Raw genomic sequence first — 56,731 nt, 5'->3', positions numbered from 1 at the left:
TGAGGAGATCGAGCGGCGGGTGGAGCCGTACGGACTCGTACTCAAGGCCGGCCGCTGGTACCTGGTCGCCGGCGGGCCGTCCGGGATCCGCACCTACCGGGTCGACCAGATCCTCGAAGTCCACACGCTGGATGAGGAGTTCGTCATCCCGGACGGGTTCGACCTGGCCGCGCACTGGAACGGCCATCTGGCCGACTTCCGGTCCCGGCTGCACACAGGGGAGGCCCTGGTACGGCTCACCCCGGAGGGCGCCCGCCGCCTCGGTGTGACACCCGCGGGTGACGGATGGACCCAGACCCGGGTGCCCATCGAATCGATCGACCACGCCCACCAGGAGTTTCTGCGGCTTGGCACCGACGTCGAGGTCATGGCACCGGCCGAACTCCGCGACCGCATCGCCGAGACGGTACGAACTCTCTCCACCCGCTACGAGGAGCGACCCCGGACAGAAGGCCCTCCGGACCGGTGCCGCCTGGCCTGCAAACCGTGTCTGTTCGACTGCGAGGAACCGGGGCCTCGGGGTTGAGGTTGCCGTTGCGGCAGCTTCTACGGTCGTGACCAGGGCCGGAGAGACCGCCCTGGCGGCACACACATGCGGGAGTCGGGATGGACTGGCCGATCTCAGAGGTGGCCCGGATGTCGGGCGTGACCGCCCGGACACTGCGTCACTACGACGAAACCGGCCTGCTGCCCCCGGCCCGGATCGGCGCCAACGGACACCGCTACTACGAGGAGCACCAGCTTCTGCTGTTGCAGCAGATCCTCGTACTCCGGGCGCTGGGCGTCGGACTGCCGGAGATCGGCCGGATCCTGTCCGAGCAGGTCGACGAAGTGGATGCCCTGCGGGGCCACCACCGACGGCTGCTCGCGGAGCGGGACCGGCTCGACGCCCTGGCCGGCACCGTGTCCCGCACGATCGCCGAACTGGAGCAGTCCAGGAAGGACGGCACCCCCATGACCATCAACCGACCGGAGAACCTCTTCGAGGGCGTCCAGCCCGCCGACTATGAGGAGAACATGTCCGACTTCCCCGAACTCGCGGAGGAGGTCGGACGGCGCGCGGCCACGATGAGCCAGGCCGACGCCGACGCCGGGCACCGTGAACGCACTGCGCAGATGATCCGACTGGCCGAGCTCATGGCCGCGGGCGAACCGGCCGACGCCGAGCCGGTCCAGGCCGAGATCGACACCCAGTACCGGGCACTGACCCAGCTGCGTGCCGTGTCCGCCGAGGAGTACAGGGCCATCGGACGCTCCTGCGTGGACAACGACGCCTGGCGCACCGCCTACGAGGCGATCGCCCCCGGCCTGGCCACGTATCAGCGCGACGCCATCGAGGCGTACGCCACCACCAGGCTGCACTGAGGTACGGCGCACCGCCGTCCCGGCAATGTTCGATCCCGAGGACCGACCGTGGCCACCTCGACAGACAGCCGCCCGTTCTCGTGGACAACGACTCCACTCACGAAAAGCCGCCTCCCGACGAGCTGAACAGCCACTGTCGGAAGTCGTGCACAAGGCCACCAGACAAACCGCATTGACTGGGTTCGCGTCGACCGGCTGCTCGCCACCCTCGTGCATCTCCTCCCCTGCGCCACTCACGACGTGCCGGCTCGCCGGCTCTGCGTGGACCGCTCCGGACGGACGGCTGTTCACCAAGGAGCGCGGGGGAGTGGTCGGCTCGTCGCCGTCCTACCGCGTCTGGCAGGAAGCTCGGGCCTTGGCGCTTCCACCGACCGCCGTTGCCTCGCCGCTCGCCGCGCGGCCCTATGAGTTGCGGCACTCGGCGCTGTCCACCTGACTCAACGCAGGAGTGGATGCGACCGAGGCTGCTGAACGGGCGGGTGACAGTGCGGATGTCCTGCTGCCTCGCCATGCCAAGTGCATCGATGGTCGGCAGGAGGTGGCCGACCGAACGATGGCGGAGCTGTTGGGCGCATACGAGGGGTCGTGCACGCAAGCCGTTGGCCCCCGGCCCGCACGGCGGATTCTCGGGGGCTTCGCATGGTCTCGGCCGTGCGCCGTCGGCCGTCAGGTGCTGGTTGCACCTGCCGCGTCGCGTCGCGTCTCGTCGGTGCGCGGCTACCCCAGGCGTTCCGTCCGGTTCGCGCTCTACGCCTTGACCGACTGCCTGGCGACCCTCACGTTATGGGGGTTTTGGATGAGAAGCCGCGCCGCCTGGCCAGTGGGCAGCACCGTTGCCCCTACTGCGGGCTCTTACAAGATCGGGTAGCGACGCTTGAGCAGGACTGGGTGCTCCTGGAGCCGGACATGCACCCGCTGGCCCACACGGTGCCGGCGGAGCATCGCTGGATCGAACTGTCCGACGGGCGGGTGACGGTCTACGGGGTGTGTCCGCCGGATCAGTTCCAGCGGTGCCGCATCGAGCACCGCCTCGCGTGCCCGCAGCAGGCTCTGCCGGATCTATGGCCATGGTTGACCAGCCTCCGACAAGAGAACACGCGTCAAGCGAACCGAGAGAGCGCCCCGAAGCCACCACCACCGCCCCCTGAGGAGTGGCCGGACGCGGGCTGAGGAACACGATGGAAGTTCCCTGGGCTGACCAGGGGAACCACGTGTCCACGGGCCGCTCTGCTCCGCGTACGCCTGCGCATACGCGAAGACCCCGTCCTCAGCGTTTGCGCTGGTGGCGGGGTCTTTAGGCACCTTCTTCGAGGTGCCCCCGGCAGGATTCGAACCTGCGCACACGGCTCCGGAGGCCCCGACCGTTGCAGCCATCCGTGCAAGTGAGGGCGGTATCGGCCTGCTAGCAGGTGCTTTCGCGTCCACTATTCGTCCACGACAGCCAACGCCGCGTGAGTGACGCGGGAAGATGCCTGAGTGGCTGAAGCAGCCTAGCTCTGAGGACCTGCCCGTGCGGATCGCGGACCTATGACTACGACAGACTCGGCTGTGTGGGCAGGGAGAAGTTGATCGCTGACTCAAGAGCACCTGGGGGCAACACCGTTCCAGGGAAGCCCAGTTGAGCCTATGCTTGCACCATGGTGGCCGAAACCTCGCATAAGGAAGGGGAGAGGGGCGTACTGCTAGCCAAACAATGGCTCGAAAGCACGACCCACATCGAACTTCCATTCAGCGTGTACGAAGTACCTGAACAGACTTCGCTTGTGAGGCTCGACGGGGCGATCAAACGATATGACCTATCGGGGCACTTTCTGGCTACTAAGCGTCCTCTTTTCGTAGAGGTGAAAAAATACTCAGTTGTCGGACGGCAGCCTGAGGAATACACCGAGTATCTAGCTAATGCATACAGCATTACAGCTCGAGATATACGTGACGGCATTGACCGCCGGCGTGAGTTCATGTGGGTGACGTGGCACCCCTTCAGTCAAGGGAAGTGGGTACACCTCACTAGCAAACAGGAAATCCGCGACGCGTTGAAGACTCATCCAGAGGTTCTGGACGGGGCTGACGTAAATTCGGAAATCGTTGACCGAGTGTCAGAAAGGCTTTGGCTGCTTGTTCTGAATCCGTGTCAGGAAAAACTCTTCCTCACCCGTGAAGAGCTATATAAGGTCGAGCAAGCATTGAACCGGAAGGGGATGTAACGATGAGCGCTTTGCAGGCACAGACCGAGATCGCAAGGGCGCTTCGTGAACCCCGGCCCGACGATCTCATCTCGGGCGTTCGATCGGCTGTGATCTCTCAGCTGAAGTCACTCGATCCGTCAACTGAAATCAAAGCCACCGGTTATTTCAACCATAGTTACGTGCCGGACTTGATCCTTCAATGGAAAGAAGGAGGGAAAAAGGTCGAACGAGACGTCTTTCTCCGATTCACACTCCGCTCTGCGGCTCTAGGGAAGGACGTAGCATCGCTTTCTTGGGCGGCGCCGATCGTCTTGGCTCTAAAGGGTGAGGAAGACGCTGAAACGCTGGAAGTGGTGAGGGAGGAGATCGACGAAAACTCAGGATTGCTCGTAACCGATATCACGGCAATTGAGCAGTTCTCCAGTGGGGGCGCACGACCAACTGCCCTGTGGCATGACGACGTTGATCCAACCCCGGCACGAGTGCGATTTCCTTTGCTCGCTCTAGTTCGCGCCAACGTTATACGAGGTGGGCGCGGGTTGTTGACGACTTCTACCACGCAGGGGCTCAGGCGGGCTGCGACTCAAGATCCTGAGACCAGGGATGAGATCTCTAACCTCGACGAGTTTACGCATGTGGTGGGGCGGCTGTTCCGCGGCGAGGCTGCAGTGCGCCTGGAGCGGGCTGCACAGTTGATGAAGATCGGAATCACTGGCGATACCTCCCCCCTCATTCTGCCTGCGGTGCAGCTAGCTGACGCCGAGCGACAGGTAGTTGATGGTCGCTTGTCGGAGGCAGAACTTCGGGTTGTGCTCCCATATCTCCTCGGCCGGAGCGACGTCACAGCGGATCCTCTCTACTGGGCACACATCGGGTCAATGCTTTCCCTGGAAAGCCTGGAAGCAATTGCGGACGACTTGGTTGGTGTCGACTTGACGCGCCTGGTCGAGCCAAACCTAGGTCGGTGGCTGGCCACCCGAGCCGCTCTCGGCTTCAATGTCCAAGAGGACAGTGGATCTTCGTCGGCGCCGCGGTGGGAAATCCGAGCTCGGATGTTGAATATGATCGCTGGACACTATCGCATAATGCTCACAGCAGATGGTAGGCGGATCAAAGGTCGGGAAGAGTCTCGCCCTGCGCGTTGGGATCGGATCCGAGACCAGCTGAACGAGTTCCATTTGTCTGGCGTAACTTTGCAGGGCCTGAATCGACGGGTTCGCGTGACTGGAGAGCGGGACGCAGACGTCTACCGCGACGTGCAGTCGATCACAGCCAACATTCACGACTCATTTCATGTTCCCATGGTGGAACTTCGATCCCGCAAGGAATCCCCCATTATCACGGCCGATTTCACGCGCATGGTGGCGACAGCAAAGAATCCAGTCCTCGCCAGAGAACTAATCCGAGTGGTGACGGACGTCCTGGCCCGCGGCAGCGATCCCCATGTCTAAACGCACCCTCGTAGTCGAAGGTGCGGCGGCCAGCGCCCTGCAGGCAACACGGGGCGGGTGAGCTGGTCGGCGGAGAGGGTGGGTAGTCACCAGCGGGTGTGCAACGCCGCACCGCACTGGTCCCAGACGGAGTACTGGACGGAGGACAGGGGCCCCTTGGGGCTCTCGGGACAGTTGCCGGGAACCCTCCAGTTAGCACTGGGCCCTAGGGGTGACTTGGGTGCATCCATGCGCAGTTGGGCATCACGAGTGGGCCGAGCGCTGACCGAGTGTTGAAAGATCGTCACATCATGTCCCATGGTGACGTACGGTACGTGCCTGAAGTAGGGGGAATACCTCACTGTGGCGGCACCTCACGCCTCGTACGCCCAGGCGATAGACGGTCTCGTCACAGGAGCACAGCCTCCCCCGCGGTAGGTGCAACTGGAGGCCCTGTGACCACATCTGAGCCCCATGGGTTCCGAGAAGCTTGTACTCGGTTCATCGGCTGGCTGGACAAGCAGGTGGTCACCGCCGGCAGAGGCGATGGTCTGTACCGGAGTCGCGTGGACCCAGCAAACCGCTTCTGGCTGGGCCTCCTTGAGTGCGAAGCTGTGATGGAGGAAACTCAACGCAAGCTCGGAGCCCGTGGGGAGCGACTCACACCCTGTGCTATCGGGATTCGTGTACGTCCGAAGCAGGATGAAGGACCCTGGTTTCTTACGGCAACGATCGGCTGCCGAGCCTGGGTTAGGGATGACGCGGATGCAGAACAACCTTGGCGTCGAACGTCCGAAGCCAAGGTCGTAGTGAATGTCGCGTTCGAGGGCGACACCGAGCGGGCTTTCGGCAGAAGCGCTTTGGAAGAGGCGCTTAGCAACGTCGGAGCAGGTGGCCTGTCTGCAGAAGTTCGAGTTTCCAAGGAGCGTCGCCGAGGCCGGTCGGAACTATTCGTGCAGGTCGTGAACACGTCTCCCGCTAATCCGAAATCCCGTGACGGAAACGTACTCAGCCGTCAGCTTTACGAAGTAAGTTTGCAGATCGAGGGGTTGGAAACCCAACCCTACATGTTGGAATCTTTGCCGGATTCCTTCAGATATGACCGCCGTATCGAGGCATATGGGCACAATTGCGGCGTCGAGGCTGAGGGCGGCGTCTTCCGGAGCGCTGACACCATAGTGGTCGACGGCGGTCGCCCAGAATACGGCACGCCCTCACCCGTCCAACCTGACCTTTCTTTCGAGACGCTAGCTGATGCTCCCATTGAGCAACTGGAAATCCTGGTGGCCAGCTTCGAGAAGTGGGTTGACGAGCACTGGGAAGAGACTGCACTCCTCAGACGGAAGGAGGAGAACGGTTGGGATGACCGGATGATGGATGAGGCTCTAGGCGAGGCCCAAAAAGCACACCTAGAAGCGCTGCGCATCCGTAACGGAGTGGACCTCCTACGCAGAAACGATGACCTTAGGCGCGCTTTCAAGCTCATGAATGAGGCCATGAAGCATAGCGCCACCAAAGTCGATGGACAGCTTAAATACGAGGGTTGGAGATCCTTTCAAATCGCTTTCCTGCTGTCCACAATCTCCTCGGTCCTGCGTGATGACGAGGGTGACGACTTCGTCGACACTGTGTGGTTCGCTACCGGCGGCGGTAAAACTGAGACATACCTTGGCCTGCTCGTCACTGCGGCACTATATGAGAGAATCAAGGGACGAAAGACGGGCGTAACTGCGTGGAGCCGTTTTCCCCTCCGCATGCTGTCGATGCAGCAGACGCAAAGGTTCGCCAATGCCCTTGCGGGCGCAGAACTGGTGCGCCAGAGAGAGGAAATTCCCGGGGCGTACATTTCGTTGGGATATTTCGTGGGTCGCGAGAGTACACCCAATCGCCTGGCTAAGCGCCCTAAGTCCGGAGAGCCAGACTTCAATGACCCCGACATGCCGGGACGCTACAAGGTTCTTCTACAGTGCCCATTTTGTAAGCATGACAGTCTTGAGATGGGCTTCAACAGGGAACTCGTGAAGCTTGAGCATCGGTGCAATAGGAGGGGCAAGGGGTGTCCATGGAAGATGCCGGCGCTGCCCTTCTATGTCGTCGATGACGAGATCTTCCGGTTCCTGCCGACGGTAGTGATTGGGACGCTAGACAAAGCCGCGCTTATGGGATTCCAGGCGTCGATCGCGGGATTCTTCGCTCCACCCAACGGTTTCTGTTCGTCGATTGGTCATGGGCACGTTTACGCTGGAAGGGCCAGTAAGAAGAACGGCTGCCTTGTCTGGGACTGCGAAGCTCCCGTGAAACCGCTTATTCAACCCGCGCACTGGTACGGATTGACCATGCGCCTACAAGACGAAGTGCACCTGCTGAGAGACTCCCTGGGAGCGGTGGACTCCCACTACGAGAGCCTCATGGATCACGTGCAACAGGCGTTTCCTGGCGGGGCCCGGTGTAAAGTCATCGCCTCGTCGGCAACTCTGTCTGGTCATGACCGACAGGTAGGAGTGCTTTTTAACCGACCTGGTCGCGTATTTCCCTTGCAGGGGGTTGTGAGCGGCGAGTCTTTCTGGAGCAGTCAGCCTGACCCAGGAAAAAACCCAGGACAGTTGCTGCGGAGGTACGTTGCTGTGGCACCCCGCGGAGTCACACACGAATTCGTAAGTGACCGCACGGTAGAAGCCTTACAACGCGGAGTACTACGACTCACAAAGGAACCAGAAGTAGTTTGTACCGAGGCGGGTATCGATGTTGTGCACGCCTCGAGACTTGTTTCGTTCTACGGTGTGAACGTGGTCTATGGAAATACCGTTCGGGATGTCGAGGCAATCCGACGTTCTCTCGAAGGGCAGGTGGACGTCGGTCAGCTATCTCTTAACGCGGTTACGCTGACAGGTAATACCTCCTTCGCAGAAGTGAGGAAGGTACTGAACCGCCTTGAGGAACCTGAGCCGGCCTACGCCGACCGGATCCACGCTGTCGCCGCCTCCTCGATGCTATCCCACGGCGTCGATGTGGAGCGCTTCAACATCATGGTGATACACGGATTGCCTCTCACGACTGCCGAGTTCATTCAAACAACAGCACGCGTGGGACGAACCTACCCGGGGCTGGTTTACGTGCTGCACCGTATGAGCCGCGAACGTGACGCCGCCAGTTTTCGTCAGTTCGTGCCATACGTGAAGCAAGGTGACAGGTTCGTAGAACCCGTGCCTGTCACTAGGCGTAGTCGCCGGGTTCTTGATCTCACTCTTCCCGGGTTGGCGGAAGCTCGGCGTCTGCTCGTGCATGAGCGAACTGCTGACAAGGCCCTCACAATGATCCAGCAGTACACCGCATTTCTCGATGCTGAAGGTATGTCGCCACAATCGGAGCTGGAAGAGCTGCTTCAGGCGCTCGGGTTCACCAACGAGGACGACCATGTTTTGCGTCGTCATGTGATGCAGTGGTTGGAGCTGTGGGAATACAGCCTTAGAAACCCTGCGCCCAACATCGTTTTTCCGAGCAAGGTTCTGCCACACGGTCGTGCTCCAATGCAGTCGCTCCGAGATGTTGAGCCATCTGCACCTATTCACACCGGAGGTTTTGACCGTGACTGAACTCGCGTCGCGTAACAAGAATCAGATCTTGTTCAACCTCCTCCCCGAGCAGACGGTCGACATTAAGTCGCGCATTTGGAGAGTTGTTGAGTGGACATCACCCGAAAGGGTCGACGTCGACGAGCAGCGTATCCGAAATCAATTGATCAGAGAAATCCAAGGATGGAGCACAACTGGTCGAGACAGCGGCTTCGCCGGCGCTCTTTCGCGAAACCATCCTTTGGAGATCCGCGGGCTGAACCTGGAACAAGGGGTAAGGGTGGAACCCTTCCCGCGCTGGTATCAATGCCGTAAGTGCGACACCATCGGGTTCAACGAAGAACGATCTTGTGCCAACTGCCACCAAAAAATCTGGGCCCAGCTTCACTATGTCGGTTACCACGAATGTGGATTCCTTACGGATCCGTTCGTTAATCCATGTCCTACTCACGGGTTGATGAAGATCGTAACTCCAGGGACCGCCAGAGCCGCCGAGATCGAATTTCATTGCCCTAGCCGCGGTTGCACCTGGCGTAATAGCAGAAAGGGTCTGGGGGTACGACTGTGCCCCGCCTGCAAGAAGGGGCCAGTTTTCTATACAGTCCACCGTGCTAGCAGCGTCTACACGCCTCAGTCCATCACCGTGATCAACCCGCCTTCGACTGAGGCATTGGCAGAGGTGTCTAACTCGGGTGGGCGCCGCAAGGCCCTCTTGTGGGTGTTGGATGAGATTCCAGAGGCGGACTCATTTAACAACCCTAAAAGCCTGCAGGAAATCGAAGAGGGGTTGGCTAGTCTTCCTGAAACGTATCGCAAGATCATGCTGGAAAGCCTCCGGGCAAGCGGCGAGCTGCCGGAGGAGTCGACTGTCGATCTTAGTGGTATTCCAGATGACCTGATCGACCAGGCTGAGAGCGAAGCCGTCGAAGTAAGACTGGCTGTTCGGGGGGGACGTCTAAGCAGCGAAGAGCTTGCTCGGCGCTCGGCGCCTCCGTCCGTGCAGGAAAAGTTCGCCGTCGACTACCCGGCTGCAATCCAAGCAGCCGGCCTCTCCGGTATTGACCTTGTTGACCAGTTCCCCATTCTGCGAGGCATGTATGGGTACACCAGGGGCGATGCGTCGAAAGCGACACTGCAGCCCTTCCGCACAAGGACAGGAGCATTTCGGGTTCATGCCGACGTCGGCATGACCGAGGCCATTTTGGTGCGGCTGGATCCCATGCGGGTAGCTGATTGGCTTCGATCGGATTTCCCAGATCTCCCCGAAGTGAATGACGCACAAGCTGCACGGTTGATGCTCCTAGCCCATAATCGCACGCCGGGTCGCCTTGAGGATGTTGCCACGCCGACGGTGGGTAGTCGTGTCGCAGAGCTGGTGCATTCTTACGCCCACCGACTCATTCGCCAGACTGCGGTTTTCGCTGGCATCGACCGTGAATCGCTGGGCGAGCACCTACTTCCTGCTCATTGCGCATTCTTCCTCTATGCACAGCCTCGAGGTGAGTTCGTGCTAGGCGGCCTTCAAGCTGTATTCGAAGAGGAGCTGCACCAGTTGCTTCGTGCTTTCGTGGAGTCCGATCACCGATGCCCGTTGGATCCTGGGTGCGGGCATGCGAATGGCGCTTGTCCAGCCTGTCTTCATCTCGGTGAGCCATCCTGCCGGTGGTTGAATAGGCATCTTTCCCGCTTTAGGCTGCATGGAGAATCGGGCTTCCTCCCGAGTGAGTAGATAAAGGTGCGTTGTTATGGCCAGCGAGCAGATGGCGTTGAACGAGATACCCCTAGGGGCGTTCATAGATGTACTGGCAGCTAATCCGCGGCCTTCTCAGGGTGCGCCGCAGGGAGAGCGAATCGCCTACGCGACGCGCTTCGCCAATGATATGGCTACGTTCATAGCAAACCAACTGCGAGGCGAGTTTGATGGGATCCTTCCAACTCCTGACGGAAAGGGTCAAGAGTCCAGGGCGCGGACGGCAAAGGGTTTTAAGCGTCTTGACGTCAATTACTCCACTCCGCAATTGGGTCTAGGGCTCGGGGTGTCACTCAAGCATATTCAGGCGGCAGACGGAAAAAGTAGTAGGTATACCAAGAACTATAGTCGCAACGACGCCGAACTCAGGGCTGAAGCCATGGACTATCACCAGAGGCAGCCGTACGCTGTCCTGATCGGCCTGTTGTTGTTGCCCTACGATGCTTGTGACGATTACAAGGGCGGACACGACCCATCGTCGTTCGGGGCTGCTGTTCGCACCTTCCGTAATCGCGCGGGTAGGGCCCGTCCTGATGGCCCTCTTGATCTCTTTGAGAAGTTCTTCATTGGGCTCTACGAACATGAGGGTCCTGAGATGGGTAGGCTCGACTTCTATGACGTTGAGCGACCAGCTCCACCGGCGAAGCGGCGGCCTACGGCGGACGAATTTCTGACCCTGGACGGCTTCGTTGGGTCAGTGGTGCGCGCTTACGATGCCCGCAATAACCCACCTATGGTTTGGGCGGACATGTAACGTTGCGTGGCAGTCCACTACCTGGGCTCGAGATCTGGCGGCGGGTCTGGCAGTATGGTCGGCATGCCCGACGTCGTCACTACACCCGGCTCCGCCCTACGAGTGGCTGGCCTGTTCGCCGGCATCGGGGGGCTGGAGCTGGGGTTCCGCTCGATCGGAGCCCGTACTGAGCTGCTGTGCGAGTTCTGGTCCCCAGCACAGGCCGTGCTGCGTGCCAACTTCCCGAGCGTACCGCTGCACGAGGACGTGCGGACCCTTGAGGGCTTGCCGGACGTCGATGTGGTAACGGCTGGATTTCCTTGTACCGACCTGTCACAGGCAGGCCGAACAGCGGGTATTGACGGGAAGAGTTCAGGGCTCATCAAGCACCTGTTCGATCTGTTGGCTGACTGCAACCCGCGCTGGGTTGTTATCGAGAACGTGCGCAATATGCTCGCGCTCGATAGAGGGAAAGCCATGGCATACCTGGTGTCCGAGTTGGAGGCCCTCGGTTACAGGTGGGCGTACAGGGTGGTGGACTCTCGTTTCACTGGCGTTCCTCAGCGACGGCAGCGTGTGCTGATGGTGGCAGCTAAGGACGATGATCCTTCGGATGCTCTGCTTGCTGCAGAGGCTGGGGAGCCTGACCCGTCCCGCTATACGCAGGACGCATTCGGGTTCTACTGGACCGAGGGGAACACCGGCCTGGGCTGGGCGGAGGACGCTATTCCCACCCTCAAGGGTGGCTCTTCCATGGGCATTTCCTCCGCTCCGGCGATATGGGTTCCCGAAGCACAGACGGGGAGTGCCATTGTGACTCCTCACATCACCGATGGCGAAGTACTCCAAGGATTCGCGCCTGGTTGGACCTCCGCCGCAACGGGTCGAGTCGGTCATCGTTGGAAGCTGGTAGGCAACGCAGTCACGGTGGGCGTGTCTGAATGGCTGGCTCATCAGTTGATTGCGCCTCAGACGTACGAGCGGTCGTCGGACATTGATTGCGCAGGTGCAAGTCGCTGGCCCCTTGCTGCATGGGGCTATAAGGGGCGTAGATGGGCGTCGTCGGCCTCCATGTGGCCGATGCATGCTCCATATAGGCATCTTCTGGATACCATCGACCTAACGCAGGCGCATCCCTTGAGTCTGCGAGCCACTCGTGGTTTTCGGACTCGGCTTGAAGCGAGCCGCCTTCGCTACAATCCTGCGTTCATGGACGCACTCAAACTGCACGAGAAGCACATGAACGGCCTTGCGGCAGTTGCCTAGCCTTATGGCAGGAGCTCGGCTCAAGAAGTCAGATGCTGCTCCGGTTGTTGGTTGACGGGGGCGTATCAGGCTTGGGTGCCTGGCTGGCGGTGGCCACGCCTACTCCCTAGCCTCACGCCTTCACGAGTGCGACCGGAGCCGTGTCCCACCTTGGTTCGTTGTCTCTTGAATGAGGTTTCGGAGTTCGCCGGGTGTCGGCCATGGCGCACGGCGATGGATCATCCTGTGGCAGTTGGCACAGATCAAAGCGAGATCCTTGAGCCTGGTCCGCCCCTCGCCGGCCTCGTGCAGAGGCACGACGTGATGGCACTCGATGTATCCGGCGCCTCGCGGGCCGTACGTCGCCTCGAAGTCGAAGCCGCACGCCTCACAGGAGAGGCGGCGGCCCTGCCGCAGCACGGCATTGATCTTCCTCTTGCGCAACGCCTTGTCCCGCTCGCGGCTCCTGTGGCGGCGTATCAGCAACCTGCCCTCGGGTGCGCTGTAGTCGTCTTCTCCCTCGGCCTCCGGCGGTAGCGCCTGCAATTCGCCTGTGGTGAGGCCGTTCCGGATGTGCCGGGCTACCTCCGCCATCTCGGCCGGCCGGGCAAGAAAGTCGTTTAGGACCTCGACATCGAGCGCGTTGCCGTTCGTGGGCCTCCCGCGGTAGTCCGGGTGTCGGCACGTGATGTCGACGGTCTTGCGAGCCACGCTGTTGGGGTTCCGGAACAGCTCGGTACGTACTTCCTCAGAATGGATCGGCATGGTCTGAAGCAGTGCAGACAGCTCGATCACGCGTGGGTCGTTGTACTCCAGTCGCTTCCAGCCGTTGGCCATCGCCAGCTCGCAGGCAAGGATGATCTCGTCCCGCGTCCAGTCGGGATCCCGTGACGAGCGGATCACGAAGCCAAGTCGGGCGAGCCACCTGGCGGCGTGCGACCTTCCCCCGCTCAACTCATCCGACCTCAGCGCTCGACCTTGATCGAACATGTGAGCCACACCAGCGATGGCCTTGGAGTCGTATGTCCGGTCCTCGTGCACAAGGAGGTACCCGGTCGCCGGCTTGTACCCGTACTCGGACAGGAACCTGTCGCGTCCCAACTCGTCGTACTCCGCTATTGCCTTGAGGACACCATCTCGGCTGATCGCACCTTTGCGCATGGCGGAAGGGTAAGCGTCCCTGCTGACAGCCCGTTAGACGTCCGGCTCAACCACCACTCTCCCCAGCTCCCATCCCGTCTGCCGTCGACCCACACGCATGTGGAGCGGGCGTGGTTCAGGGCGTCAAGGTGGAGCGCGCCACTGTACGAACGACCTTGACGCCCTGGGCCACGTCTGCTCGGCTCTGCCTGGGTCGACGGCAGACGGGATGGGAGCCCCCGCGCTCACCACGATGCTCCCGTAGGCGCCGGCCGGTTGCCCGCCATCCTGGAGCCTGAGCGCCCCCGCCGGAGGCATGTTCTTGCTTGTGCCTGTTGGTCAAGCTGTGGAGCTGTCTGCTTGAGCCCCGGCATGTGTTTCGCCCCCTTGCGGGCGCGGGCGGCGACGGCGGGCCAGCCCCGGCGGCGAAGACGAAGAGGGGCGGGCACGGCGGCGGCGACCGGCGCCGCCGCGCTGTGTGCGGCCCCTTTTCGAACAACGTGAGAAGATCGATCAGTCCTTGAGGTGCCGGGAATCGTAAGGTAGTCCGGCCGCCGTCGATGTGCTCTTTCCCCTCGGGTTTACCTGCCTGGAGCGAGCGGAGCGAGCGCCTTGATGAGGTAGAGAAATCTGTAACAGCTTGCTGATCAGTCGGTTGCCGGATCGTCCTCGTCTGTCACGCGGAACTCATAGGTGAGCGCGTAGCGGTCTCCGGGGATGATGATGTCCGCCGTCTCCACGGGGCGGTCGTCCGTGCTGAAGGTTCGGCGGATGTGAAAGACATGTACGCCAGGTTCGATCCCTAGGCGTTCCGTCTCGTCAGTCCGCGGCGGCCTAGTGGTGACCTCTTCGGAAACGCGGGTCACGCGTACGCCGATCGCGTCCATGCGTGTGATCACACCCGTGTTCGTGTACCGGCCTTCCTCGGGAAACTCGACCTCCGTGCCTTCCGTGAGGTCCAGAGGCTCGTACGAGATCGACGACTGGATGGGCTGACCGTCGGCGAGGAAGACGTAGTCGGTCTTCATCACTGGGGTGCCGGGGGCGACGGCAAGCCGTTCCGCGACCCTCGCCGTCGCCACGACCCGGGTACTGACCGCTTGGATATTGGGGTCTCTGCCGGCCGCCAGTGCATCGGTCGCAAACTCTCCCAATTGCTTCTGCCGGCGGTACCTGCGCGGTTTGCGCTCCAACCGGCGCTCTTCGCGGACGTAGGTCCCTGATCCGCGCCGCTTGTCGATCAGCCCGGCCTTGGACAACTCCTCCAGTGCCTTGCGTGCGGTCTCGCGGGACACGCTGTACCCGCCGATCAGGCGGTTCTCCCCTGGGACCCGTTCGCCCGGCGGCAAATCGCCTGACTCGATGGCGCGCTTCAGCGCTGACGCGATCTGGACGTACAGAGGCCGGTCGTCGTCGGTCGGAAGGTCCGGGAGGTGCTGCATGCCTCCATCCTCTTGCACGTTCTCCGGAGAACCAAGCTCGAACCCCGTTGACTTCTCCGGAGAACCTGCGCATGCTGGAGGCGGAAGTTCTCCGGAGAACTTGCTCCGTGAGGAACACAAAGAGGCGCGGTGTCCGCCTGCCAGCAACACACCGCGCCCGGGTCCCCATGAAGGGAAGTTCCATCATGCCGTCTTTCAAGATCGACGTTTCGACCGCCGTGGTTTTCGTGGCGACCGCGCCCGTACCGAAGCTGGCCAACGCCAAGACCGGTGAGCGTGCGTTGGACCGGGAAACCGGTGCGGCGCTGTCGACGGTGGGCCTGCTGGTGTCGGACGAGGGAGAGGGCAACCTCTACCAGGTGACCATTCCCGAGACGGGCTACCCGGAGGGTCTCGCCCCCGGTATGCCGGTGCGGGTGGTCGGGCTGAAGGCCCGGGACTGGGAGAACGAGTTCAACGGGCAGAAGCGGCACGGGATCTCCTTCCGCGCGGTCGCGATCACCCCGGCGGCCTGACATGGCGGACCTGTCGGTGTGGCTCGAGGCCACGGGTGCGTTAGCGGGCGCCGGCGGCCTCGGTTACGCGAAGTACCGTGCGCCGCGGGTGTACTGGTCGCTGGTGGGCCTGCCGGTGACGTGGGGCCGGTTCACCTTCTCGTATCGGTCGACGATGGATGTGTGCGGGCTGACGGTGCAGCCGTCGGGGCTGCGGGCGTTCATGACCCGTAACGTCGCCCGCCGTGAGGTGCAGCCGGTAGCGCCGAAGATCCGCCGGATCCGGCCCACCGCGACCGGGCTGCGGGTGACCCTGCGGCTTCCCGCCGGCCTGGAGCCCGCCGACCTGATCGCTTCCTCTGAGCGGCTGCGTCACGCCTGGGGCGTGCACACGGTGACCGTGGTGGAGACGCGGCCCGGTTTCGTCGAGTTGCGGATGACGGGGCATGACGTGCTCAAGCAGGTGCGCATGCCGCGTGGGACTCGCCCGCACGACATGATCGTTCCGGTGGCGTTGCGGGAGGACGGGACCGCGTTCGAGCGGGACTACCGCACTGCCCCCATGGCGCTCACCCTGGGCGCGAACCAGTCGGGCAAGTCGATGTATCAGCGCAACCTGATCAGGGGTCTGGCTGAGCTGCCGGTGGCGCTGGTCGGGGTCGACTGCAAGCGCGGGGTGGAACAGTCCGCCTTCGCGCCCCGTCTGTCGGCGCTGGCCACCACTCCGGATGAGGCTGCCTCGCTCTTCGGTGTGCTGGTCGCGGAGATGGAAGACCGGTTCGACTTGCTGAGCCTGCACGGCGCCTCGGACCTGTGGGAACTGCCCGGGGACGTACGGCCGGTGCCGGTGGTCGTCCTGGTGGACGAGGTTGCGGAGCTGTTCCTCACCCCCACCAGGAAGGATGAGGAACGCCGCGAGCAGATCGTCACTGCGTTGGTCCGGCTGGCGCAGATGGCCCGCGCGGCCGGGATCTATCTGGAGATCTGCGGGCAGCGCTTCGGTCACGAACTCGGTAAGGGCGCCACGATGCTCCGTGCCCAGCTCACCGCCCGTGTCGTGCACCGCGTCAACGACAAGCAGACCGCCGAAATGGGCCTTGCCGACGCAGCCCCGGACGCGGTCGCGGCCGCGAGCCTGATCCCGATGGAACGCCCCGGCACCGCGGTCGCGGCGGACACCTCGGGCGGCTGGTCGAAGATCCGCACCCCGGAAGTCTCCAAGGCAGAAGTGGTTGCGGTCTGCCGGGAGTTCGCCCACCTGGTCCCGGACCTGCCGTTCCTGGACCCGTTCCGGCCCACCGTGCCCGAGAGCACGCCGGCGCCGGTGGCCGGTCCGTCACTGGTCAAGCCCCGACCGGTCACCGAGTAGGGCGGGAGGGCTGACCGCCATGGCCACCACCGGCAAACGCACCCGCCGCCCGGCGCCCGAACCCGCGAAGTGCCCCGACTGCGACGGCAAGGGCGAGACCACCGAAACCGTCCGCGTCGGCGCCCGCAAGGGCCGCGCCACCGACGACCGGCAAGCCGCCCTGTGCCTGACCTGTCTGGGCACCGGCGAAGCCCCGGACTGACCTCCGCCCCCTGAAGGGAGGTGCCCCGCATGTCCCGCTCGATCCGCCTCGACGCCGTTCTGGTCCAGGCAGTCATCGCTGGCGCTCTGTCCTTCGCCCACCTGCACGACCTGGCCGAAGCCGCCGGACAGTCCGGCTGGAAAGCCTGGGCCTACCCGGTCTCTGTCGACCTGCTCCTGGTCGCCGCCTGGCGCCGACTGCGCACGGCCCGCCGCGACCGGTCCGCCTGGACCTGGTTCGTCATCGCCCTGTTCGCCTCGCTCGGTGCGAACATCGCGACCGCCGGGCTCCTCGACCTGCACGACGTGCCCGCCTGGCTGCGCATCCTCGTCGCCGGCTGGCCCGCCCTCGCTTTCCTGGGCGGAACCCTGCTGGTCCACACCCCAGCCACCCCGGCCACCCCGGCCACCCCGGCCACCCCGGCCACCCCGGCCACCCCGGCCACCCCGGCCACCCCGGCCACCCCGGCCACTCCTGCGCAGCCTGTGGACGAATCGGCGGCGCCGGAAGTCGAGACGCACCGCACCGACACCCTCACCCCGGCCGCGGATGAGGTGCCGGAACTGGCGCCCGCACCGCCGCAGACCTCACCCGCCCCGCCGGTGGTCCCGGCTGCACTGCTGGACCACGCCCGAAAGCTCGCCCAAGCCCATGAGGCGTCCACCGGCGCCCCGATGTCCGCCGCTGCTCTGTCGGCCCGGCTGGGCCTGCCCGCCCCCATGACCGACGCCATCGCCACGCAACTCCAACTCTCCTGACACGAAAGGAAGTTCACAGTGCGACCGTCCATCGAAGCCGCCCTGAAGCAGGCGGCGGAACTGACCCGGAAGAACCAACTCGTGGAAGCCGTCGCCGAAGCCGCGTTCAACCGCGCCTACGACGACGAACACCCCGAGATCCGCCAGTGGGCTCACCGACCACACTGACGACTTCATCGGACGGGAGGACTGACCCCGATGGCCGTCCGCCGCCGCTTCCGTGACCGCGTCCGCATCGGCCCCGTCGAGGTCGCCACCTACTACGACGGGCGCGGCAGGGACATGCACACCGCCGCCTGCACCGCCCCCGCCTGCGGCTTCTCCGCCGACTACCGCGACCGCGCCGCCGCCGAACTCGCCGCCCGCACCCACCGCTGCAAGGCCTGAGGGAGGTCACCGTCATGGACGTCCCGCTGTGGCTCGCTCTCCTCGCCGTCGGTGCCCTGGGCACCAAGCTCGTCCGCCCGCCGTGGTGGCTGGTCGCCGTGCTCCTTCTGGGCGGCTACCTCGTCGCGGACAGCTTCCTCGCCCCCGCCATCGCAACCGTCGTCAAGTAACCCGAAGGGAGACCACCCGTGTTCACCCCGAAGTACCCGCCTCAGGACACCGCACCACCCCCCGCGGCCACCGCCCCGACCGTCCACACCCCCGTGCCCACCACGCCCGCCCCGGCCTCGGTGCCCGCGCCGGTCTCCAACCGGCCCACGATCCAGCTCACCCCGGGCAGCGCGCTCGCCCTCGCCGCCGGCGGAGGCGCCGTGGTCCTCGTCGTCGGCGCGGTCCTCGTCTCGCTCCTGCTCGCGGTCGCCATCACAGGCGTCTCCGTCGCCGTGGTTGCGGTCGTCCTGCGCCTGCTCGTCAACGACCTGCACAAGGGCAGGTGACCCGATGGAAACCGTGATCGCCGCCGCGTTACCGGCGCTCGGCTGGGCCGTGCACGGCAGTCTCCTCGTCCGCCGCCTGGCCACCGCCCGCCGCGACCCGCTGACCGGCCTGCACACCCGCGCCGGCTGGACCACCCGCGCCGAACACCTGCTCCACCGCAACCCCGCCGCCCTGGTGACCCTGATCGACCTGGACGACTTCAAGGCCATCAACGACACCCACGGCCACGCCGCCGGGGACGCGGTCCTCACCGCGACCGCCCGCAGGTTGCACGACTGGTGCGGACGCCACGGCATCGCCGCCCGCCTCGGCGGAGACGAAATCGCCGCCATCGTCACCGACCCCGACCACACCCCCGGCCTCGCCGTGCTGCGCACCGCGCTGGCCCGGCCCGTGCCCCACGCCGGCGAACTCCTGCCGGTCTCCGCCTCAGTCGGCTTCTGCCACCGCGCCGACCTGCCGGTGCCCACGCTCACCGACGCGCTGTCCGCCGCCGACGCGGCCATGTATGCGGCCAAGGGCCACGGCAGGCGCCACACACGCTGAACGGCCCCCGGAGCGGCCTCGGTCGCCAAACTTCCGCCGCTCCGGGCGCCTTCCCACCTTCCTGATCCAACGGACCCGAAAGGGAAGCCCCATCATGCCCGAGAACGCCCAGAGCCCGCGCGTCTGCCGCGACTGCGACGGCTTCGCCACCGCCGCCATCACCACCGGCACCCGCCACACCGACGGCACCCGTGTCACCCTCCCCGTCGACTGCCCGACCTGCCAGGGCACCGGCACCACCCGGTCCGTCGCCCTCGCTCGGACGGGGCGGTGACGGCCGTGGGACTCCTGAACTGGAACTCCGGCCAGCACTTCGACCACGGCGATGACTGCGCCTGCACCCAGTGCGGCAAGCCCACCCCCATGCGCTCCCACGCGGGCGAACCGGTCCACAAGGTGTGCGCGGAGGACTGGAACGACCGCAACCCCAACGCCCCCCGCTACGAGCACGACGGCCGCGACCTGGGCACCACCCGCTTCCACTCCGACCCCCCGCGCAAGAACCGCAACGACGGTGCCCGATGACCACCAAGCGCCGGGTCCTCGACCTGTTCTCCTGCGCCGGCGGAGCAGCCGTGGGCTACCACCGCGCCGGGTATGCGGTCGACGGCTGCGACATCGCCGAACGCCCGAACTACCCCTTCCCCTACCACCGCGGCAACGCCCTGGAGTACCTCGCCCACCTGATCGACACCGGCGACATCGAGCGGTACACCCTCGTGCACGCCTCCCCGCCCTGCCAGGCCGGCTGCGCCCTCACCGTGGGCACCAACGCCTCCCAAGGCTGGGGCGACACGCACGAAGACCTCGTAGCCCCCACCCGCGAACTCCTCGACGCCTGCGGCCTGCCCTACGTGATCGAGCAGCCCAACGGCCGGGCGGAGATCCGCAAAGACCTCACCCTGTGCGGCGAGATGTTCGGGCTCGGCGTACTGCGCCACCGCAACTTCGAACTCGGCCGCTGGGCCACCGCACGGCCGACTCACCACCGCCACCGGGGCTACGTGCGCGGCCACCGTCACGGCGTCCGTCGTGACGGCCCCTACGTCGCCGCGTACGGCAAGGGTGGCGGCAAGGCCACCGTTCCCGAAATGCAGCACGCCATGGGCATCACCTGGACCGACGTCCGTGAGGAACTCACCGAAGCGATCCCGCCCGCATACACGCGCTGGATCGGGACCGCGTTCCTGACCGCCCGTCAGGAGGTCTTCGCGTGACCGACACCGCCACCATGGCGGGCCTGGACCCGGCCATCCTCGCCGACGTGCTGAGGCTGGCCGGGTCCCCCGGCTTCGACCGCATCCAAGACCAACTCCGACGCACCGGCGGCTGCTCCGACCCAATCCACCTGCAAGGCTCCACCGTCACCCGCGACAAGGTCACCGGACACGTCCTGCACACCTACTCGACCGACACCGAGCCCGGCGGACGGTTACGCGTGGCCTGCGGCAACCGCCGCGCCTCCCGCTGCCCGTCCTGCGCCTGGACATACGCCGGCGACACCTACCACCTCATCCGCGCGGGCCTCGTCGGTGACCCGGCAAAGGGCACACCACACACGGTCCGGGACCATCCACGGGTCTTCGCCACGCTCACGGCCCCGTCGTTCGGCCCCGTCCACAACCGCCCCGACAACCGCCCCTGCCGCTGCGGCCGGCGCCACTGCGAGGACGCACCCGAACTCGGCACCCCGCTTGACCCGGACGCCTACGACTACGCGGGCGCGGTGCTGTGGAACAACCACGCTTCGGAGCTGTGGCGCTACTTCACGATCTACCTCCGCCGCGAGATCGCCCGACGCGCCGGCCTCACCCAGAAGGAAGCCCGCGAACAGTCCCGTGTCTCCTTCGGCAAGGTCGCCGAGTACCAGAAACGCGGAGCAGTGCACTTCCACGCCGTGATCCGCTTCGACGGACCCGACGGCCCCGATGATCCGCCCCCGGCCTGGGCCACCCTCGACCTCCTCACCGAAGCAATCCGCGCTGCCGCTGCCCGCGTCGCGGTCGACGTCGACCCGGCCGGTGACCAGCCCGCCCGCACACTGCGCTGGGGCACGCAGCTCGACGTGCAGGCAATCGGTGCCTTCGGCCACGGCGAGGAGATCACCGAACAAGCGGTCGCCTCCTACGTCGCCAAGTACGCCACCAAGGCGGCCGAGACCACCGGCACCGTCGACCGCCGCATCGGCAACAAGGAAGCCCTGGTCCTGCTCGAGGTGCCCGACCACCCCCGCCGGCTCATCGAGGCCTGCATCGCCCTCCACCCGCTCTACCCCGACCGCAAGCTCCGGGACTGGGCTCACATGCTCGGCTTCCGCGGCCACTTCTCCACCAAGTCGCGCCGCTACTCCACCACCCTCGGCGCCCTGCGCCAGACCCGCGCCGACTACCGCGCCGCCCAACAGCGCGAAGCCCTCGGCCTGCCCGACCCCGACGACACGGAGGCAACCACCCTGACCCTCGCCCACTGGACCTACGCCGGCCACGGCCACACCCCCGGCGAATCCTGGCTCGCCGCCAACATCCGCCGCGACATCCAACACAACCGCGAGATTGCGCGAGAGGAACTGCGCGCTTCGCCTGACCTGCACGGAGTCTGAGGTGAAAGACGAGCTGATGACGGTTCCGCAAATCCTGGAGGAACTCGGCGGAATCTCCCGGCGCACGTTCTACCGCTGGCGCGAGCTTGGCAATGGGCCTGCGGCATTCAAGCTCCCCAACGGTGAGCTTCGAGTTTGGCGTAGCGACTTCACCACATGGCTGAGGCAGTTGGAGGCGGCTGCGTGAAGTCCCTCGACGTGAAGGTCTGGGGCGTCCGTAAGCGTGACACTAAGACGCCTTCGTATGGTGTCCGCTGGTCCGTAGCAGGCAACGTCTTCTCGGAGTCGTTCCGCACCAAGGCGCTTGCCGACCACTACCGCACGAAGCTCATGCGTGCGATGCGCGACGGCGAGGAGTTCGACACGGGGACCGGTCTTCCGGCATCGATGGAGGAGACGAAGTCGGCCGTGTCCTGGTACGCCTTCGCGCTGCGGTACCTCGCCATGAAGTGGCCGCATGCCGCCCCCAACACGCGCGACGGCATCAACGAATCGCTCACCAGCGTGACCATGCAGCTTCTCGGCGAGCGTCCCGGCCGGCCGTCTGACGAGACGATCCGCAAAGCACTCCGCAACTGGGCTTTCGTACTGCCGGCGCCCAACGACCGCGAAGTCCCAGACGACATGCGAAACGTTCTTCATTGGGTGTCCAAGGCGTCTCGGCCGCTCGTTGATCTTGCCGAACCTGCCACGGCTCGCGCAGTGCTCGACTCTCTGAAACTCAAGCTCGACGGAACAGCGGCAGCAGCCGAAACCGTGCGGCGTAAGCGCCGGACCCTCGTCAACGCTGCGAACTTCGCGGTCGACCTGGGGGAGCTGCAGGAGAACCCGATCACGGCCGTTCGCTGGCAGAAACCGAAGGTGTCCAACCAAGTCGATCCGCGGGTGGTTGCCAATCCGGAGCAGGCTCGGAACCTCCTGGCGGCCGTCTCTTACGTCGGCGGGTACCGGCGTGCTCGTGGCCGTCGACTCGTGGGTCTGTTCGCCGCCATGTACTTCGGTGGTCTTCGGCCAGCGGAAGCGGTCGGTCTCGTCGAGACTGATCTGAACCTCCCCGAACAGGGCTGGGGCTCAGCACTGCTCCACCGGACCCGTCCGTCCGTCGGCAAGCAGTGGACAGATTCGGGGGAGACCCACGACGACCGTGGGCTGAAGAACCGACCGACCGAGGACGTAAGGCGGGTGCCGATTCCGCCTCACCTCGTCGCCGTGCTCCGCGAACACCTGGCCACTTTCGGCACGGCGGACGACGGACGGCTCTTTTTCAGCGAGAAGGGCTCGGTCGTCCCGTCCTCGACCTACTACCGCGTGTGGCAGGAGGCCCGGCTCCTCGCGCTCCCGCCGGCCGTCGCGTCCTCGCCGCTCGCGAGTCGGCCGTACGACCTCCGGCACTCGGCGTTGTCGACGTGGCTCAACGCGGGTGTCGATCCCACGGAAGTGGCTGAGCGCGCCGGCAACAGCGTTGAGGTCCTGCTGACCCGCTATGCGAAGTGCCTCGACGGACGGCAGGACGTTGCCAATCGGCGCATCGAGGACCTGTTGCGCGAATACGAGTGAGGCACCCTGTACCCCATTGAGGCTCCGGGCACCTTGTCCGGGGCCTCTCTCGTTTTGAGCCCTACCTGCTGCGATGCTTCGAGCCGGGAGCGGACGAGGGGGGCTTGTGGAGCTGAAGATCACGCGCTGGAAGCGGTACGGACATGATCGCCTGTACGCGAACCTGCCTGACGGCACCGCGGTCGGCTGGGCGGACGTCAGGACGGGGGACATCACGGTCCTGGTCGCTGAGTATCGCGACGACGTGAGCACCGTGCTGACGCACCACTTACGGAACAACCCCAAGTCGGTCCCGCCGCAGAGGGGACCCGAGGTCGAAGCACGCCCGATGCTGCCGCCTTTGACGCCGACCGACGACCTGTCTGCCAACCGTCCTGGTGAGTCCCTCCGCGACCTGCTCGATAAGTCCGGCGTAGGTCTGATCGAACGGGTCGTCTCACAGCTCTTGCGGCGTCCCACGGACTGGGACTCCTGGCGGAAGGGGCTGGCGGGGGAGAAGAGAGTGGGGGCCGAGCTGAACCGCTTAGCGCGCCACGGTTGGCGTGTCCTGCACTCCATCCCCCTGGCCAACAAGGTGGATGTCGATCACTTGTTGATCGGTCCCGGCGGGGTGTTCAGCATCAACACAAAGCACCACCACAAAAGGGCCGTATGGGTCGGCGACGATTCCGTGAAGGTCGACCACGGAAAGCCGGCGCCCTACGCACGCAAGAGCCGGGCGGAGGCCAAGCGAGTGGCCCGAGTGCTTGAGCACTACTGCGGCTTTCCCGTACCGGTGGAGCCGGTGCTCGTCTTCGTCGGCGTCACCGATCTGAAGGTGGTCGCCACACAGCTCAGCGTGCGCGTGTATCAGGAGCGTCAGGTAGCGGCACTGGCGCCGCTCTCAGGGGTGCTGACTCCCGAGCAGGTCGAGCAGGTGTACAGCGTCGCTCGCCACCGCCAGGCCTGGCTTCAGGCTTGAGCTGTGTGTGCCCGGTGAGGTGACAGCCCCCTCGCGAGAGCTGTGGGTGGCCTCCAAGGCATGACCATCGTTGAGGCTGGGCCGTCTGGCCGCGGTGCGGGTCCTCGCTCTTTCCCGGACCTCACCTGCGGCGATGCTCCAAGATCCCGTCCACGCCTCGTCCACAGACCCCGACATACGCCCGCTTCGGGCCGCATACGCCTGCACATACGCGAAGACCCCGGCCTCAGCGTTTCCGCTGATGACGGGGTCTTTGGGCACCTCATGCAGGGTGCCCCCGGCAGGATTCGAACCTGCGCACACGGCTCCGGAGGCCGTTGCTCTATCCCCTGAGCTACGGGGGCGTGTCGGGCGGGAGCTGTTTGCTCGCGGCGACGGGTAGAACACTACCAGCTCCCTCGGGGTGTTCATGAACGGGTTTACGGGGGTGGGGAGGGGGTGGGTCGCCCGCACGGGGTGGAAGTGGGGAAAACCCGGACGCGGTGGCCGGTCCCGACCTACTCTCGAGTTGTGCCAGGCGCGTCTGGTCGGGTGCTTGTTGTGGACGACAACAAGGTCATCCGGCAGCTGATCAGGGTCAACCTCGAGCTTGAGGGTCTCGAGGTCGTGACCGCGTCCGATGGTGCCGAGTGTCTGGATGTCGTTCATCAGGTGCGGCCCGATCTCGTGACCCTCGATGTCGTCATGCCCCGGCTGGACGGTCTGCGGACGGCCGCCCGGCTGCGGTCCGATCCGCTGACGCGTGATCTTCCCCTCGCGATCATCAGTGCGTGCACCCAGTACGAGGTCGAGGCCGGCCTCGAAGTCGGCGTCGACGCGTTCCTCGCCAAGCCTTTCGAACCCGACGAACTCGTCGCCCTCGTACGGCGGTTGCTGGAGGGGGAAGGGCGGGAGAGCGGTACTCGTGGTGGGGGTGGGGGAGTCGGCGGCTCTCTGGGGGTCGGGCTGGGGCTCGGGACCGTTCTCGGGGCCGGGGGAGGCGGCGTGGGGGCCGGGCAGGGAAGTGGGGGGACTGCCGGCGAGTAGCGGGGGCGACGGCGGCGAATGGCGTGGCTGTCGTGTGCCGTTACGGGCTGTTCGTGTGTGCTTGCGGCCTTCGGCGTCCACATCCCGGACCCTCCCCAAACCGACTCGCCTACCCACCCCCCTCCTCCCCTACGCTTGTCCCGTGACCCCCGTCGAGCTCTCCCGCACCGTGCTGCACGCGGTGCGCCGTGCTGTCGACGCCGGAGAGCTGAGTGTGGCCGTTCCTGAGCGGGCGGTGGTCACTCCGCCCGGGCCGGGAGGGGCCGGGGACTACGCGACGAACATCGCCCTTCAGCTGGCCCGTCCGGCCGGGCAGCCACCCCTGCGCGTCGCCGAGGTGCTGCGGCCGTATCTCGCCGGCGCAGCAGGGGTCACCGGCGTCGAGATCACCGGGCCCGGCTTCCTCAACATCAGCCTCGATCACCTCGCCTCCGCCACCGGCCTCGTGCAGCGGATCCGCCGGGAAGGGCTCCGGTACGGGCACACCGACACCCTCGCCGGTCACGTCCTCGAACTGCGCGTGCCGTTCGAGGTCCGGGCCGAGGTCCTCGCCGACGCGCTCGCACGGATCGTCGCGTCGCAGGGCGGGCGCGTCGCCACTCATCATCGTCCGCCCGGCCCCCTGGACGAGGGCGGCCGCCCCGAGCCCGTCGGCCTCTCCCGGCATCACGCGCCCCTCGAGCTCCGTCCGCATCCCGCCCCCGAGGACCCCACCCCCCTCGGTCTCGACGCCGCATGCTGGGCGCTGCTTCACCCCGCCCCCCACGACCGCCCGCGCATCACCGCCGATCACCTGGTCCAGCGCGAGAGCAACCCCCTCTTCCGGGTCCGCTACGCACACGCCCGTACCCGGGCCCTCACCCGCAACGCCGCCGACCTCGGCTTCACCGCGGAGCCCGGTCCCGTAGACCTGTCGGGTGGAACGTCCGTGGGCGTGTCGAGTCTGCGTGAAGACCCGTCGGGTGGAGCGTGCGGAGGGGGGAATGCGGCGGCGGCACAGGATGCCGGGCATCCTGCCCTTTCCGTCTCGTCCGTCTCGTCCGTCTCGTCCGTCTCGTCCGTCTCGTCCGTCTCGTCCGTCTCGTCCGTCTCGTCCGTCTCGTCCGTCCCGCCACAGCCCCCGTACGCCTCCCCGGACACCCCCCCTGCCGTCAGCCCGCCCGGAGCCCCTCTGGCGGTCACCCCGCCCACCACCCCGTCGGCGGTGGCTCCGACCTCCGCTGCCCCGGCGGTCACTCCGCCCGCAGCACCCCTGGCGGTCACCCCACCCCCCCACCCGCCCGCGGCGACCCCGTCCGCCACCCCCCTCGGGCCGCTCACCACCCCCACCCCCCAGGCCACCCCCCTCCTCACCCTCCTCGCCGACTACCCCCGCATCCTCGCCACCGTCACCACCCTCCCCCGCCCGGACGCCGTTGCCGCGCCCTCGCGGCTTGCGCGGTATCTCGTCGGGCTTGCGGACGCCACCCTTGTCCTGCTGCCCGTCGTTCTCCCGGTCGGTGAGGAGAAACCCTCGGCCGCCCACCGTGCCCGGCTCGCGCTTGCCGAAGCCGCCGGGACGGTGCTGGCCGGCGGCCTGTCCCTGCTCGGCATCGACGCACCCGACCACCTCTGAATCACTTCTGAGAGAGCACGCCCACGATGAGCCGTTCCGCCCACCCCGCCGGGCCCCGTCACGCCGATGTCCTCCCCGAGGGCCACTACTCCGCGCCGCCCACCGACCTCAACGCCCTCGACCCCAAGGTGTGGGCGCAGACCGTGCACCGTGACGCGGACGGTGTCGTCACCGTCGGCGGTGTCGACGTCAAGGCGCTCGCCGAGCAGCACGGGACGCCGGCCTACATCCTCGACGAGACCGACTTCCGGGAGCGGGCCCGCGCCTGGCGTACCGCCTTCGGGACCGACGCCGACGTGTTCTACGCCGGGAAGGCGTTCCTCTCGCGGGCCGTCGTGCGGTGGCTGCACGAGGAGGGGCTCAACCTCGACGTGTGCTCCGGTGGGGAGCTCGCGACCGCTCTGTCGGCCGGGATGCCCGCCGACCGCATCGCCTTCCACGGCAACAACAAGTCGAAGGACGAGATCGAGAGGGCCATCCGCGCGGGGGTCGGGCGGATCGTGCTCGACTCCTTCCAGGAGATCGTCCGGGTCGCCCACATCGCCGAGTCGCTCGGCAAGCGGCAGCGGGTGCAGATCCGTATCACCGTGGGGGTGGAGGCGCACACCCACGAGTTCATCGCCACCGCCCACGAGGACCAGAAGTTCGGGATCCCGCTGGCCGGCGGGCAGGCCGCCGAGGCGGTGCGGCGCGCTCTGCAGCTCGACGGGATCGAGCTCATCGGGATCCACTCGCACATCGGGTCGCAGATCTTCGACATGTCGGGCTTCGAGGTGGCCGCCCACCGGGTCGTGGGGCTGCTGAAGGACATCCGTGACGAGCACGGGGTGGAGCTGCCCGAGATCGACCTCGGGGGCGGGCTCGGGATCGCGTACACCAGCGACGACGACCCCCGCGAGCCGCACGAGATCGCCAAGGCCCTCACCGAGATCGTCACGCGTGAGTGCGAGGCGGCCCGGCTCGGCACCCCCCGTATCTCCGTCGAGCCGGGGCGCGCCATCGTCGGGCCGACCGCCTTCACGCTCTACGAGGTCGGCACCATCAAGCCGCTCGACGGGCTGCGGACGTACGTCTCCGTCGACGGCGGCATGTCGGACAACATCCGGACGGCGCTGTACGACGCCGAGTACAGCGTGGCGCTCGTCTCCCGCACCTCCGACGCCCCGCCGATGCTGGCCCGGGTCGTGGGCAAGCACTGCGAGAGCGGGGACATCGTGGTCAAGGACGCGTTCCTGCCGTCCGACCTGGCGCCGGGCGACCTGATCGCCGTACCGGCCACGGGCGCGTACTGCCGGTCCATGGCCAGCAACTACAACCATGTGCTGCGGCCCCCGGTCGTCGCCGTGTCCGACGGCGCGTCGCGGGTCATCGTCCGGCGGGAGACGGAGGAGGACCTTCTGCGGCTCGATGTCGGGTGAGGGAAAAGCCGAAGACGAACGAAAAAAAGGGGGCGGGAGAATCTTCTGTCTGTCGCCCCTGTGAAAATGAAATCAATGTCTCACGATCCGGACCGGGGATAGAAACTGCGGTCCGGTGAAGGAGACTGGTCCCACCGTAGACGGTATGAGGAAACGAGGTCGGATGATGCGTACGCGTCCGCTGAAGGTGGCGCTGCTGGGCTGTGGAGTGGTCGGCTCAGAGGTGGCGCGCATCATGACGACGCACGCCGACGACCTCGCGGCGCGGATCGGTGCCCCGGTGGAGCTCGCGGGCGTGGCCGTGCGGCGGCCCTCGAAGGTGCGCGACGGCATCGACCCGGCCCTCGTCACCACCGACGCGACCGCCCTCGTCAAACGCGGCGACATCGACGTCGTGGTCGAGGTCATCGGCGGGATCGAGCCCGCCCGCACCCTCATCACCACCGCCTTCGAGCACGGCGCCTCCGTCGTCTCCGCCAACAAGGCCCTCCTCGCCCAGGACGGCGCCGCCCTGCACGCCGCCGCCGACGAGCACGACAAGGACCTCTACTACGAGGCCGCCGTCGCCGGTGCCATCCCGCTGATCCGGCCGCTGCGCGAGTCCCTCGCCGGCGACAAGATCAACCGGGTGATGGGCATCGTCAACGGGACGACCAACTTCATCCTCGACAAGATGGACTCGTCGGGGGCCGGCTATCAGGAGGCCCTCGACGAGGCGACCGCCCTCGGGTACGCCGAGGCCGATCCCACGGCCGACGTGGAGGGCTTCGACGCCGCCGCCAAGGCCGCCATCCTCGCCGGGATCTCCTTCCACACGCGCGTGCGCCTCGACGACGTCTACCGCGAGGGCATGACCGAGGTCACCGCGGCGGACTTCGCCTCCGCCAAGGAGATGGGCTGCACCATCAAGCTGCTCGCCATCTGCGAGCGGGCGGCCGACGGCGGGTCCGTGACCGCGCGGGTGCACCCCGCCATGATTCCGCTGAACCACCCGCTGGCCTCGGTGCGCGGTGCCTACAACGCCGTGTTCGTCGAGTCGGACGCGGCCGGTCAGCTGATGTTCTACGGTCCCGGCGCCGGCGGTGCTCCCACCGCCTCCGCCGTGCTCGGCGACCTCGTCGCCGTCTGCCGCAACCGGCTCAGCGGGGCAACGGGGCCCGGCGAGTCGGCGTATGCCGCCCTGACCGTGTCTCCGATGGGTGACGTCGTCACGCGTTACCACATCAGCCTGGACGTGGCCGACAAGCCGGGCGTTCTCGCCCAGGTGGCCACCGTCTTCGCGGAGCACGGCGTATCGATCGACACGGTGCGCCAGCAGGGCAAGGACGGCGAGGCCTCCCTCGTCGTCGTCACCCACCGCGCGTCCGACGCATCCCTCACCGGGACCGTCGAGGCGTTGCGTCAGCTCGACACCGTGCGGGGTGTCGCCAGCATCATGCGGGTTGAAGGAGAGTAACCAGCAATGACCCACCAGTGGCGCGGAATCATCGAGGAGTACCGGGACCGGCTGCCGGTATCCGACACCACGCCGGTCGTGACGCTCCGTGAGGGCGGCACGCCCCTCGTGCCCGCGCAGGTGCTCTCCGAGCGCACGGGCTGCGAGGTCCACCTCAAGGTGGAGGGCGCCAACCCCACGGGGTCCTTCAAGGACCGCGGTATGACCATGGCGATCAGCAAGGCCAAGGAGGAGGGGGCGAAGGCGGTCATCTGCGCCTCCACCGGAAACACCTCCGCCTCCGCGGCCGCCTACGCGGTCCGGGCCGGCATGGTGTCCGCCGTGCTCGTGCCGCAGGGCAAGATCGCGCTCGGCAAGATGGGGCAGGCGCTCGTCCACGGCGCGCAGATCCTCCAGGTCGACGGCAACTTCGACGACTGCCTCACCCTCGCCCGGGCGCTCAGCGACAACTACCCCGTCGCCCTGGTCAATTCGGTCAATCCGGTGCGTATCGAGGGGCAGAAGACGGCCGCGTTCGAGATCGTGGACATGCTGGGCGACGCCCCGGACATCCATGTCCTGCCGGTCGGCAACGCGGGCAACATCACCGCGTACTGGAAGGGCTACAAGGAGTACGCCGGGGACGGGATCGCCGGCCGGACGCCCCGCATGTGGGGTTTCCAGGCGTCCGGCTCCGCGCCCATCGTGCGCGGTGAGATCGTCAAGGACCCGTCGACCCTCGCCACCGCGATCCGCATCGGCAACCCGGCGTCCTGGCAGTTCGCGCTGGCCGCTCGGGACGAGTCCGGCGGTCTCATCGACGAGGTGACGGACCGTGAGATCCTGCGCGCCTACCGGCTGTTGGCCGCGCAGGAGGGCGTGTTCGTGGAGCCCGCGTCCGCCGCGTCGGTGGCCGGTCTGCTGAAGGCCGCCGAGCAGGGCAAGGTCGACCCGGGACAGCGGATCGTCTGCACGGTCACCGGCAACGGTCTGAAGGACCCGGGCTGGGCCACCGAGGGCGCCCCGCGTCCCCTCGTCGTCCCGGTCGACGCGGCGGCGGCAGCCGCCCGCCTCGGCCTGGCCTGACACTCCGCGGCAGAGGCAGGGCCCGTCGCGAAAGCGGGGCCCGGCGCGCGACGTCCGTCACGGTCGTCCACTGCCCTGAGGGCATGGGGGGCCACTCGCCGTACCGCCCGCGAGCCCGAGTACGTCCGGTACGAGGGCTTTCGGGCGGCACGCCGAGAGCACCCTCCCCCGCGCGCGGCTTCGCTCGCGCGGGAGGGGCCCCGCGGCGCCGTGCGGCCGCCCCGCGGGCGACGCCGCCACTGCCGGACCAGGCTCTAACCTGGGAACGGGTGCACAAGGGGCTTACGACACGCATCGTGCGCCTCCTGTGCGCCCTATGTCGCCGCGGAAGCAACCTTCGCTAGGCTGTACTGAACCCGCCCGCCGCATATGCCGCAGCGCCGCGTCACCCTCGCGGCCCCGGGGTTCTCAGCCACGTATCGAATATCGGTGTCGAATGCCGAGTCGTATGTCGTTCGACAGTCACGCAGCTCAAGGAGAGTCATCGAGAGATGGCCGGTCCCGCCTTCCGCGCCGCCCCCGTCCGGGTGCGCGTTCCCGCCACCAGCGCCAACCTCGGCCCGGGCTTCGACGCCTTCGGCCTCGCGCTGGGGCTCTACGACGACGTGGTCGTCCGGGTGGCCGACTCCGGGCTGCACATCGACATCGCCGGCGAGGGCAGTGAGACCCTGCCGCGTGACGAGAAGCACCTCCTCGTCCGTTCCCTGCGCACCGCCTTCGACGTCCTGGGCGGCCAGCCGCGCGGCCTGGAGATCGTCTGCGCCAACCGCATCCCGCACGGCCGCGGCCTCGGTTCCTCCTCCGCCGCGATCTGCGCCGGCATCGTCGCCGCGCGCGCGGTGACCATAGGCGGCGAGTCCAAGCTCGACGACACCGCGCTGCTCGAGCTCGCGACCGAGATCGAGGGGCACCCGGACAACGTCGCCGCCTGTCTGCTCGGCGGATTCACCCTGTCCTGGATGGAGGCGGGCGCCGCACGCGCGATCCGGATGGAACCCGCCGATTCCATCGTTCCGGTGGTTTTCGTCCCCGGAAAGCCGGTTCTGACCGAAACGGCACGCGGTCTGCTCCCGCGCTCCGTGCCGCACGTCGACGCCGCCGCCAACGCGGGCCGTGCCGCCCTGCTCGTCGAGGCCCTGACCAGGCGCCCCGAGCTGTTGCTGCCCGCCACCGAGGACCGTCTCCACCAGGAGTACCGCGCCCCCGCCATGCCGGAGAGCGCCGCCCTGGTGGAGCGGCTGCGCGCCGACGGGATCCCCGCGGTGATCTCCGGCGCCGGCCCCACCGTGATGGCGCTGGCCGACGCCGGAACGGCCGACAAGGTCGAGGCCCTGGCGGGCGCGGACTGGGCCGCGAACCGGCTGGCGCTGGATCTGCAGGGTGCGAGCGTCCTGCCGCTGGCACCGGCTGGTGAAACGCACTCCGGCGACATTTAGTGCACGGTTGCCGGATTTCGAGAGGGGGAATGTTTGTTGGATCCGGTAGTGTTAACCTCAAGTCTGCACCCGACCCCACCATGGCGAGGTGCTTCGTGTCCCCGTCCGGGACAGACATTCTTCCGGGAGCTCCCCAAGCCGCACTGCGTTCCGTACGTCGTATCTGGGCAGTACGCCGTACACCGACGCTGAGCGGTCCGCAGGGCACGCTCCGGAATCGGTGCTACCGCGCAACGTGACACTGGGTGTCACGGAACGTCGAGGAAGCGCCATCACCAGCAAATCTCTCTTCCGCCTTTGCGGCGGACCACCGCCCCGGCTTCGCCACAGCAAGGACCGAAGTCGGACAGCACAACCGGTCGCCGAGCCAGACAGGCCGACGTCCGCTCCAGGGAAGGACCCTTCGTGAGCGACACCACCGATCTGATGGGCGCACGTGTCGAGGAGACCGCTGCCGCGCCCGCCACGGACGCCTCCGCGCCTGCCACCGGTGCCGGCTCCCGGCGGCGCCGCGGTACCGGCCTCGAGGGCATGGTGCTGGCCGAGCTGCAGCAGGTCGCATCCGGCCTGGGCATCAGGGGCACCGCGCGGATGCGCAAGAGCCAGCTGATCGAGGTCATCAAGGAGGCGCAGGCCGGAGGCGGCGCCGCCCCGGCGAAGGCCGAGGCTTCCGCCACCGAGACCAAGCCCAAGCGCCGCGCCACCTCCAAGGCCCGCACCGGCGATGACGTCGCCGAGAAGAAGGCGGACGCCGCCCCCAAGGCCGAGGCCGCCGCCGAGAAGGCCGTGGCCCAGCAGCAGATCGAGATCCCCGGCCAGCCGGCCGGCGCCGACGCCCCCGTCGAGCGCCGCCGTCGCCGCGCCACCGCCGAGGCGGGCAGCCCCGAGACGGTCGTCGCCGAGGCCAAGAGCGAGTCCAAGGCCGAGACTTCCGCCCAGCCGCAGGCCGAGGCCAGGTCCGCCGACGCCGGTGAGGCCGAGGGCCGCCGCCGTGACCGCCGTGAGCGCGGCCGGGACCGTGACGGCCGCCGCGGCAAGGGCGACGAGCAGCAGGGCGGCCAGCAGCAGCGCGGCCAGCAGAGCCAGCAGCAGGGCCGCCAGGACCGTAACGCCGGTCCGCAGGACGACGACGACTTCGAGGGCGGCCGCCGTGGCCGCCGCGGCCGCTACCGGGACCGCCGTGGCCGCCGTGGGCGTGACGAGATCGGCGCCGCCGAGCCGCAGCTCGCCGAGGACGACGTCCTGATCCCCGTCGCGGGCATCCTGGACATCCTCGACAACTACGCCTTCATCCGGACCTCCGGCTACCTGCCGGGCCCGAACGACGTGTACGTCTCCCTCGCCCAGGTCCGCAAGAACGGCCTGCGCAAGGGTGACCACATCACCGGTGCGGTCCGTCAGCCCAAGGAAGGCGAGCGCCGCGAGAAGTTCAACGCGCTGGTCCGCCTCGACTCCGTCAACGGCATGGCGCCCGAACACGGCCGTGGCCGCCCGGAGTTCAACAAGCTGACCCCGCTGTACCCGCAGGACCGCCTCCGTCTGGAGACCGACCCGGGCGTCCTCACCACGCGGATCATCGACCTCGTGTCGCCGATCGGCAAGGGCCAGCGCGGTCTGATCGTGGCCCCGCCGAAGACCGGCAAGACCATGATCATGCAGGCGATCGCCAACGCGATCACCCACAACAACCCCGAGTGCCACCTGATGGTCGTCCTCGTCGACGAGCGTCCGGAAGAGGTCACCGACATGCAGCGGTCGGTCAAGGGCGAGGTCATCTCCTCGACCTTCGACCGCCCGGCCGAGGACCACACCACCGTCGCCGAGCTCGCCATCGAGCGCGCCAAGCGTCTGGTGGAGCTGGGCCACGACGTCGTCGTGCTGCTCGACTCGATCACGCGTCTGGGCCGTGCGTACAACCTCGCCGCCCCGGCCTCCGGCCGCATCCTGTCCGGTGGTGTCGACTCGACGGCCCTGTACCCGCCGAAGCGCTTCTTCGGTGCGGCCCGCAACATCGAGGACGGCGGCTCGCTGACCATCCTCGCCACCGCCCTGGTGGACACCGGGTCCCGCATGGACGAGGTGATCTTCGAGGAGTTCAAGGGCACCGGCAACATGGAGCTCAAGCTCGACCGGAAGCTCGCCGACAAGCGCATCTTCCCGGCGGTGGACGTCGACGCGTCCGGCACCCGCAAGGAGGAGATCCTGCTCGGCGCCGAGGAGCTCGGCATCGTGTGGAAGCTGCGCCGGGTGCTGCACGCGCTCGACCAGCAGCAGGCGATCGAGCTGCTCCTCGACAAGATGAAGCAGACCAAGTCGAACGCCGAGTTCCTGATGCAGATCCAGAAGACGACGCCGTCGCCGGGCAACGGCGACTGAGCAACAGCGTCCTCAAGGGCCGCCCCCTGTCACTCCTGTGACAGGGGGCGGCCCTTTGGCGCAGAGAGGGATGGGTGCGGCACGCACCCCTTCACTCATCTCTCCATGGGGGACCTCTTTGCGCACGCCCTTGTCCGTGAGCGGCCGGCACAGACGCCGGATACGGATCGCCCTGCCCGTCGCCGCGGCCGCCCTGGCCGCCGCGGTCGCCGGCGCGCTCGTGACGACGTCCGCGGGGGCGGCCACGGCGACGCCGACGCCGGCCCAGAGCGCGCCGTCGAACGCCGAGCTCACCGAGCGCCTCGCGATCGCCCTCGCCGGCGACGACACCGCGGGGGAGACGTCCTCGAAGGCGTCCCTGAGCGCGAGCACCGGCTCCGGCTCCACGACGGTCGACCCGAAGATCATCGGCGGGCAGACGACGACCATCTCCAGCGCGCCCTGGATGGCCCAGCTCTGGTACGGCGACGACCGGGGCACCGCCACCACCAGCGACGACATCGGCTTCTTCTGCGGTGGCGCGGTCATCGCCCCGACGAAGATCCTCACCGCCGCCCACTGCACCTACGGCTACAACTGGAAGGCGCACGGCACCATCGTCACCGGCACCTCCCAGCTGCTGTCCCTGGACGCCGGCGGCAACCTCGACCCGCACGGGGGCACCCTGTCCGGTGTCTGGCGGCAGTGGGTGTACCCGTCGTACGACGAGGCGGCCATCGACGGCGACCTCGCCGTCCTGACGCTTCCGGACCCCGTCGACGTGACGCCGATCCCGATGACGACGGCCGGTGACAGCACCTCGTACGCGGCCGGCACCGTCGCGAAGGTCTACGGCTGGGGGCGCACCAGCTCCACCAGCGACGACATCTCCGACACCCTGAAGACGGCCGACCTGCCGATCCAGTCCAACACCACCTGCTCGGGCTACTACGGCAGCTGGTTCGTCGCGGGCCACATGGTGTGCGCGGGCGAGCCCGCCACCGGCTCCGACACCGGCACCACCTCCGCCTGCAACGGCGACTCCGGAGGCCCGCTGGTCGTCGGCGACAAGGTCGTGGGTGTCGTCTCGTGGGGCGTGAAGGACTGCGTCGAGGCGGGCGCCTACAGCGTCTTCACGAAGCTGACCACGTACGTCCCCGCCGCGTATCCGCGCGTCGACGACGCCAACCTCAGCGGCGACCACAAGGCCGACCTGCTGGTCCGCAGCTCCTCCACGAAGACCGGCTACGAGCTGGACTCCAAGGGCACCTCGCTGGCCACCCGCGAGAGCCTGGGCTCCTTCAGCGCCTGGAACCTTGTGCTGCAGAGCGACCTGGACCGGGACGGCTACCAGGACCTCATCCGGCGCCGCGCCTCCGACGGAGACGTCTACTGGCGGCACTGGGTGCCCTCCAGCGGCACGTACGTCAGCAACCTGATCGGCGACAACTGGAACAGCCGCCTGGCGATCGTCGCACCCGGTGACGTCACCGGCGACAACCTGCCGGACGTGCTGACCGTGGACTCCGCGGGCGTGCTGTGGATCCACCCGGGCCAGGGCAACGGCAAGCTCGGCACGGCGGTGAAGGTCTCCTCCGGCTGGAACCAGTACAACTTCGTACGCGGCCACGGCGACTTCAGCAACGACGGCAGGGCCGACCTGCTCGCCCGGGACAAGAGCACCGGCGCGGTCTACCTCTACAAGGGCACCGGCAAGGCCGGCACGGGCGCCTTCGCGACCCGGGTCAAGGTGCGGACGTGGAGCACCACCACGTACAACGCCGTCGACGCCGTCGGGGACGTCGACGGCGACGGCAAGGCCGACTTCCTGGCCCGGACGCCGGCCGGCACGCTCTACCTCTACAAGGGCACCGGAAAGGCCACCAGCGAGATCTTTGCCACAAGGGTGTCGCTCGGTACCACTTTCAAGCAGTACGACCTCTTCGGCTGAGTTCGGCCGAACGCCCAGGTGAGCGGGGGGCACCCCGCTCGGCTCCACACGCTCTGTGTCCGGTCTGCCACTGATCGGACACAGAGCGTCGTGCAACCCTGTTCCGAGTTTCCCCGTCTGACCGGGCGGAGTGACGATGGTGAGGTTGCACGAGAACAGAGGAGCACATGTCCGCCGAGAGCACGCCGGAGCCCGGCATACCGGGTGAGGCCGGCACAACGGGTGGCAGCGACAGGGGTCCGCGACGCCGCCACCGCAAGCAGCGGAGCCGGCGCAAGGGCCTGCTGGTGACGGCATGGACGGCCGCGGGCATCGTCGTCCTGGGCGGCACCGGGGCGGGCTACCTGTATTTCAAGCTCAACGGCAACATCAAGAGCGTCGACATCGACCAGGCGCTGGGCACCGACCGGCCCACGAAGATCGACAACGGTTCCGAGAACATCCTCGTCCTCGGCTCGGACAGCCGCTCCGGCTCCAACAGGAAGCTCGGCGGCGGCACCGACGACGGCAGCGCCCGCTCCGACACGGCGATGATCATCCACGTCTACGAGGGCCACCGGCGGGCCAGCGTGGTCTCCCTCCCGCGCGACACCCTCATCGACCGGCCGGCCTGCACCGACCCCCAGGGCGCCGAGCACGACGCGGCGAACGGCGTGATGTTCAACTCGGCGTACACGACGGGCGGCGCGGCCTGTGCCGTGAAGACGGTCGAGTCGATCAGCGGCATCCGCATGGACCACTACCTCGAGGTCGACTTCGCCGGCTTCGAGAAGCTGATCGACGAGCTGGGCGGCGTCGAGGTCACCACCACGAAGGCCATCGACGACCCCGACAGCCATCTGAAGCTCAAGGCCGGCACCCACACGCTGAACGGCGAGCAGGCCCTCGGTCTGGTCCGCACCCGGCACGGCGTCGGCGACGGCTCCGACCTCGGCCGCATCCAGCTCCAGCAGGCCTTCATCAAGGCCCTGGTCGACCAGGTCAGGCACGTCGGGATCTTCACCAGCCCGAAGAAGCTCTACAACCTCGCCGACACCGCGACCAAGGCCGTCACCACCGACTCCGACCTCGGCACGGTCAACTCCCTGATGTCCTTCGCGAACGGTCTCAAGGGCATCAGCGCGTCCAAGATGCACATGGTCACCATGCCGGTCCGGTACGACCCCGCGAACCCCAACCGCGTCATCGTCCTGAAGTCCAAGGCCGAGCAGGTCTGGACGGCCCTGAAGAACGACCGCCCGATCCCGGCGTCGGCCACGACGGGCACGGCGACCGGGGAGGCCAAGGGCGTCGTGACGTCGTCCTGAGGGTGTGGGCAACCGCGCGGCAGGTCACCGCCGGCCCGCGGGGAATAGAACGCGGCAACCCCCGGTTTTGGGGGATGGCGCCAGTCCTGGCAGACTGGTACGTCGGCTCCGGTTCACGCTTCCGTATCCCGCGGACGGCGACCCGGCGCCCTCCCGAAACTAGGAGACACCTTGAAGCGCGACATCCACCCCGAGTACGTCGAGACGCAGGTCAGCTGCACCTGTGGCGCGTCGTTCACCACCCGCAGCACGATCGAGAGCGGCACCATCCGCGCCGACGTCTGCTCCGAGTGCCACCCGTTCTACACGGGCAAGCAGAAGATCCTCGACACCGGTGGCCGTGTGGCCCGCTTCGAGGCCCGCTTCGGCAAGGCCGCCGGCTCCAAGAAGTAGCGAGCCCTCTTTCGCCGGTCCACGGTCGCGCCCCCGCCCGGGGTGTGCCCGGGACCGGCGTTTTTGGTCGTTCGCCTTCATCCACGCAACGCATTTCAGGAGCCCACCATGTTCGAGGCCGTCGAGGAGTTGGTCGGAGAGCACGCCGACCTCGAGAAGAAGCTCGCCGACCCGTCGGTGTTCGCCGACCAGGCCAACGCGCGCAAGCTGAACAAGCGCTACGCCGAGCTCACCCCGATCGTCGCCACGTACCGCTCCTGGAAGCAGACCGGCGACGACATCGAGACCGCGCGCGAGTTCGCCGCCGACGACCCGGACTTCGTCGCCGAGGTCAAGGTCCTGGAGAAGCAGCGCGAGGAGCTCACGGAGAAGCTGCGGCTGCTGCTGGTCCCGCGCGACCCGAGTGACGACAAGGACGTCATCCTGGAGATCAAGGCGGGCGCCGGCGGCGACGAGTCGGCCCTCTTCGCGGGAGACCTCCTGCGCATGTATCTCCGGTACGCCGAGCGCGTCGGCTGGAAGACCGAGATCATCGACGCCACCGAGTCCGAACTGGGCGGCTACAAGGACGTCCAGGTCGCGGTCAAGACCAAGGGCGGCCAGGGCGCCACCGAGCCCGGACAGGGCGTCTGGGCGCGGCTGAAGTACGAGGGCGGCGTGCACCGGGTGCAGCGCGTCCCGGCGACCGAGTCGCAGGGGCGGATCCACACCTCCGCCGCCGGCGTCCTCGTCACCCCCGAGGCAGAGGAGGTCGACGTCGAGATCAACCCGAACGACCTGCGGATCGACGTCTACCGCTCCTCCGGGCCGGGCGGGCAGTCCGTGAACACCACCGACTCCGCCGTGCGCATCACGCACATCCCGACCGGGGTCGTCGCCTCCTGCCAGAACGAGAAGAGCCAGCTGCAGAACAAGGAGCAGGCGATGCGTATCCTGCGCTCCAGGCTGCTCGCGGCGGCTCAGGAGGAGGCGGAGCGCGAGGCCGCCGACGCCCGCCGCAGCCAGGTCCGCACCGTCGACCGCTCCGAGAAGATCCGCACGTACAACTTCCCGGAGAACCGCATCTCGGACCACCGCGTCGGCTTCAAGGCGTACAACCTGGACCAGGTCCTGGACGGCGACCTCGACGCGGTGATCCAGGCCTGCGTCGACGCGGACTCCGCGGCGAAGCTCGCGGCCGCCTAAGAGGCACGTACGCACGACCCAGTACGACACGGAGGACTTGCGTGAACCTGCTGCTCTCGGAGGTGGCCCAGGCCACCCAGCGGCTGGCCGACGCCGGCGTGCCCTCGCCGCGCAACGACGCGGAGGAGCTCGCCGCGTTCGTGCACGGCGTGAAGCGCGGCGAACTCCACTCCGTGCGGGACTCCGACTTCGACGCCCGCTACTGGGAGGCCATCGCCCGGCGTGAGCAGCGCGAGCCGCTGCAGCACATCACCGGGCTGGCCTACTTCCGCTACCTGGAGCTCCAGGTCGGCCCGGGCGTCTTCGTCCCGCGTCCCGAGACCGAGTCGGTCGTGGGGTGGGCCATAGACGCCGTACGCGCCATGGACGTCGTGGAGCCCCGCATCGTCGATCTGTGCACGGGCTCCGGCGCCATCGCGCTCGCCCTCGCCCAGGAGGTCCCGCGCTCCCGGGTGCACGCCGTGGAGCTGTCCGAGGACGCCCTGGTGTGGACCCGCAAGAACATGGAGGGGTCCAGGGTCGACCTGCGTCAGGGCAACGCCCTGGACGCCTTCCGCGACCTCGACGGGCACGTCGACCTGGTCATCTCCAACCCGCCGTACATCCCGCTGACGGAATGGGAGTACGTCGCTCCCGAGGCGCGGGACTACGACCCCGACATGGCCCTGTTCTCCGGCGAGGACGGCCTCGATCTCATCCGTGGTCTGGAACGGACCGCACACCGGCTCCTGCGTCCGGGCGGTGTCGTCGTCATCGAGCACGCCGACACCCAGGGCGGTCAGGTGCCGTGGATCTTCACCGAGGAGCGGGGCTGGGCCGACGCGGCCGACCACCCCGACCTCAACAACCGCCCCCGCTTCGCGACCGCCCGCAGGGCGATGCCGTGAACACCACCCCGACCCACCACCCGCAGCAGTACGTGCACGAGGAGGCCCGCTAGACATGGCTCGGCGATACGACACCAACGACGCGACCGACCGTGTGACCGGTCTGCGCGAGGCCGCGTCCGCCGTCCGCCGTGGCGAGCTCGTGGTCCTTCCGACCGACACGGTGTACGGCATCGGCGCGGACGCGTTCTCCAAGGAGGCCGTCGGCGACCTGCTCGAGGCCAAGGGCCGGGGCCGCAACATGCCCACCCCCGTCCTCATCGGCTCCCCGAACACCCTGCACGGCCTGGTCACGGACTTCTCCGAGCTGGCCTGGGAGCTGGTCGACGCGTTCTGGCCGGGCGCGCTCACGCTCGTCGCCAAGCACCAGCCGTCCCTGCAGTGGGACCTGGGCGACACCCGCGGCACGGTCGCCGTGCGCATGCCGCTGCACCCGGTCGCCATCGAGCTGCTGACCGAGGTCGGGCCCATGGCCGTCTCCTCCGCCAACCTCACCGGCCACCCTGCGCCGGAGAACTGCGACTACGCCCAGGAGATGCTCGGCGACTCCGTCTCGGTCTACCTCGACGGCGGCCCGACCCCCGGCAACGTCCCGTCCTCCATCGTCGACGTCAGCCGCGAGGTGCCGCTGCTGCTGCGCGAGGGGGCGATCTCCGCGGACGAACTGCGGAAGGTCGTACCCGACCTCGAGGTGGCGAATTGACGGCCCCTGACGCGGGGCGTGGCATAGGCAACGGGGAAAGCGCCGCGGAGATCACGACGACCTTCGTCGGACTGCCGCGCGACACCTTCCGCATCCTCCACGTCAGCACCGGCAACGTCTGCCGCTCGCCGATCACCGAGCGGCTGACCCGGCATTTCGTGTCGCAGCGGCTCGGGGTGCTGGGCGGTGGGCTGATCGTGGAGAGCGCGGGCACCTGGGGCCACGAGGGCGCGCCGATGGAGGCCAACGCGGAGACCGTGCTGGCCGACTTCGGCGCGGACGCGACCGGCTTCGTCGGCCGTGAGCTCCTCGACGAGCACGTCATCATGGCGGACCTGGTCCTGACGGCCACCCGCGATCACCGCGCCCAGGTCATCTCCATGGGCCACTCGGCGGGCCTGCGCACCTTCACCCTCAAGGAGTTCACCCGCCTGGTGAACGCGATAGACCCCGCCACGCTGCCGCCGTTGGAGGAAGGCCTGGTGCTGCGGGCTCGTGCGCTGGTGCGTGCGGCGGCGGCGTTGCGGGGGTGGCTGCTGGCTCCGACGGCGGAGGCGGACGAGGTGTACGACCCGTACGGGGCGCCGTTGCCGTTCTTCCGGTCGATCGGTGACGAGATACACCAGGCCCTGGACCCGGTGGTGACGGCGCTGACGGGTGTGGCGGCCCGGGCCTGAGGCGGTTCGGGGTGAGCCGGCGGGCGGAGTCCGCCGCAGCGGCCCGCTGCCCGTAAGGCCCGTCAGGGCCGAGCGGTGCGAGGGGCGCGTCGGGGAATGGGCCCCCGCCACGCTGCCGCCGTTGGAGGAAGGCCTGGTGCTGCGGGCTCGTGCGCTGGTGCGTGCGGCGGCGGCGTTGCGGGGGTGGCTGCTGGCTCCGACGGCGGAGGCGGACGAGGTGTACGACCCGTACGGGGCGCCGTTGCCGTTCTTCCGGTCGATCGGTGACGAGATACATCAGGCGCTGGACCCGGTGGTGACGGCGCTGACGGGTGTGGCGGCCCGGGCCTGAGCCCGGTCCGGGGCGGGGGCGGGGAATGCCGGGCGGGTTGTGCGTGCCGGGCCTACATTGGACGTACGTCACCGTCGACGCCCCGGAGTTCGTCATGTCGGTCACCCATGCCCCCGTCGCGGCCGATGTCCTGCGTCGGCAGGATCCCGAGATGGCGGAGATCGTGCTCGGGGAGGGGGAGCGCCAGGCGTCGACCCTGCAGCTGATCGCCGCCGAGAACTTCTGCTCGCCGGCCGTGCTGGCCGCGCTCGGCTCGCCGCTCGTCAACAAGTACGCGGAAGGGTATCCGGGGCACCGGCACCACGGGGGCTGCGAGATCGTCGACGTCGCCGAGCGCCTCGCGGTGGACCGGGCGAAGCGGCTGTTCGGAGCCGAGCACGCCAATGTGCAGTCCCACTCCGGGTCGTCCGCCGTGCTGGCCGCGTACGCCGCCCTGCTGCGCCCGGGGGACACCGTCCTCGCGCTGGGGCTGCCCTACGGCGGTCATCTCACCCACGGCTCGCCGGCCAACTTCTCCGGGCGCTGGTTCGACTTCGTGCCGTACGGGGTGGACGCGGAGACCGGGCTCATCGACCACGAGCAGGTGCGGACGCTGGCCCGCAGCCACCGGCCCAAGGCGATCGTGTGCGGCTCCATCGCCTACCCCCGCCACATCGACTACGCCTTCTTCCGGGCCGTGGCCGACGAGGTCGGTGCCTTCCTGATCGCCGACGCCGCCCATCCCATCGGGCTCGTCGCCGGGGGAGCGGCGCCCAGTCCGGTGCCGTACGCCGACATCGTCTGCGCCACCACCCACAAGGTGCTGCGGGGTCCGCGCGGCGGGATGATCCTGTGCGGCAGCGAGCTGGCGGAGCGGGTCGACCGGGCCGTCTTCCCGTTCACCCAGGGCGGCGCCCAGATGCACACCATCGCGGCGAAGGCGGTCGCGTTCGGCGAGGCGGCGACGCCGGCGTTCGCGGCGTACGCGCACCAGGTGATCGCCAACGCGCGGGTGCTCGCGGCCCGGCTGGAGAAGGAGGGGCTGGCCGTGACGACGGGCGGCACCGACACGCACCTGATCACCGCCGATCCCGCGCCCCTCGGCGTGGACGGCCGCTCCGCGCGCGGGCTGCTCGCGGCCGCCGGGATCGTCCTGGACTGCTGTGCGCTGCCGCACGCCGACCTGCGCGGGCTGCGGCTCGGCACGGCCGCGGTGACCACGCAGGGGATGCGCGAGGAGGAGATGGCGGGCATCGGGTCCTTGATGGCGGGCGTGCTGCGCCGGCAGGTGGACGCCAAGCGGGCCCGCGAGGAGGTGCGGGAACTGGCCCTGGCCTTCCCGCCGTACCCGGGGTGACGGAACACACACCCCCGGGCAACTCCGTACCACCGTAACGGTGTTACCGCCCGGTAGTGGACGGGCCCGGCGGCCCGGACCGACGGGCGTATCCCGGGCCGCAGGGGGTAGGCGCGCAGGCGTACGCGCCCCCGTGCACCCACGCTCACAGCCACACGTGCAACCATCGTCGCTACCCGGAAGTCCTCACACATATGCGCCGCGTGTGAGTCGATCGCTAGGGTGTGGGGCTGAGATGGCCAGCGAGACCTGTGGGGAAGCCCGTGCGTGAATACCTGCTGACGCTCTGCATCACGGCCGCGGTGACGTATCTGCTGACAGGGCCGGTACGGAAGTTCGCGATCGTGGCCGGAGCGATGCCGGAGATCAGGGCCCGTGACGTGCACCGGGAACCCACTCCGCGGCTCGGCGGGATCGCCATGTTCTTCGGGCTGTGCGCGGGTCTGCTGGTCGCCGACCACCTGACCAACCTCAACGAGGTCTTCGAGAAGTCGAACGAGCCGCGCGCCCTGCTCTCCGGCGCCGCGCTGATCTGGCTGATCGGCGTCCTGGACGACAAGTTCGAGATCGACGCGCTGATCAAACTGGGCGGCCAGATGATCGCCGCGGGCGTGATGGTCATGCAGGGTCTGACGATCCTGTGGCTGCCCATCCCGACCGTCGGCACGGTCGCGCTGACCCAGTGGCAGGGCACCCTGCTGACGGTGGCGCTGGTCGTGATCACCATCAACGCGGTCAACTTCGTGGACGGCCTCGACGGCCTCGCCGCCGGCATGGTGTGCATCGCCTCGGCCGCGTTCTTCATGTACACGTACCGCATCTGGTACTCGTACGGCATCGAGGCCGCCGCCCCGGCGACGCTGTTCGCGGCCATCCTGATGGGCATGTGCCTGGGCTTCCTGCCGCACAACATGCACCCCGCGCGGATCTTCATGGGCGACTCGGGCTCGATGCTGATCGGGCTGGTGCTGGCCGCCGGCGCGATCTCCGTCACGGGCAACGTCGACCCCGAAAGCCTCTTCGGCGGCTCCGAGCGGTCCACCGTCCACCAGATGGTGCCGGTCTACATCCCGCTGCTGATGCCGCTCACGATCATCGCGATCCCGGCCGCGGACCTGATCCTGGCGATCGTGCGCCGCACCTGGCGCGGTCAGTCGCCGTTCGCCGCGGACCGCGGGCATCTGCACCACCGGCTGCTGGAGATCGGCCACTCACACAGCCGCGCGGTGCTGATCATGTACTTCTGGTCGGCGCTGATCGCGTTCGGGGCGCTCGCCTACTCGGTCAACGCGGCGTCGATGTGGATCGTCCTCGGTGTCGTGTTCCTCAGCGCCCTGGGCCTGGTGCTGCTTCTGCTGCCGCGCTACACGCCGCGCACCCCGCGCTGGGCCGAGGCGTTCGTGCCGCCGCGCTACCGTCGCGGGCGCCGGCCCGCCGACGTCGCGGCGGAGGCCTCGCCCGTCGCCGCCGACGGGTCCGAGCCGGAGCCGCGTACGCCTGTGGCCGTCGGTGTCTCCGGGGTCAACGGAGCGACCGCCGTGGGCTCTCGTTCGCGGTCGGCAAGGTAAGAATCTGACTAGAGCATTGCCAAGTCGTGGGAGAAGCCCGCAGGGGCAAAGCTCCCCAATACCAGACAAGTGGGCGCTCTTTCTGCACAGACGCGCACAGTCAGTCTCATGTGTGACAGCAAGCACACCATCCAGGTAAAGACCTCATCAAATAGTTTGTGATACGGTTCACGAGAACCCCGGAGAGAGCCGAAGGACCGTAGTGCGACGGTCTCTTGGCCCGAGGTCGGCGTGAGGTCATTCGCCCCTCGAACCGGGACTACGCTCGTCCATGACGACACCCCTGCCCCCTTTGAAAGCGGAGTTGCCGCCATGCCGTCCAACGACGTCCGGATCCTGGCCCAGGCCGCCGTGCCCACAGCTGCCGTCGGTGCGATCGCCGCCGTTGTCAGCGGCGTGGTCGCGGGCGGCAAGGGAGCCATCGGGGCCGTTGTCGGCACGGTGATCGTGATCGCGTTCATGGGGATCGGCCTCTACGTCCTGCAGCGCACCGCCAAATCGCTCCCGCAGCTGTTCCAGGCCATGGGCCTGATGCTCTACGCGGCGCAGATCCTGCTGCTGTTCATCTTCATGGCCGCGTTCAAGAACACGACGCTGTTCAACCCCCGGGCCTTCGCCGTCACGCTCGTCGTCGCCACGATCGCGTGGATCGCCGCCCAGACGCGCGCGCACATGAAGGCCAAGATCCTTTACGTCGAACCCGATTCGGGCTCTTCCGCGACTTCGTCGAAGGGCGAGAAGCCCGAAAAATCGGGGCTCTCGTCGTGAGGGATAGGGCCGGGATAAAGACGCCTGAGAGATCCTGCTATCGTCCGGTGCCAACTGCGGCATCGCGGGCGCGGGCATCCGAGCTGACGCCTGCTCAATCGCGAGGCGAGATGCCCCCAAGCCGCCCCCACATCCGAAACACCAGTCCCGTGCCGAAACGCGGCCGTGCGCCGCGCCGACACAACGAGGTTGCCGTACCTATGCGCCACGACGAAGGAGCCCGCGGTGAGTGCTGACCCGACGCAGGTGCTCGCTTTCGAGACCGACTGCCACCTGTTCGACGGTTGTGGCTTCCCGGCTCCGGGCCTGCACTCGTTCCTGTTCGAGCCGCTCTTCGGCGACGCGGACGGCAACTCGTACTTCAACAAGACGATGCTGCTGGCGCTGCTCGGCTCGATCATCATCGTCGGCTTCTTCTGGGCCGCCTTCGCCCGCCCGAAGGTCGTCCCCGGCAAGCTCCAGATGGTCGCCGAGGCCGGCTACGACTTCGTCCGCCGCGGCGTCGTCTACGAGACCATCGGCAAGAAGGAAGGCGAGAAGTATGTACCGCTCGTCGTCTCGCTCTTCTTCTTCGTCTGGATGATGAACCTCTGGTCGATCATCCCGGTCGCCCAGTTCCCGGTCACCGCGATCATCTCCTACCCTGCGGTCCTCGCCGGCATCGTCTACATCCTGTGGGTCTCCCTGACCTTCAAGCGCCACGGCTTCGTCGGCGCCTTCAAGAACTTCACCGGCTACGACAAGTCCCTCGGCGCGGTCCTCCCGCTGTCGATGACGATCGAGCTGTTCTCGAACCTCCTCGTGCGGCCCTTCACCCACGCCGTCCGACTCTTCGCGAACATGTTCGCCGGTCACACCCTCCTGCTGCTCTTCACGATCGCCAGCTGGTACATGCTGAACGGCATCGGCATCGCCTACTCCGCCGTCTCGTTCGTGATGGTCATCGTGATGACGGCCTTCGAGCTCTTCATCCAGGCTGTGCAGGCGTACGTCTTCGTCCTGCTGACCTGCAGCTTCATCCAGGGCGCGCTCGCCGAGCACCACTGAGCACTCCCGACCCCCATCCAGACATCCGGTGGCCAACCCCCACCGGTCATTGAAAGAGAAGGAAGAACCGGCATGTCCGCTCTCCAGACCCTTGCCGCCGGCGTCGAGATCAAGGGCAACCTCGGCTCGATCGGTTACGGCCTCGCCGCGATCGGCCCGGGCGTCGGCGTCGGCATCATCTTCGGTAACGGCACCCAGGCGCTCGCCCGGCAGCCCGAGGCGGCCGGCCTGATCCGCGCCAACCAGATCCTCGGCTTCGCCTTCTGTGAGGCGCTGGCCCTCATCGGTCTGGTCATGCCGTTCGTTTACCCGAGCGCCTGACCTGATCCGTCGGACCGCCCCTTTCGACGAAAGGCACTGATATGAGCCCCCTGGTTCAGCTGGCGGCTGAGGAAGCGGAAAACCCGCTCATCCCGCCGATTCCGGAGCTCGTGATCGGCCTGATCGCCTTCGTCATCGTCTTCGGCTTCCTCGCCAAGAAGCTCCTCCCGAACATCAACAAGGTTCTGGAAGAGCGCCGCGAGGCGATCGAGGGCGGTATCGAGAAGGCCGAGGCCGCTCAGACCGAGGCACAGAGCGTGCTCGAGCAGTACAAGGCTCAGCTCGCCGAGGCCCGCCACGAGGCCGCGCGCCTGCGCCAGGAGGCTCAGGAGCAGGGCGCCACGCTCATCGCCGAGATGCGCGCGGAAGGCCAGCGGCAGCGTGAGGAGATCGTCGCCGCCGGTCACGCGCAGATCGAGGCCGACCGCAAGGCCGCCGCGTCCGCGCTGCGCCAGGACGTCGGCAAGCTCGCCACCGACCTGGCCGGCAAGCTCGTCGGCGAGTCCCTCGAGGACCACGCCCGCCAGAGCCGCGTCATCGACCGCTTCCTCGACGAGCTCGAGGAGAAGGCCGAGGCGTCGCGATGAACGGAGCGAGCCGCGAGGCCCTGGCAGCCGCACGTGAGCGTCTCGACGCGCTGACGGACTCCACGTCCGTGGACGCCGCTCGGCTCGCCGGCGAGCTGGCGGCCGTCACCGCGCTGCTCGACCGCGAGGTGTCGCTGCGTCGGGTCCTCACCGACCCGGCGCAGGACGGTGAGGCCAAGGCCGGGCTGGCCCAGCGCCTGCTCGGCTCCCAGGTCAGCGGCACGACCGCCGACCTGGTGTCCGGCCTGGTGCGTTCCCGCTGGTCGCAGTCGCGCGACCTGGTGGACGCGCTGGAGCAGCTGGCGGACACCGCCGACCTCACCGCCGCGCAGAAGGCGGGCGCGCTCGACGACGTCGAGGACGAGCTGTTCCGCTTCGGGCGGATCGTCTCCTCGAGCACCGAGCTGCGTGCCGCGCTGACCGACCGGAAGGCCACCGCCTCGGCCAAGGGCGAGCTGCTGCGCAGCCTGCTCGGCGGCCGTGCCGACGCGGCCACCGTTCGTCTGGTGACGCGCCTTGTGACCACTCCGCGGGGACGTAGCCTGGAAGCGGGACTCGAGTCCCTGTCCAAGCTCGCCGCCGAGCGCCGCGACCGTGTCGTGGCCGTCGTCACCTCGGCCGTGCCCCTGAGCGACACGCAGAAGCGACGCCTCGGCGCCGCCCTCGCGAAGCTCTACGGCCGCCAGATGCACCTCAACCTCGACGTGGACCCCGAGGTCCTCGGCGGGATCCGGGTGCAGGTCGGCGACGAGGTCATCAACGGCTCCCTCGCGGACCGCATCGAGGACGCCGCCCGTCGCATGGCGAGCTAGCAGCAACTCAATACGCAGTACGTACGCAAGCGGCCCTGGTTGGGCCGTGCAGAGGATTCACCTCGTTCAGGGGGGAGTCCCCATCCCCCCAAGTGAAACTTCGGGCCCAACAAGGAGAGCAGGGAACCCAGATGGCGGAGCTCACGATCCGGCCGGAGGAGATCCGGGACGCGCTGGAGAACTTCGTCCAGTCGTACAAGCCGGACGCGGCCTCGCGCGAGGAGGTCGGTACGGTCACCCTTGCCGGCGACGGCATCGCGAAGGTCGAGGGTCTGCCCTCGGCCATGGCCAACGAACTGCTGAAGTTCGAGGACGGCACCCTCGGCCTCGCCCTCAACCTCGAGGAGCGCGAGATCGGTGCCATCGTCCTCGGTGAGTTCAGCGGCATCGAGGAGGGTCAGCCGGTCACCCGTACCGGCGAGGTGCTCTCCGTGGCCGTCGGCGAGGGATACCTCGGCCGCGTCGTCGACCCGCTCGGCAACCCGATCGACGGCCTCGGCGAGATCGAGACGTCCGGCCGCCGCGCCCTCGAGCTGCAGGCCCCCACGGTCATGCAGCGCAAGTCGGTGCACGAGCCGATGGAGACCGGCTACAAGGCCGTCGACGCGATGACCCCGATCGGCCGTGGTCAGCGTCAGCTGATCATCGGTGACCGCCAGACCGGCAAGACCGCCCTGGCCGTCGACACGATCATCAACCAGCGCGACAACTGGCGCTCGGGCGACCCGGAGAAGCAGGTCCGCTGCATCTACGTCGCCATCGGCCAGAAGGGCTCCACCATCGCGTCGGTCCGCCGCGCGCTGGAGGAGAACGGCGCGCTGGAGTACACGACCATCGTCGCCGCCCCGGCGTCCGACCCGGCCGGCTTCAAGTACCTCGCGCCGTACACCGGCTCGGCCATCGGCCAGCAGTGGATGTACGAGGGCAAGCACGTCCTGATCATCTTCGACGACCTGTCGAAGCAGGCCGACGCCTACCGCGCCGTGTCGCTGCTGCTGCGCCGCCCGCCGGGCCGCGAGGCCTACCCGGGTGACGTCTTCTACCTGCACTCCCGTCTGCTGGAGCGCTGCGCGAAGCTCTCGGACGAGATGGGCAAGGGCTCGATGACCGGTCTGCCGATCGTCGAGACCAAGGCCAACGACGTCTCGGCGTTCATCCCGACCAACGTCATCTCCATCACCGACGGCCAGTGCTTCCTGGAGTCGGACCTGTTCAACGCCGGTCAGCGCCCCGCGCTGAACGTCGGTATCTCCGTCTCCCGAGTCGGTGGTTCCGCGCAGCACAAGGCGATGAAGCAGGTCTCCGGCCGTCTGCGTGTCGACCTGGCCCAGTTCCGTGAGCTGGAGGCGTTCGCCGCCTTCGGTTCCGACCTGGACTCCGCGTCGAAGGCGCAGCTGGAGCGCGGCCAGCGCATGGTCGAGCTGCTGAAGCAGGCCCAGTACCAGCCGATGTCGACCGAGGACCAGGTCGTCTCGGTGTGGGCCGGCACCACCGGCAAGATGGACGACGTGCCGGTCGCCGACATCCGCCGCTTCGAGAAGGAGCTGCTGGAGTACCTGCACCGCCAGGAGCAGGGCCTCATGACCTCCATCCGCGAGGGCGGCAAGCTGTCCGACGACACGCTGACGGCCGTGGCCGACGCGATCGCCGACTTCAAGAAGCAGTTCGAGACCTCGGACGGCAAGCTGCTCGGCGAAGAAGCGCCCGTCAGCGTCTCGAAGTGACGTAAAGGAAGGGACCTGACTCATGGGAGCACAGCTCCGGGTCTACAAGCGTCGCATCCGATCCGTCACCGCGACCAAGAAGATCACGAAGGCGATGGAGATGATCGCCGCCTCGCGCGTCGTCAAGGCGCAGCGCAAGGTGGCGGCGTCCACGCCCTACGCGGCCGAGCTCACCCGCGCGGTCACTGCGGTCGGTACCGGCTCGAACACCAAGCACCCGCTGACCACGCAGGCCGAGACGGTCACGCGGTCCGCGGTGCTGCTCCTGACGAGCGACCGTGGTCTCGCCGGCGCCTTCAACTCCAACGCCATCAAGGCCGCGGAGCAGCTGACGGCACGCCTCGAGGCCGAGGGCAAGCAGGTCGACACGTACATCGTCGGCCGGCGCGGTGTCGCCCACTACAACTTCCGTGAGCGCAAGGTCGCGGAGTCGTGGACGGGCTTCACCGACGAGCCCACGTACGCGGACGCCAAGAAGGTCGCGGCTCCGCTGATCGAGGCCATCGAGAAGGACACGGCCGAGGGCGGCGTGGACGAGATCCACATCGTCTTCACCGAGTTCGTCTCGATGATGACGCAGACGGCCCTCGACGACCGTCTGCTGCCGCTCAGCCTCGACGAGGTGGCCAAGGAGGCTAAGCCGCAGGGCGAGATCCTCCCGCTGTTCGACTTCGAGCCGTCGGCGGAGGACGTCCTCGACGCCCTGCTGCCGCGCTATGTGGAGAGCCGCGTGTACAACGCGCTTCTCCAGTCGGCGGCCTCCAAGCACGCCGCCACGCGGCGCGCGATGAAGTCGGCCACCGACAACGCCGGTGAGCTCATCGAGAGCCTCTCCCGGCTTGCCAACGCGGCCCGCCAGGCCGAAATCACCCAGGAAATCAGCGAGATCGTCGGTGGCGCGAGCGCCCTGGCCGACGCGACCGCGGGGAGTGACCGCTAATGACCACCACTGTTGAGACCGCGACGGCCACGGGCCGCGTCGCCCGGGTCATCGGCCCGGTCGTCGACGTGGAGTTCCCCGTCGACGCGATGCCGGAGATCTACAACGCGCTGCACGTCGAGGTCGCCGACCCGGCCAACGCGGGCGAGAAGAAGATCCTGACCCTGGAGGTCGCCCAGCACCTGGGTGACGGCCTGGTCCGCACCATCTCCATGCAGCCCACCGACGGCCTGGTCCGCCAGGCCCCGGTCACCGACACCGGCACGGGCATCACCGTCCCGGTCGGCGACTTCACCAAGGGCAAGGTGTTCAACACCCTCGGTGAGGTGCTGAACGTCGACGAGAAGTACGACGGCGAGCGCTGGTCCATCCACCGCAAGGCCCCGAACTTCGACGAGCTCGAGTCGAAGACCGAGATGTTCGAGACCGGCGTCAAGGTCATCGACCTGCTGACCCCGTACGTCAAGGGCGGCAAGATCGGTCTGTTCGGCGGCGCCGGCGTCGGCAAGACGGTGCTCATCCAGGAGATGATCTACCGCGTCGCCAACAACCACGACGGTGTCTCCGTGTTCGCCGGCGTCGGTGAGCGCACCCGTGAGGGCAACGACCTCATCGAGGAGATGTCCGACTCGGGCGTCATCGACAAGACCGCGCTGGTCTTCGGCCAGATGGACGAGCCCCCGGGCACCCGTCTGCGCGTGGCCCTCGCGGGTCTGACGATGGCGGAGTACTTCCGTGACGTCCAGAAGCAGGACGTGCTGTTCTTCATCGACAACATCTTCCGCTTCACGCAGGCCGGTTCCGAGGTGTCGACCCTGCTCGGCCGTATGCCCTCCGCGGTGGGCTACCAGCCGAACCTGGCCGACGAGATGGGTCTCCTCCAGGAGCGCATCACCTCGACCCGCGGTCACTCGATCACCTCGATGCAGGCGATCTACGTCCCCGCCGACGACCTGACCGACCCGGCCCCGGCCACCACCTTCGCCCACCTCGACGCGACGACGGTTCTCTCCCGTCCGATCTCCGAGAAGGGCATCTACCCGGCCGTGGACCCGCTGGACTCCACGTCCCGCATCCTGGACCCGCGCTACATCGCGCAGGAGCACTACGACGCCGCCATGCGCGTCAAGACGATCCTGCAGAAGTACAAGGACCTCCAGGACATCATCGCGATCCTCGGTATCGACGAGCTCGGCGAGGAGGACAAGCTCGTCGTCCACCGTGCCCGTCGCGTGGAGCGCTTCCTGTCCCAGAACACTCACGTCGCCAAGCAGTTCACCGGCGTCGACGGGTCGGACGTCCCGCTGGACGAGTCGATCGCGGCCTTCAACGCGATCTGCGACGGCGAGTACGACCACTTCCCGGAGCAGGCGTTCTTCATGTGCGGTGGCCTCGAGGACCTCAAGGCCAACGCCAAGGAGCTGGGCGTCTCCTGAACCCGGACCTCCGGGTTCGGAGCTCTGAGTTCGTGTGAGGGGGCGGGCGCGTCCCGCCCCCTCTCTCACGCCCACTAGACTTGTAACCAACACCCGGCAGAACCGCCGGGTGGTGACCCGAGGAGCCACCTTGGCTGCTGAGCTGCACGTCGCGCTGGTCGCGGCCGACCGAGAGGTCTGGTCCGGCGAGGCCACCCTGGTCGTCGCGCGCACCACGTCCGGCGACATCGGCGTCATGCCCGGTCACCAGCCGCTGCTCGGTGTGCTGGAGTCGGGCCCGGTGACCATCCGTACGAGTGATGGTGGAACCGTCATCGCCGCGGTGCACGGCGGTTTCATCTCGTTCGCGGACAACAAGCTGTCGCTGCTGGCCGAGATCGTCGAGCTGTCGGACGAGATCGACGTCCAGCGCGCCGAGCGGGCGCTGGAGCGGGCGAAGTCGGACGCCGACGCCGCCGCCCAGCGTCGCGCGGACGTACGCCTGCGAGCGGCGGCCACGCGCTGAAGCCGGAGGCCCGTCCCAGGCCCCTGAGGTCTGGAGAGCGGAGCTGCGACGTCACTCAGCCGCGGTCGGCACCGGAGCAATCCGGAGCCGGTCGCGGCTGAGGCAGATATGGATGTTTTTTCCGTTCCGTTACCTATATTTCGGTACCTAGGAGACGAGGAGGTCGGTGTCGATGGTCCTCGCTCTGACTGTGTGCGGAATCGTCGTGGCCCTGGTGGTGCTGGGGCTGTTCGTCTTCGGTCTGCGCCGCAGACTCATCCAGCGTTCCGGCGGCACCTTCGACTGTTCCCTGCGCTGGGACCTCCCCGAGAAACCCGACACCAGCGGAAAAGGCTGGAGCTACGGCGTCGCCCGCTACAACGGCGACCGCATCGAGTGGTACCGCGTCTTCTCCTACGCCTACCGCCCCCGCCGCGTCCTGGAGCGTGCCTCGATCGAGGTGGCCGGCCGGCGGCTGCCCGAGGGCGAGGAGGAGCTGGCGCTCCTGTCCGACGCGGTCGTCCTCGCCTGCACCCATCGCGGGACGCGTCTCGAGCTCGCGATGAGCGAGGACGCGCTGACCGGGTTCCTCGCCTGGCTGGAAGCGGCTCCGCCCGGGCAGCGGGTCAACGTGGCCTGAGGGCCGGCGCTTCTAAGCCCGCTCGAGAGGGCACTGCGGCCGTACCCGGCCGAGGTCGGGCTGCGTCGGGCCGCTGTCCCGGCTCACGACGACCGGGCCGGTCCGCGGGTTGAGCGTCACCGTGACGGTGACGGGACAGGTGGCCGCCAGCAGGGCGGCCGCGGTGGTTCCGGCGAAGACCCCGAGGGTTCCCGCTCTGGGCCGTGCCAGGCCCCTGACCCCGCTGGGGCGTGGTTTGTTCCTGCCGGGCCTGCGCTTCATGATCTCCCCCGAGTGAGATGGTCCGATCACCGTTCTGAGACCTACAGTGTCCCCGGCGCGCGGGCCCGCTCCACCGGTCGAGGGGCCCACCGGCGCAGGGCCGAAGGTCCCTGCGAGGCGTGCGCCCAGGGGCGCGCGAACGGACGGTGCGCGCCGCCGGCGAACCCGGAGGTCCGCCCGCGACGCGCACACGGGGAGCGGGGGAGGGATCAGCCCAGTCCGCTGCTGATGGCGCTCACCAGCTCTCCGTTGCCGGTGTCACCGCTGAACTCCCAGAAGAACGCGCCGCCCAGACCCTGGGTCTTGGCCCACGCCATCTTCGTGCCGATCGTGGCGGGAGTGTCGTAGGACCACCAGTTGCTGCCGCACTTCGCGTAGGCCGTGCCCGCGACGGTGCCGGTGGCGGGGCAGGACGTCTTGAGGACCTTGTAGTCCTCGATGCCCTGCTCGTAGGTGCCGGCCGCCGGGCCCGTGGCGGTGCCGCCGGGGGCGTCCTGGGTGACGCCGGTCCAGCCGCGGCCGTAGAAGCCGATGCCGATGAGCAGCTTGCTCGCGGGGACGCCCTTCGCCTTGAACTTGGCCATCGCGTCGGCCGTGGTGAAGCCGGCCGTCGGGATGCCGCTGTAGGAGGTGAGCGGGGAGTGCGGGGCGGTCGGGCCCTGGGCGGCCCAGGCGCCGAAGAAGTCGTACGTCATCACGTTGTACCAGTCGACGTAGCTCGCGGCGCCCGCGTAGTCGGCGGCGTCGATCTTGCCGCCGGATGAGCCGTCGGCCGTGGTGGCCGCCGTGACCAGGTAGTTCGCGCCGAACTTGGCGCGCAGCGCGGACATCAGGTTCTTGAATGCCGCGGCGCCGGAGGTGTCGCAGGACAGACCGCAGGCGTTCGGGTACTCCCAGTCGATGTCGATGCCGTCGAAGACGTCGGCCCAGCGCGGGTCCTCGACCAGGTCGTAGCAGGACTGGGCGAAGGCGGCCGGGTTCGCCGCGGCCTGGCCGAAGCCGCCGGACCAGGTCCAGCCGCCGAAGGACCACAGCACCTTGATGTTCGGGTACTTGGCCTTCAGCTGGCGCAGCTGGTTGAAGTTGCCGCGCAGCGGCTGGTCCCAGGTGTCGGCGACGCCGCTGACGGACTGGTCGGCGGTGAACGCCTTGTCGTAGTCGGCGTAGGAGTCGCCGATCGCGCACTTGCCGCCGGTGACGTTGCCGAAGGCGTAGTTGATGTGCGTGATCTTCGCGGCCGAGCCGGACGTCACCAGGTTCTTGACGTTGTAGTTGCGGCCGTAGATGCCCCACTCGGTGAAGTAGCCGAGCTTGACCTTGGAGCCGGTGGTCGGGGGAGGGGTGGTGCCGCCCGTGGTGTGCACGGCGACCACGCCGCTGACCGGTCCGGTCTGGTCGGCGGTGTCGCGGGCCTGGACGGTGTAGGAGTAGTCGGTGCCGGCGGTCAGACCGGTGTCGGTGTACGAGGTGGCCGTCACGGTGGCGACCTTGGCGCCGTCGCGCAGGACGTCGTAGTTCTTGACGCCCTTGTCGTCGGTGGCGGCGGACCAGGCCAGCTTCACCGAGGTGTCCGTGATGCCGGAGGCGGTGGGGGTGCCCGGCGCGGACGGGGAGGCGTCACCCGGCACCGTCGTGCCGTCGCAACTGTCGCCGTTGAGCTTGCAGTTGGCGGGGGAGCCGGAGCCCGCGCCGTTGAAGCCGAAGGAGACCGAGGCGCCGGGGGCGAGGGAGCCGTTGTAGGACTTGTTCTTGGCGGTCCAGTGGGTGCCGGAGGAGGTGACGTCGGCCTCCCAGGCGGAGGTGACGGACGTGCCGGAGGGGAAGTCCCACTCGACCGTCCAGGAGCTGATGGCCGTGGTGCCGGTGTTCTTCACGGTCCACTTGCCCTCGAAGCCGGTGCCCCAGTCCTGGGTCTTGGCGTAGGTGGCCGTGGCGGTCGTCGCGGCCTGGGCGGGGCTGGCGAGGCCGACCAGTCCGGCCAGCGGGAGCAGCAGGGTCGCGACCCCGGCCGCTGCTCTGTGTCCGAAGCGCATTCTGCGCCTCCTATGGGGAGTTGGGGGGCGCGACTGAGCCTTCGCACCCACAGTGCCGCGAGAATAGAAAGGTCTGGACCATGGGTCAATAGGTCTGGACCACTCTCGTATACGGCGGTCAGACCCCCCACTCCTGAGCCAGTACGGCCGCCTGGACCCGACTGCGCAGCTCCAGTTTCCCCAGCAACCGGCTGACGTGCGTCTTGACCGTCGCCTCCGCCATGTCCAGCCGCCGGGCGATCGCGGCGTTGGACAGGCCCTCCCCGAGACAGGCCAGCACCTCGCGCTCGCGCCGGGTGAGGGCGTCGAGGATGGCGGGGTCGACGGTGGGCCGCCGTACCGGCCTGGCGGCGAACTCGGCGATCAGGCGCCGGGTGACGGCCGGGGCGATCAGCCCCTCACCGGCGGCCACGGTACGGACCGCCGTCAGCAGGTCCCGCGCCTCCGTGTTCTTCAGCAGAAACCCGGCCGCGCCCGCCCGCAACGCCCCGAACACATACTCGTCGAGGTCGAAGGTGGTCAGCACGAGGACGTCCGCGAGCCCTTCCTCGACCACCTTCCGGGTCGCCGCCACCCCGTCGAGGCGCGGCATCTGAACGTCCATCAGCACCAGATCGGGCCGCAGTTCCCGGGCCAGTGCCACCGCCCGCTCCCCGTCCGCCGCCTCCCCGACCACCTCGATGTCGGGCGCGCTGCGCAGGATCAGGACGAGCCCCGCACGGACGGCGGACTGGT

The 56,731-nt window shown here is 67.7% G+C and carries 56 protein-coding genes, 1 tRNA gene and 2 pseudogenes (2 of these 59 running past the window's edge); 53 read left to right on the top strand and 6 right to left on the bottom strand.

Annotation, left to right across the window (positions count from 1 at the left end):
* The 9 genes from ACFY30_RS00550 to ACFY30_RS00510 form a co-directional block, all read left to right on the top strand.
* Nucleotides 1-526 carry the 3' portion of a helix-turn-helix transcriptional regulator gene (locus ACFY30_RS00550; RefSeq protein WP_390843007.1) on the top strand. 491 nt of this gene lie to the left of the window's left edge, so the window shows 526 of its 1,017 coding nt (coding positions 492-1,017); its start codon lies off the left edge, out of view; it ends in the stop codon at nucleotides 524-526.
* Between the two features lie 80 nt (nucleotides 527-606).
* Nucleotides 607-1,365, top strand: a complete 759-nt coding sequence (locus ACFY30_RS00545) for a MerR family transcriptional regulator (RefSeq protein WP_390843006.1) — start codon at nucleotides 607-609, stop codon at nucleotides 1,363-1,365.
* A gap of 639 nt (nucleotides 1,366-2,004) precedes the next feature.
* On the top strand, nucleotides 2,005-2,535 hold the full coding sequence (locus tag ACFY30_RS00540) for a DUF6083 domain-containing protein (RefSeq protein ID WP_390843005.1): 531 nt from the start codon (nucleotides 2,005-2,007) through the stop codon (nucleotides 2,533-2,535).
* Nucleotides 2,536-3,002: 467 nt separating this feature from the next.
* Nucleotides 3,003-3,569 (top strand): hypothetical protein, encoded by a 567-nt coding sequence (locus ACFY30_RS00535; RefSeq protein ID WP_390843004.1) that lies wholly within the window; start codon nucleotides 3,003-3,005, stop codon nucleotides 3,567-3,569.
* A gap of 2 nt (nucleotides 3,570-3,571) precedes the next feature.
* Complete coding sequence (locus ACFY30_RS00530) at nucleotides 3,572-5,002, top strand: hypothetical protein (protein WP_390843003.1); 1,431 nt, start codon at nucleotides 3,572-3,574, stop codon at nucleotides 5,000-5,002.
* Nucleotides 5,003-6,015: 1,013 nt separating this feature from the next.
* Nucleotides 6,016-8,574, top strand: a complete 2,559-nt coding sequence (locus tag ACFY30_RS00525) for a helicase-related protein (protein ID WP_390843002.1) — start codon at nucleotides 6,016-6,018, stop codon at nucleotides 8,572-8,574.
* The gene (locus ACFY30_RS00520) at nucleotides 8,567-10,282 is read left to right on the top strand and encodes a DUF1998 domain-containing protein (protein WP_390843001.1); all 1,716 of its coding nucleotides are present in this window, start codon (nucleotides 8,567-8,569) and stop codon (nucleotides 10,280-10,282) included. Before ACFY30_RS00525 ends, ACFY30_RS00520 begins: the two co-directional genes overlap by 8 nt.
* A gap of 16 nt (nucleotides 10,283-10,298) precedes the next feature.
* The gene (locus tag ACFY30_RS00515; protein WP_390843000.1) at nucleotides 10,299-11,057 is read left to right on the top strand and encodes a hypothetical protein; all 759 of its coding nucleotides are present in this window, start codon (nucleotides 10,299-10,301) and stop codon (nucleotides 11,055-11,057) included.
* A 63-nt stretch (nucleotides 11,058-11,120) separates the two neighbouring features.
* Complete coding sequence (locus tag ACFY30_RS00510; protein ID WP_390842999.1) at nucleotides 11,121-12,302, top strand: DNA cytosine methyltransferase; 1,182 nt, start codon at nucleotides 11,121-11,123, stop codon at nucleotides 12,300-12,302.
* Nucleotides 12,303-12,422: 120 nt separating this feature from the next.
* On the opposite strand, the gene ACFY30_RS00505 is transcribed toward ACFY30_RS00510, so the two are convergent.
* Both ACFY30_RS00505 and ACFY30_RS00500 read right to left on the bottom strand, forming a co-directional pair.
* Complete coding sequence (locus ACFY30_RS00505) at nucleotides 12,423-13,442, bottom strand: HNH endonuclease (RefSeq protein ID WP_390842998.1); 1,020 nt, start codon at nucleotides 13,440-13,442, stop codon at nucleotides 12,423-12,425.
* 626 nt (nucleotides 13,443-14,068) lie between these two features.
* Nucleotides 14,069-14,863 (bottom strand): GntR family transcriptional regulator, encoded by a 795-nt coding sequence (locus ACFY30_RS00500; protein WP_390842997.1) that lies wholly within the window; start codon nucleotides 14,861-14,863, stop codon nucleotides 14,069-14,071.
* Between the two features lie 185 nt (nucleotides 14,864-15,048).
* Here ACFY30_RS00500 and ACFY30_RS00495 point away from each other — a divergent pair, with 185 nt between their 5' ends.
* The 16 genes from ACFY30_RS00495 to ACFY30_RS00420 all read left to right on the top strand — a co-directional run bounded on the left by ACFY30_RS00495 (nucleotide 15,049) and on the right by ACFY30_RS00420 (nucleotide 24,234).
* Entirely contained in the window at nucleotides 15,049-15,378 is a 330-nt protein-coding gene (locus tag ACFY30_RS00495; RefSeq protein ID WP_390842996.1) for a hypothetical protein, read from the top strand.
* A 1-nt stretch (nucleotide 15,379) separates the two neighbouring features.
* Nucleotides 15,380-16,726, top strand: a complete 1,347-nt coding sequence (locus ACFY30_RS00490) for an FtsK/SpoIIIE domain-containing protein (protein ID WP_390842995.1) — start codon at nucleotides 15,380-15,382, stop codon at nucleotides 16,724-16,726.
* A gap of 19 nt (nucleotides 16,727-16,745) precedes the next feature.
* Entirely contained in the window at nucleotides 16,746-16,928 is a 183-nt protein-coding gene (locus ACFY30_RS00485; protein ID WP_390842994.1) for a hypothetical protein, read from the top strand.
* A 29-nt stretch (nucleotides 16,929-16,957) separates the two neighbouring features.
* Nucleotides 16,958-17,686: a DUF2637 domain-containing protein gene (locus ACFY30_RS00480; RefSeq protein ID WP_390842993.1), complete on the top strand. Its 729-nt coding sequence runs from the start codon at nucleotides 16,958-16,960 to the stop codon at nucleotides 17,684-17,686.
* 18 nt (nucleotides 17,687-17,704) lie between these two features.
* On the top strand, nucleotides 17,705-17,854 hold the full coding sequence (locus ACFY30_RS00475; protein WP_390842992.1) for a hypothetical protein: 150 nt from the start codon (nucleotides 17,705-17,707) through the stop codon (nucleotides 17,852-17,854).
* Between the two features lie 30 nt (nucleotides 17,855-17,884).
* Nucleotides 17,885-18,073 (top strand): mobile element transfer protein, encoded by a 189-nt coding sequence (locus ACFY30_RS00470; protein WP_390842991.1) that lies wholly within the window; start codon nucleotides 17,885-17,887, stop codon nucleotides 18,071-18,073.
* Between the two features lie 14 nt (nucleotides 18,074-18,087).
* Nucleotides 18,088-18,243 (top strand): hypothetical protein, encoded by a 156-nt coding sequence (locus ACFY30_RS00465; RefSeq protein ID WP_390842990.1) that lies wholly within the window; start codon nucleotides 18,088-18,090, stop codon nucleotides 18,241-18,243.
* 18 nt (nucleotides 18,244-18,261) lie between these two features.
* The gene (locus tag ACFY30_RS00460) at nucleotides 18,262-18,570 is read left to right on the top strand and encodes a SpdD protein (RefSeq protein WP_390842989.1); all 309 of its coding nucleotides are present in this window, start codon (nucleotides 18,262-18,264) and stop codon (nucleotides 18,568-18,570) included.
* Nucleotides 18,571-18,574: 4 nt separating this feature from the next.
* The gene (locus tag ACFY30_RS00455) at nucleotides 18,575-19,117 is read left to right on the top strand and encodes a GGDEF domain-containing protein (RefSeq protein WP_390842988.1); all 543 of its coding nucleotides are present in this window, start codon (nucleotides 18,575-18,577) and stop codon (nucleotides 19,115-19,117) included.
* Between the two features lie 94 nt (nucleotides 19,118-19,211).
* Nucleotides 19,212-19,391, top strand: a complete 180-nt coding sequence (locus tag ACFY30_RS00450; protein ID WP_390842987.1) for a hypothetical protein — start codon at nucleotides 19,212-19,214, stop codon at nucleotides 19,389-19,391.
* 5 nt (nucleotides 19,392-19,396) lie between these two features.
* Entirely contained in the window at nucleotides 19,397-19,642 is a 246-nt protein-coding gene (locus ACFY30_RS00445; RefSeq protein ID WP_390842986.1) for a hypothetical protein, read from the top strand.
* Nucleotides 19,639-20,334, top strand: coding sequence for a DNA methylase (locus tag ACFY30_RS00440; protein ID WP_390842985.1), 696 nt, complete (start codon nucleotides 19,639-19,641; stop codon nucleotides 20,332-20,334). The genes ACFY30_RS00445 and ACFY30_RS00440 overlap by 4 nt, the downstream gene beginning before the upstream one ends.
* Nucleotides 20,331-21,716 (top strand): replication initiator protein RepSA, encoded by a 1,386-nt coding sequence (gene repSA / locus ACFY30_RS00435; RefSeq protein ID WP_390842984.1) that lies wholly within the window; start codon nucleotides 20,331-20,333, stop codon nucleotides 21,714-21,716. Before ACFY30_RS00440 ends, repSA begins: the two co-directional genes overlap by 4 nt.
* Before the next feature lies 1 nt (nucleotide 21,717).
* Entirely contained in the window at nucleotides 21,718-21,903 is a 186-nt protein-coding gene (locus ACFY30_RS00430; RefSeq protein ID WP_390842983.1) for a helix-turn-helix transcriptional regulator, read from the top strand.
* The gene (locus ACFY30_RS00425; RefSeq protein WP_390842982.1) at nucleotides 21,900-23,273 is read left to right on the top strand and encodes a tyrosine-type recombinase/integrase; all 1,374 of its coding nucleotides are present in this window, start codon (nucleotides 21,900-21,902) and stop codon (nucleotides 23,271-23,273) included. Before ACFY30_RS00430 ends, ACFY30_RS00425 begins: the two co-directional genes overlap by 4 nt.
* 73 nt (nucleotides 23,274-23,346) lie before the next feature.
* Nucleotides 23,347-24,234 (top strand): nuclease-related domain-containing protein, encoded by an 888-nt coding sequence (locus tag ACFY30_RS00420; RefSeq protein WP_390842981.1) that lies wholly within the window; start codon nucleotides 23,347-23,349, stop codon nucleotides 24,232-24,234.
* A 272-nt stretch (nucleotides 24,235-24,506) separates the two neighbouring features.
* On the opposite strand, the gene ACFY30_RS00415 is transcribed toward ACFY30_RS00420, so the two are convergent.
* Nucleotides 24,507-24,578 (bottom strand) — tRNA-Arg (locus ACFY30_RS00415).
* 196 nt (nucleotides 24,579-24,774) lie between these two features.
* On the opposite strand from ACFY30_RS00415, the gene ACFY30_RS00410 reads away from it, so the two are divergent.
* From ACFY30_RS00410 to ACFY30_RS00275, 28 genes and pseudogenes are all read left to right on the top strand, one after another.
* Nucleotides 24,775-25,260 (top strand): response regulator, encoded by a 486-nt coding sequence (locus ACFY30_RS00410; RefSeq protein ID WP_390842980.1) that lies wholly within the window; start codon nucleotides 24,775-24,777, stop codon nucleotides 25,258-25,260.
* A gap of 142 nt (nucleotides 25,261-25,402) precedes the next feature.
* Nucleotides 25,403-26,170: pseudogene (locus ACFY30_RS00405) on the top strand (arginine--tRNA ligase); the annotation flags it as partial.
* A gap of 18 nt (nucleotides 26,171-26,188) precedes the next feature.
* Nucleotides 26,189-26,875, top strand: a complete 687-nt coding sequence (locus ACFY30_RS00400) for a DALR anticodon-binding domain-containing protein (RefSeq protein ID WP_390843664.1) — start codon at nucleotides 26,189-26,191, stop codon at nucleotides 26,873-26,875.
* Between the two features lie 26 nt (nucleotides 26,876-26,901).
* Nucleotides 26,902-28,293 carry a diaminopimelate decarboxylase gene (lysA, locus tag ACFY30_RS00395; protein WP_390842979.1) on the top strand — a complete coding sequence of 464 codons (1,392 nt, stop codon included), beginning with the start codon at nucleotides 26,902-26,904 and terminating at the stop codon, nucleotides 28,291-28,293.
* Nucleotides 28,294-28,456: 163 nt separating this feature from the next.
* Nucleotides 28,457-29,749: a homoserine dehydrogenase gene (locus ACFY30_RS00390; protein ID WP_390842978.1), complete on the top strand. Its 1,293-nt coding sequence runs from the start codon at nucleotides 28,457-28,459 to the stop codon at nucleotides 29,747-29,749.
* A gap of 6 nt (nucleotides 29,750-29,755) precedes the next feature.
* On the top strand, nucleotides 29,756-30,814 hold the full coding sequence (gene thrC, locus ACFY30_RS00385; protein ID WP_390842977.1) for a threonine synthase: 1,059 nt from the start codon (nucleotides 29,756-29,758) through the stop codon (nucleotides 30,812-30,814).
* Nucleotides 30,815-31,305: 491 nt separating this feature from the next.
* The gene (gene thrB, locus ACFY30_RS00380) at nucleotides 31,306-32,250 is read left to right on the top strand and encodes a homoserine kinase (protein ID WP_390842976.1); all 945 of its coding nucleotides are present in this window, start codon (nucleotides 31,306-31,308) and stop codon (nucleotides 32,248-32,250) included.
* A 405-nt stretch (nucleotides 32,251-32,655) separates the two neighbouring features.
* Nucleotides 32,656-34,626, top strand: coding sequence for a transcription termination factor Rho (gene rho / locus ACFY30_RS00375; protein WP_390842975.1), 1,971 nt, complete (start codon nucleotides 32,656-32,658; stop codon nucleotides 34,624-34,626).
* 70 nt (nucleotides 34,627-34,696) lie between these two features.
* Entirely contained in the window at nucleotides 34,697-36,556 is a 1,860-nt protein-coding gene (locus tag ACFY30_RS00370) for a trypsin-like serine protease (protein WP_390842974.1), read from the top strand.
* Between the two features lie 167 nt (nucleotides 36,557-36,723).
* Nucleotides 36,724-37,863 carry an LCP family protein gene (locus ACFY30_RS00365; RefSeq protein ID WP_390842973.1) on the top strand — a complete coding sequence of 380 codons (1,140 nt, stop codon included), beginning with the start codon at nucleotides 36,724-36,726 and terminating at the stop codon, nucleotides 37,861-37,863.
* A gap of 171 nt (nucleotides 37,864-38,034) precedes the next feature.
* The gene (gene rpmE / locus ACFY30_RS00360; RefSeq protein ID WP_003992975.1) at nucleotides 38,035-38,256 is read left to right on the top strand and encodes a 50S ribosomal protein L31; all 222 of its coding nucleotides are present in this window, start codon (nucleotides 38,035-38,037) and stop codon (nucleotides 38,254-38,256) included.
* A gap of 108 nt (nucleotides 38,257-38,364) precedes the next feature.
* Nucleotides 38,365-39,441, top strand: a complete 1,077-nt coding sequence (gene prfA / locus ACFY30_RS00355) for a peptide chain release factor 1 (protein WP_390842972.1) — start codon at nucleotides 38,365-38,367, stop codon at nucleotides 39,439-39,441.
* Nucleotides 39,442-39,482: 41 nt separating this feature from the next.
* Nucleotides 39,483-40,328 carry a peptide chain release factor N(5)-glutamine methyltransferase gene (gene prmC / locus ACFY30_RS00350; RefSeq protein WP_390842971.1) on the top strand — a complete coding sequence of 282 codons (846 nt, stop codon included), beginning with the start codon at nucleotides 39,483-39,485 and terminating at the stop codon, nucleotides 40,326-40,328.
* A gap of 55 nt (nucleotides 40,329-40,383) precedes the next feature.
* Entirely contained in the window at nucleotides 40,384-41,031 is a 648-nt protein-coding gene (locus tag ACFY30_RS00345) for an L-threonylcarbamoyladenylate synthase (protein WP_264935002.1), read from the top strand.
* Complete coding sequence (locus tag ACFY30_RS00340) at nucleotides 41,028-41,708, top strand: protein-tyrosine-phosphatase (RefSeq protein ID WP_390661008.1); 681 nt, start codon at nucleotides 41,028-41,030, stop codon at nucleotides 41,706-41,708. Before ACFY30_RS00345 ends, ACFY30_RS00340 begins: the two co-directional genes overlap by 4 nt.
* A gap of 142 nt (nucleotides 41,709-41,850) precedes the next feature.
* A pseudogene (locus tag ACFY30_RS00335) lies at nucleotides 41,851-42,039 on the top strand (protein-tyrosine-phosphatase); the annotation flags it as partial.
* Nucleotides 42,040-42,133: 94 nt separating this feature from the next.
* A complete protein-coding gene (gene glyA / locus ACFY30_RS00330; protein WP_390843663.1) occupies nucleotides 42,134-43,375 on the top strand; it encodes a serine hydroxymethyltransferase in 1,242 nt (413 codons plus the stop codon).
* Between the two features lie 263 nt (nucleotides 43,376-43,638).
* Nucleotides 43,639-44,943 carry an MraY family glycosyltransferase gene (locus ACFY30_RS00325; protein WP_390842970.1) on the top strand — a complete coding sequence of 435 codons (1,305 nt, stop codon included), beginning with the start codon at nucleotides 43,639-43,641 and terminating at the stop codon, nucleotides 44,941-44,943.
* A 312-nt stretch (nucleotides 44,944-45,255) separates the two neighbouring features.
* The gene (locus tag ACFY30_RS00320) at nucleotides 45,256-45,711 is read left to right on the top strand and encodes a hypothetical protein (RefSeq protein WP_390661005.1); all 456 of its coding nucleotides are present in this window, start codon (nucleotides 45,256-45,258) and stop codon (nucleotides 45,709-45,711) included.
* 225 nt (nucleotides 45,712-45,936) lie between these two features.
* Nucleotides 45,937-46,758, top strand: a complete 822-nt coding sequence (gene atpB / locus ACFY30_RS00315) for a F0F1 ATP synthase subunit A (protein WP_390842969.1) — start codon at nucleotides 45,937-45,939, stop codon at nucleotides 46,756-46,758.
* Nucleotides 46,759-46,830: 72 nt separating this feature from the next.
* Complete coding sequence (locus tag ACFY30_RS00310; protein WP_010357477.1) at nucleotides 46,831-47,079, top strand: ATP synthase subunit C; 249 nt, start codon at nucleotides 46,831-46,833, stop codon at nucleotides 47,077-47,079.
* Nucleotides 47,080-47,120: 41 nt separating this feature from the next.
* Entirely contained in the window at nucleotides 47,121-47,666 is a 546-nt protein-coding gene (locus ACFY30_RS00305; RefSeq protein ID WP_390842968.1) for a F0F1 ATP synthase subunit B, read from the top strand.
* Nucleotides 47,663-48,478: a F0F1 ATP synthase subunit delta gene (locus tag ACFY30_RS00300; protein ID WP_390822442.1), complete on the top strand. Its 816-nt coding sequence runs from the start codon at nucleotides 47,663-47,665 to the stop codon at nucleotides 48,476-48,478. The genes ACFY30_RS00305 and ACFY30_RS00300 overlap by 4 nt, the downstream gene beginning before the upstream one ends.
* A gap of 131 nt (nucleotides 48,479-48,609) precedes the next feature.
* Nucleotides 48,610-50,202, top strand: a complete 1,593-nt coding sequence (gene atpA, locus ACFY30_RS00295; RefSeq protein WP_390842967.1) for a F0F1 ATP synthase subunit alpha — start codon at nucleotides 48,610-48,612, stop codon at nucleotides 50,200-50,202.
* Nucleotides 50,203-50,224: 22 nt separating this feature from the next.
* Nucleotides 50,225-51,142, top strand: coding sequence for a F0F1 ATP synthase subunit gamma (locus ACFY30_RS00290; protein WP_390842966.1), 918 nt, complete (start codon nucleotides 50,225-50,227; stop codon nucleotides 51,140-51,142).
* Nucleotides 51,142-52,578 carry a F0F1 ATP synthase subunit beta gene (atpD, locus tag ACFY30_RS00285; RefSeq protein ID WP_390842965.1) on the top strand — a complete coding sequence of 479 codons (1,437 nt, stop codon included), beginning with the start codon at nucleotides 51,142-51,144 and terminating at the stop codon, nucleotides 52,576-52,578. Before ACFY30_RS00290 ends, atpD begins: the two co-directional genes overlap by 1 nt.
* A gap of 130 nt (nucleotides 52,579-52,708) precedes the next feature.
* A complete protein-coding gene (locus ACFY30_RS00280) occupies nucleotides 52,709-53,083 on the top strand; it encodes a F0F1 ATP synthase subunit epsilon (RefSeq protein ID WP_390842964.1) in 375 nt (124 codons plus the stop codon).
* A gap of 172 nt (nucleotides 53,084-53,255) precedes the next feature.
* Nucleotides 53,256-53,702: a DUF2550 domain-containing protein gene (locus ACFY30_RS00275; RefSeq protein WP_390842963.1), complete on the top strand. Its 447-nt coding sequence runs from the start codon at nucleotides 53,256-53,258 to the stop codon at nucleotides 53,700-53,702.
* 12 nt (nucleotides 53,703-53,714) lie between these two features.
* Here the strand turns inward: ACFY30_RS00275 and ACFY30_RS00270 are convergent, their stop codons facing one another.
* From ACFY30_RS00270 to ACFY30_RS00260, 3 genes are all read right to left on the bottom strand, one after another.
* Entirely contained in the window at nucleotides 53,715-53,963 is a 249-nt protein-coding gene (locus ACFY30_RS00270; RefSeq protein WP_390842962.1) for a hypothetical protein, read from the bottom strand.
* 209 nt (nucleotides 53,964-54,172) lie between these two features.
* Nucleotides 54,173-55,996 (bottom strand): glycosyl hydrolase family 18 protein, encoded by a 1,824-nt coding sequence (locus ACFY30_RS00265; protein ID WP_390842961.1) that lies wholly within the window; start codon nucleotides 55,994-55,996, stop codon nucleotides 54,173-54,175.
* A 118-nt stretch (nucleotides 55,997-56,114) separates the two neighbouring features.
* Nucleotides 56,115-56,731, bottom strand: the 3' portion of a protein-coding gene (locus tag ACFY30_RS00260) for a response regulator (RefSeq protein ID WP_390842960.1). 34 nt of this gene lie beyond the right edge of the window; the window shows 617 of its 651 coding nt (coding positions 35-651); the start codon falls outside the window, past its right edge — the gene reads right to left on this strand; its stop codon occupies nucleotides 56,115-56,117.

Origin of the sequence: Streptomyces sp. NPDC000345, assembly GCF_042898825.1 — a bacterium.
In the GTDB taxonomy this organism is placed as follows: Bacteria; Actinomycetota; Actinomycetes; order Streptomycetales; family Streptomycetaceae; genus Streptomyces.
Note: the sequence above shows the minus strand (reverse complement) of the source record. Positions and strands in the feature narration are given on the sequence as shown.

Bases quoted from the DNA above. Each gene is read 5' to 3' on its own strand.
- atpD (WP_390842965.1), top strand. From the start codon at position 51,142: ATGACCACCACTGTTGAGACCGCGACGGCCACGGGCCGCGTCGCCCGG.
- atpA (WP_390842967.1), top strand. From the start codon at position 48,610: ATGGCGGAGCTCACGATCCGGCCGGAGGAGATCCGGGACGCGCTGGAG.
- ACFY30_RS00540 (WP_390843005.1), top strand. From the start codon at position 2,005: ATGGTCTCGGCCGTGCGCCGTCGGCCGTCAGGTGCTGGTTGCACCTGC.
- prfA (WP_390842972.1), top strand. From the start codon at position 38,365: ATGTTCGAGGCCGTCGAGGAGTTGGTCGGAGAGCACGCCGACCTCGAG.
- ACFY30_RS00510 (WP_390842999.1), top strand. From the start codon at position 11,121: ATGCCCGACGTCGTCACTACACCCGGCTCCGCCCTACGAGTGGCTGGC.
- ACFY30_RS00455 (WP_390842988.1), top strand. From the start codon at position 18,575: ATGGAAACCGTGATCGCCGCCGCGTTACCGGCGCTCGGCTGGGCCGTG.
- ACFY30_RS00545 (WP_390843006.1), top strand. From the start codon at position 607: ATGGACTGGCCGATCTCAGAGGTGGCCCGGATGTCGGGCGTGACCGCC.
- ACFY30_RS00450 (WP_390842987.1), top strand. From the start codon at position 19,212: ATGCCCGAGAACGCCCAGAGCCCGCGCGTCTGCCGCGACTGCGACGGC.
- ACFY30_RS00485 (WP_390842994.1), top strand. From the start codon at position 16,746: ATGGCCACCACCGGCAAACGCACCCGCCGCCCGGCGCCCGAACCCGCG.
- ACFY30_RS00495 (WP_390842996.1), top strand. From the start codon at position 15,049: ATGCCGTCTTTCAAGATCGACGTTTCGACCGCCGTGGTTTTCGTGGCG.
- ACFY30_RS00365 (WP_390842973.1), top strand. From the start codon at position 36,724: ATGTCCGCCGAGAGCACGCCGGAGCCCGGCATACCGGGTGAGGCCGGC.
- ACFY30_RS00480 (WP_390842993.1), top strand. From the start codon at position 16,958: ATGTCCCGCTCGATCCGCCTCGACGCCGTTCTGGTCCAGGCAGTCATC.
- ACFY30_RS00515 (WP_390843000.1), top strand. From the start codon at position 10,299: ATGGCCAGCGAGCAGATGGCGTTGAACGAGATACCCCTAGGGGCGTTC.
- ACFY30_RS00345 (WP_264935002.1), top strand. From the start codon at position 40,384: ATGGCTCGGCGATACGACACCAACGACGCGACCGACCGTGTGACCGGT.
- ACFY30_RS00310 (WP_010357477.1), top strand. From the start codon at position 46,831: ATGTCCGCTCTCCAGACCCTTGCCGCCGGCGTCGAGATCAAGGGCAAC.
- ACFY30_RS00305 (WP_390842968.1), top strand. From the start codon at position 47,121: ATGAGCCCCCTGGTTCAGCTGGCGGCTGAGGAAGCGGAAAACCCGCTC.
- ACFY30_RS00505 (WP_390842998.1), bottom strand. From the start codon at position 13,442: ATGCGCAAAGGTGCGATCAGCCGAGATGGTGTCCTCAAGGCAATAGCG.
- ACFY30_RS00490 (WP_390842995.1), top strand. From the start codon at position 15,380: ATGGCGGACCTGTCGGTGTGGCTCGAGGCCACGGGTGCGTTAGCGGGC.
- ACFY30_RS00500 (WP_390842997.1), bottom strand. From the start codon at position 14,863: ATGCAGCACCTCCCGGACCTTCCGACCGACGACGACCGGCCTCTGTAC.
- ACFY30_RS00300 (WP_390822442.1), top strand. From the start codon at position 47,663: ATGAACGGAGCGAGCCGCGAGGCCCTGGCAGCCGCACGTGAGCGTCTC.
- ACFY30_RS00420 (WP_390842981.1), top strand. From the start codon at position 23,347: ATGCTTCGAGCCGGGAGCGGACGAGGGGGGCTTGTGGAGCTGAAGATC.
- ACFY30_RS00465 (WP_390842990.1), top strand. From the start codon at position 18,088: ATGGACGTCCCGCTGTGGCTCGCTCTCCTCGCCGTCGGTGCCCTGGGC.
- glyA (WP_390843663.1), top strand. From the start codon at position 42,134: ATGTCGGTCACCCATGCCCCCGTCGCGGCCGATGTCCTGCGTCGGCAG.
- ACFY30_RS00440 (WP_390842985.1), top strand. From the start codon at position 19,639: ATGACCACCAAGCGCCGGGTCCTCGACCTGTTCTCCTGCGCCGGCGGA.
- ACFY30_RS00320 (WP_390661005.1), top strand. From the start codon at position 45,256: ATGCCGTCCAACGACGTCCGGATCCTGGCCCAGGCCGCCGTGCCCACA.
- ACFY30_RS00275 (WP_390842963.1), top strand. From the start codon at position 53,256: ATGGTCCTCGCTCTGACTGTGTGCGGAATCGTCGTGGCCCTGGTGGTG.
- ACFY30_RS00390 (WP_390842978.1), top strand. From the start codon at position 28,457: ATGATGCGTACGCGTCCGCTGAAGGTGGCGCTGCTGGGCTGTGGAGTG.
- ACFY30_RS00290 (WP_390842966.1), top strand. From the start codon at position 50,225: ATGGGAGCACAGCTCCGGGTCTACAAGCGTCGCATCCGATCCGTCACC.
- ACFY30_RS00470 (WP_390842991.1), top strand. From the start codon at position 17,885: ATGGCCGTCCGCCGCCGCTTCCGTGACCGCGTCCGCATCGGCCCCGTC.
- ACFY30_RS00535 (WP_390843004.1), top strand. From the start codon at position 3,003: ATGGTGGCCGAAACCTCGCATAAGGAAGGGGAGAGGGGCGTACTGCTA.
- thrC (WP_390842977.1), top strand. From the start codon at position 29,756: ATGACCCACCAGTGGCGCGGAATCATCGAGGAGTACCGGGACCGGCTG.
- ACFY30_RS00265 (WP_390842961.1), bottom strand. From the start codon at position 55,996: ATGCGCTTCGGACACAGAGCAGCGGCCGGGGTCGCGACCCTGCTGCTC.
- ACFY30_RS00370 (WP_390842974.1), top strand. From the start codon at position 34,697: ATGGGTGCGGCACGCACCCCTTCACTCATCTCTCCATGGGGGACCTCT.
- lysA (WP_390842979.1), top strand. From the start codon at position 26,902: ATGAGCCGTTCCGCCCACCCCGCCGGGCCCCGTCACGCCGATGTCCTC.
- thrB (WP_390842976.1), top strand. From the start codon at position 31,306: ATGGCCGGTCCCGCCTTCCGCGCCGCCCCCGTCCGGGTGCGCGTTCCC.
- ACFY30_RS00270 (WP_390842962.1), bottom strand. From the start codon at position 53,963: ATGAAGCGCAGGCCCGGCAGGAACAAACCACGCCCCAGCGGGGTCAGG.
- ACFY30_RS00530 (WP_390843003.1), top strand. From the start codon at position 3,572: ATGAGCGCTTTGCAGGCACAGACCGAGATCGCAAGGGCGCTTCGTGAA.